We start from the raw sequence: 56,014 nt of genomic DNA, 5'->3' as shown, positions 1-56,014 counted from the left end.
CTGTTCATCAACGACAAGCTCTACCCGGTGCTGACGCAAGGCCATGGCAACAAGGTCGAGATGGTCCTGCACATGGTGGCCAAGCCCTGAGTCCATTTCGACTTCAACACGACAGCTTTTTGCATGCCCCGTCGCTGGCGTCGCCAGACGCCGGGCTGCGCCCCGCCTGCAGGCCTGCGGCGCATGACATAGGCAGGGAATGAGCGGGACCGCGCCGGTGACCCGCTGCCTGCGGTTGGCGGTCATTGAACTATCAGGGTTTTCACCCTCTTAAAGTTTTCCGCAAACGTTCGTTAAGCAGATGCAGGCATACGCAACGGCATGACGTTGCCGTTCCCCGGCACGCGTGCCGGGGTGGGCGTGCGCCAGCCGTGTTATCCAAAGGAGTGCGCATGCACGAAAAACCAGACAACCCCTACGCCACAGCGGCAGCGCCCACCAGGGCGCTGGAATACCTGTCCTTCACGCTGAGCCAGGAAGAGTACGGCATCGACATCCAGAAAGTGCAGGAGCTGCGCGGCTATGACGCGGTGACGCGCATCGCCAATGCGCCCGAGCACATCAAGGGGGTGGTGAACCTGCGCGGCATCATCGCGCCCATCGTCGACATGCGCATCAAGTTCAATCTGGGCACACCCAGCTACGACCAGTTCACGGTGGTGATCATCCTCAACATTGGCAACCGCGTCATGGGCATGGTGGTGGACAGCGTCTCGGACGTGATCACCTTGACGCCGGAGCAAATCAAGCCGGCCCCCGAGATGGGCGCGGTGCTGGACACCGAATACCTGATCGGCCTGGGAACGCTGGACGAGCGCATGCTGATCCTGGTGGATCTCGAAAAACTCATGTCGAGTGACGAAATGGGCCTGATCGAAAAAATCGCGGCCTGACGGCTATCTGTGCCAACTGAAATGAATTGAATCAACAGGCAAGACAATGAATCTCGCAAATTTAAAAATCGGCACCCGGTTGGGCATGGGTTTTGCCTTGGTGCTTTTGCTCCTGACCGTCATTGCGGGGCTCGGCGTGTGGCGCCTCCAAAATGTGGGAGATGCCACTCAGGAGATGGTCAAAGAGGCGCTGGTCAAGGAGCGGCTCGCGGCCCACTGGCTGGTGGCAACAGGGACCAACAGTGTGCGCACCTTTGCGCTGGTCAAAAGCACTGACCTGGAAGATCAAAAATATTTCCAGAAAGGCATCACACAAACCAGTCTGGGCATTACCGAGAATTCGAAAAAGCTCGTCAGCATGCTTGATACACCCGAGGAAAAGAGCTTGTATGAAGAAAGTATGGCCAAGCGAGCCGCGTACATCGATTTGCGGACCGCTGCATTGAAACTGAAGGCCGATGGCCAGCATGCACAGGCAGTGCAGCTTGCCGATGCGAAGCTGGTACCGGCCCTGGAAGCTTACGACGCGAGCATCAGGAATATGCTGCTTCACCAGGAAGCCAATATCGACCAGACGGCAAGCGCTATTGACGCGCTGTATCGGTCTGGTCGGTTCAGTTTGATAGCGCTGACCCTGATTGCTTTGGCTATGGGGGGCATGCTGGCGTGGTGGCTGACAATCGGCATCACGAGCCCCCTGAAGCAGGCAGTGCAGGTGGCGCAGACAGTCGCAAGCGGCGACCTGACGTCACACATCGAATCGACGGCCCGGGACGAAACCGGTCAGCTGATGCAGGCCCTCAAGGCCATGAACGACAGCCTGGTCGGGATCGTCGGCCAGGTGCGCCAGGGCACGGACACCATGGCCACGGCGTCCAGCCAGATTGCCGCCGGCAACCAGGACCTGTCGTCCCGTACCGAAGAGCAGGCCAGCTCCCTGGAGGAGACCGCCGCCTCCATGGAGGAGCTGACGAGTACGGTCAAGCAGAACGCCGACAACGCCCGCCAGGCCAACCAGCTGGCCGTCTCCGCCTCCAGCGTCGCGCTCAAGGGCGGCAGCGTCGTCGCCCAGGTGGTGGACACCATGGGCGCCATCAATGCCTCGTCCAGGAAGATCGTCGACATCATCGGCGTCATCGACGGCATCGCCTTCCAGACCAACATCCTGGCCTTGAACGCGGCGGTCGAAGCCGCCCGGGCCGGCGAGCAGGGCCGCGGCTTTGCCGTGGTCGCCGCAGAAGTCAGGAACCTGGCCCAGCGCTCAGCGGCGGCGGCCAAGGAGATCAAGGTCTTGATCGACGACTCGGTGGGCAAGGTCGAGGAAGGCAGCCAGCAGGTCAGCCAGGCCGGCAAGACCATGGACGAGATCGTGGACAGCGTCAAGCGCGTGACCGACATCATGGCCGAGATCACGGCGGCCAGCCAGGAGCAGACCGCGGGCATCGAGCAGATCAACCAGGCGATCACGCAGATGGACCAGGTGACGCAGCAAAACGCCGCGCTGGTGGAGGAGGCCGCCGCGGCCGCGCAGTCCCTGCAGGAGCAGGCCAGCGGGCTGTCCCGGGTGGTGAGCGTGTTCAAGCTCGATCACGCGCAGCAGATGCATGTGGCCCCGGCCAAGCCGGCGATTGCCGCGCCCAGGCGTGCCCAGCCCGCCGGGCAGCTGGCCGCAGCTGCCTAGCTTGTCCCGCCAAGCCGCGCTACGCGCGGCTTGCGGTTGACCATCACGATGCCCAGCGCCACGGTGGCCAGCGCCGCCAGCAGGCCCGGCGTCACGCTTTCGCGCAGCCACAGCGCGCCCAGCAGCAGGGCAAACAGCGGCGTGAAAAAAACGAAGACGGACACCTTGGTGACGGGGTAGCGACCCAAGAGCCACATCCAGGTCAGGTAGCTCACAAAAGCGCCCACCACGGTCTGCAGCGCCAGCGAGGTGATGGCAAAGGCGCTGAACTGCCAGCGCCAGACCTCGCCCAGGCCCAGCGACAAAACCGGCGCCACCAGGGCGCTCACGGCCAATTGGTAGAAAAGCAGTTTCTCGGCGGAGAGCTTGGACAGGCCGGTGGCCCGGATCACCACCGTGGTCAGGCCCCAGAACATGCCGGCCACCAGTGCCAGCAGGTCGCCGCGTGCCGTCACCGCCTGGCCGCCGGCAAGGCCCTCGCGCAGCGCGAAGGCCACCGCGACAAAGGCACACAACAGCCCCAGCCATTGCGGGCCGCGCAGCCTTTCGGACCTGACCCAGAAGGGCGTCAGCACGGCGACCCAGAAGGGCGAGGTGTAGAGGAACACGGTCAGCCGCGACGCGCTGGTGTACTGCATGCCAATGTAGATGCAAAGAAACTCGATCGTGAACAATGCTCCGGCCAGCAAGCCGGCGGGCAGCGAGCCGTCGCGTTCAAACAGGGGAATGCCGCGCCAGAGACACCACAGCCAGAGCAGGGCGGTGGCGCCCACCAGGCGCAGGGACGCCTGGAACAGCGGCGGGATTTCCGGGAGGGTGAGCTTGATCAGTACCTGCTGCAGGCCCCAGAACAGGCAGCAGCCCAGCAGCAGGGAAATGGCGAGGGTGTCGAGGTGGTCTTTGCGTGCGGTCATGGCTTGAGATGGTAGTGGCGAGGCGGCTTGTCTGCTGGCGGCGCGGGTACGGATAACATGGCAGGCACTTTTGGCGACAGGGGATAGGCGTGGATCACAAATGGCTGGAAGACTTCATTGCGCTGGCGCGGGAACGCAGTTTCTCGCGCGCCGCGGAGCTTCGCCATGTGACGCAGCCGCAGTTCTCGCGGCGCATTCGCGCGCTGGAGCTGTGGGCGGGGGCGGACCTGATCAATCGCGCCGGCATGCCCCTGGGCCTGACGGCCGCCGGTGAAGAGCTTTTGCCGGTGGCCCACCGCGCGGTGGCCAGCCTCAACGAAGCGCGCGCCCGCATCCGGCATGCGCGCGGCGGGCTGGACTGGGTCACGCTGGCGACCGGCCGCACGCTGTCGCGCACCGCGGTGCCCGCCTGGCTGGCCCGCGTGAAGCGCAGCACCGGCGAATTTCGCCTGCGCATCCTGACCGGCTCCATCCATGAAGGCGCCACCGCGCTGGAGCAGGGTGCCGCCGACTTTTTGTTGTCGTTCACGCATCCGCGCCTGCCGCTGGTGCTGGATGATCAGCTGTTCGAATACCTGACCCTGGGCACGGACGAGCTGGTGGCCGTGAGCGCGCCGCGCGCCGATGGGCAGCCGCTGCATGCCTTGCCCGGCACGGCGCGCCACCCGGTGCCGGTGCTCGGCTATGCGCCCACGCTGGCGCTCAGCCAGATTCTTCACGATGGTCTGGGCCGCAGCACCCGTGAGTTGCATCTGCACACCGTCACCGAGTCGGACTTTGCCGAATCGCTGCACGAGCAGGCGCTGCAGGGCGTGGGGCTGGCGTGGCTGCCGCGCGGGCTGGTCGGCGTCGATTTGCGCAATGGCCGGCTGGTCGAAGCCGACCGCGAGGGCGCGCCCGTGCGTTTTGAAATTCGCCTGTACCGCCCGCGCAACCCGCGCACGGACCTGGTGCGGCAAATTTGGGCGGCCAGCACAGGTACCTGACCCGTGTTCGCATAGGCCCATGCGTGATGCGCATGGGTGGCGCCCGTACGACTTCTAGACTGCTTCCATTCACACCTGGAGCCTTCTTCATGCCTACCCCGTTTACCCTTCGCCGCCGCAGCGTGGCCCGCACGCTGGTTTTGGCCGCCGCCGGACTGCTGAGCGTTTCCGCCGCGCTGGCGCAGTCCTGGCCGACCGCCAAGCCCATCACGCTGGTGGTGGGTTATCCCCCCGGCGGCAGTGTGGACCTGGTGGCGCGCATCGTCGCCGAGCCGCTGGCCAAACGTCTGGGAACGCCGGTGGTCGTAGAAAACGTGGGCGGTGCCGGCGGCACCATCGGTGCGCAGCGGGTGGTGGGCGCCGCCCCCAACGGCTACACGCTGCTGCTGGGCTCCGGCAGCGAGGTGTCGATTGCGCGGCTGTTCAACCCGGCCGTCAAGTACAACGGCGAAACCGACCTGACCGCCGTCAGCCTGATCGGTGTCACGCCCATGGTGTTTGTGACCAACCCCAAGACCGGTGTGAAAACCATCGACGAGGCGATCGCCAAGTCCAGGCGCGAGCCCAACCAGCTGAGCTTTGCTTCTTCCGGCATTGGCACCCCTTTGCATGTGTCGGGCGAACTCATCAACCTGCTGGGCGGAAGCAGCTTCCGTCATGTGCCCTATCGCGGCGCGGGGCAACAGGTGCAGGATCTTTTGGGCGGCAACGTCGATTTCAGCGTCTCGGTGCTGTCTTCGGCCCTGCCGTACATCGAGTCGGGCAAGATGGTGGCCCTGGGCGTGACCACGCCCACGCGCTCGCGCGCCGCACCGCAGATTCCGGCGCTCGGTGAAAGCCCGCGCCTGAAGGGCTACGACATGAATGTCTGGTTTGGCCTGTTCGGACCGGCAAAACTGCCGGCCCCCATGGTGGCGCGCCTGAACAAGGAACTCAACGACGTGCTGCGCGAGGAAGCCGTGTGGCAAAAGCTGCAGAAGGCCGGCATTTCCAACGAGGGCGGCACGCCGCAGGCGCTCAGCGCCTTCATCAAGGCCGAAACCCAGCGCGTGCGCAGCGTGGGCAAGGCCGTGAGCAGCGGATCGGCATCGTGAGCGGCCAGCCCTTCAAGGCGCATGCGGTATCGCTGACGCCGCCCGAGTTGTCCGGCTGGGCGGCCTCCGCCACGGGCGTGGCGCATGTGCAGGAGCGCAGCGCGGCGGCGTCGGGCCCCGAAGTGCTGGTGACGGCCCTGGTGCATGGCAACGAGTATTCCGGCGCGCTGGCGCTCGATGAATTCCTGCGCAGCGGCCTGCGGCCCAGGTGCGGGCGCATCACGGCGGTGTTTTGCAACACCGCGGCCTTTGCGCGATTTGACGCGAGCCAGCCCGACGCGTCGCGCTTTGTCGATGAAGACTTCAACCGCGTCTGGTCACCGGAGCGGCTCGACGGGGCGCGCCAGAGCACCGAGTTGGCCCGCGCCCGCGAAATTCGTCCCTTCGTCGAGCGCGCCACGCATTTGCTCGACCTGCATTCCATGCACGAGCCCTGTGAGCCGCTGCTGGTCACCGGCCTGCTGCCGCGCAACATCGCGTTTGCGCAAGGCCTGGGCACCGCCGGCCAGGTGATCGTGGATGCCGGCCATGCCGATGGCGTGCGCATGCGCGACTACGGGCCGTTCGGCGAGGCCGGGGGCGCCCGCCTGGCGTTGCTGCTGGAGGCCGGGCAGCACTGGGCGTCTTCATCGCTGGACGCGGCGCGCAACGTGCTCATGCGTTTTCTGGTGGCCTCTGGCGCACTGGCGCGCGGCGACGTGCCCGAGGGCTGGCTGCTGCCCGATGTGCTGCCGCCGCCGCCCATCACCGTCACCGATCGCGTGGTTGCGAAATCCATGGACTTCGCTTTTGTGCAGGATTTCCGCGGCGGTGAAACCATTCCCCAGGCCGGCACAGTGATTGCGCACGACGCCGGCGAGCCGGTGGTGACGCCCTATGACGACTGCGTGCTGGTCATGCCCTCGGTGCGCCAGCTGCGCCTGGGGGTGACCACCGTGCGGCTGGGCCGGCGCGCCGGCTGAGCGGAGACGGCATGGCCCGAGCTGCCGGGTTTGATTGGCCCGGCTTGATGGCCAGTGCTGGCCTACAAGGGGTGCTCGGTATAAAACCTGCCGCCGTGAAACAGCAGCGGCGCGGCACCGGCGCGGTGGCTGCAGCGCTCCACCTCGCCGACAAAAATCACATGGTCGCCCTCTTCATAGCGGCTGCGGTTAAAGCATTCAAAGGTCGCGGCCGCGCCCTTTAGCAGCGGGGAGCCGGTAGTGCCTTCGGTGAACAGCACGTCCTTCCAGCGGTCTTCGCGCTTGCTGGCAAAGCGTTCCGCCAGGTCTTTCTGGTCGGCCGCCAGGATGTTGATGGCGTAGTGCGAGCCCGCACTCAGCGCCGCCATCGAGCCCGCGGCCTGCGACAGGCTCCACAGCACCAGCGGCGGGTTCAGTGACACGGAATTGAAGGAGTTGGCCGTCAGGCCGACCAGCTCACCGGTGGGGGTGCGCGCGGTGACGATGGTGACGCCGGTGGCAAACATGGCCAGCGAGGCCCGGAATTCCCGCGGCGAAAAGCTGGGGCTTTTCGCCCGACGGGGAGGGAGGGGAGACAGCATAGAGAGGATCATTGAGCGGCGGCCGATACACGCGCCTGCCGCGGGATTTGCCTGCCCCCATTTTGCGCCACCGGCAAGGTTTTTCGCGCACTCATGGCATGGCGCCTGCCGGTGGCGGCAGGGTTGCTTTCATTTGCTATTGTATTGATAGCTTATAACGCTTGATCGGCAAGGGCTGGCGCCGGATTTCATCAGATATCCGTGAATTCGGCCGTGAGCGCCGGCCTGCGGCGCTTCAAGGTTTTTTGCCGGCGCGGTCCATCGCGGGGGCCTGTGCTGGCGTCACGACCGCTGCGCGCGTGGCGCCTTGCTTCAGGGAGCTTGCCGCCCCCATCAGCAGCAGCACCGGCCCCAGCCAGAGCCCGGCGCTCAGTGAACCGGTGGCGTCTGAAATCCATCCGCCCAGCAGCGGGCCTATGGACTGCCCCAGGGAAAAGGCCGCCGTGAGCAGCGCCAGGCCCCAGGTCAGCGAGGCGCCGGGCAGCAGCCGTTGGGCGACCACGCTCACCGCCGCCGGCCCGGCCATGAAGCTGGCGCCGAAAATCAGCGCGGAGGCAATCACGGCCCACGGCGCCGGCCAGATCAATGCCGGCACGGTGCCCACGGCCACCATGGCGCTGACCAGCGCAAAGCCGCGCCCGGTGGGCAGGCGGCCCAGCACCCGGCCCCAGAGCGGGCTGGCCAGCAGGGAGGCGCCGCCAATCAGGGCAAAAAACACCATGGTGAGGGCGGTTGCAAAACCCAGGCGCTTGAGCAGCGCAATCATGAAGGTCATGTAGCCCACGTAGCCCGCGCCATACAGCAGGTTGGCCAGCAGGCTGGGACCTAAAGGGACCCAGACCGGCACCGCCGGTCCCGGCACGCTGGCGCGGGACTGCCGCATGGACAGGCGGGCCGCATGCCAGGCCAGCGCGGACGCGAGCAGCGACACCAGGCCCATCAGCAGCCACGCCTGCCGCCAGTCGATGGCGCTGCCATTCGCATGCGCCAGGGGAATCAGCGTGCCGGCCAGCACCACGCCCAGCCCCGAGCCGGCAAAGTAGATGGACAGCGCGGCGGCCGGCCGGCCCGGCATGGCGCCGGCGGCCAGGGACGTGCCCAGCACGAAAGCCACGGCCGTGGCCAGCCCGCCCGCGGCACGCACCCCTAGCAGCAATGCGAAACTGGAGGGCCAGGCGCTGGCCAGGAGCGCCAGGGCGCTGGCCACCATGGCCCAGGTGAAGGTCTGGAGCTTGCCGAAGCGCTGGCCCAGCCAGGCGGCCAGCAGGGCCCCCGCGAGGTAGCCGATGGCGTTGCTGGTGTTGAGCGCGCCGGCCGCGGTAAAGCTCCAGCCGAACTCGCTTTGCATGGGCGGCAGCAGCAGGGCGTAGGCAAAGCGCGTAAAGCCCAGCGCCACCAGCGGCGACAGCGACAGGCCGAGGGCCGCGCCCAGGCCTTGCCAGCGCGTAGTGACCGTGAGGGCCGTGGGGGCCTCCTGCTTGGCAGACATCCGAAAGCTCAAAGCGGCTGGGAGAACAGCGCGACGAGATCAATCTCGGGCGCGCTGTGGTCGCGCTGCAGCTTGACCTCGGCGCCGTGCAGGTGTGCACCCATCAGGGTGCAGGCCTGCTCGCCGTCACCGTTTTCCAGGGCCTTGAGTATCTCGTTGTGCTCGTCAAACGAGCAGACATTGCTGCCCACGGAGTCATACAGCGCAATCATCAGGGTGGTCCGGGCAATCAGGCTGCGCAAAATGTCTTCGAGCTCGGTATTGCCCAGCAGCCGGGCCACCTGCAGGTGGTATTCGCCGGACAGGCGCACCCATTTGGACCATTCGCCGGCCTTGTAGGCGGCATGCTCCTGCGTGATCAGCTCGCGCACGGCGGCCAGTGATTCCGGCGTGGCTTTCTTGCCGAGCTCGCGGATGATGCCGTTTTCAATCAGCCGCCGGGCTTCAAACACCTGGCGCATTTCTTCCGGGCCGGGCTGCGCAATGATGGCGCCCTTGTTGTGCTGCAGCTCGATGACCTTGTCGCCGGCCAGCCGCACAAAGACCCGGCGCAGCAGCGTGCGGTTGACGCCGAAGGCCTCGCACAAGCGGGTTTCCACCAGCCGCGTGCCCGGTGGAAGGCGGTGCGACAGCACCGCTTCGACGATGGCATGGCGGACCCGGTTTTCCTCGGCCAGCTCGGCCTGGGAGGCCTCTGAATGGGTTTCCCGTTCGTGGTTTGCGGTGATAGGTGTGCGGGGGCTGGCCATGGCTGTTGTCTCTATTAAGGAGCATATGGTGCCACAAGATTTTCTTGACTGCCACGATTCATTTAATTATTGTGACAATAACAAAACATGATGTTGCAATTTATTTCGAAAAATCTCGAAATTTCAAGAAAAACTCATGGTTTTCCCTCTGAAGTTAAGTGGTTCAAGATTGTGACAATCAATAAAGCATGAAACTACAACTGATCAATCCGAATACGACGGCCGCCATGACCGACAAGATGGCCGTGGCGGCTCGCCAGGTCGTTTCCGTGGGTACGCAGATCCTGGCCGTGCAGTCGGCCACCGGGCCGGCATCGATCGAGACTGCCGTTGACGAGGCGCTGGCGCTGCCCGGCCTGCTGGCGCAGATCAAGGCCGGTGAAGCGGCGGGCGTGGATGCCCATGTGATTGCCTGCTTTGGCGACCCGGGGCTGCGCGCCGCACGCGAGCTGGCGACGGCGCCCGTGATAGGGATCGCCGAGGCGGCTATGCAGATGGCCTGCCTCGTGGCCTCGTCATTCAGCGTGGTGACCACGCTGGCGCGCACGGTCCCCACGGCGCAGCGCTTGCTGGTGGACTACGGCATGACGTCGCGTTGCCGGCGGGTGCGTGCCACCGGCATCGCCGTGCTGGAACTGGAAGCGCAGACCAGCGATCTGCTGCGAAAAAAAATCGGCGACGAATGCCGGCTGGCGCTGGCCGAAGACGGCGTGGGCGCCATCGTGCTGGGTTGCGCCGGCATGGCCGACCTGTGCACCGAACTGACCCAGGCCTTGGGCGTTCCGGTGATCGATGGCGTGACGGCCGCCGTCAAGCTGGCCGAAGCGCTGGCCGGACTCGGGCTGCGCACCAGCAAACAGGGCGATTACGCCCGGCCTGGCGCCAAGCCCTATGTCGGCGTGATGGCGCAGTTTGCGCCAGCGGCATGAACTTTGCCGCCCACTGTTTCCCTCAAGTCTCCCCGCTCACCACTTTCAACCCATGAAGGACATACGATGAAGCTCTCAACACTCAGGCGCACGGCGATTGGTTTTGCCGCTTGCGCCGTCATGGCCACGGCCGGCGCCGCCAGTTTCACCTGGTCCTCCAACCTCGATGCGCTGTCCATGGATCCGCATTCGACCAACAACAGCTTTACCAACGCCTTTGTCAGCAACATCTATGAGTCGCTGGTGCGCTTCAATGAGAAGCTGGAGATCGAGCCCGCACTGGCCACGTCCTGGAAGCTCGTCAGCCCCACGGTCTGGCGCTACACCCTGCGCCAGGGCGTCAAGTTTCACAATGGCGAAAGCTTCGGTGCCGACGATGTCGTGTTTTCCTGGCAGCGCGTCAACACGCCGGGTTCGCTGGTCAAGGGCAACCTCAGCGACCTCAAGGACGTGCGCAAGGTAGACGCCTACACCGTGGAGGTGGAAACCAATTCACCGCTGCCCACGCTGAACAACGAGCTGGTACAGCTGCTCATCATGAACAAGGGCTGGTCCGAGCAGAACCGTGCCGTCGAAGCCAGCGACCTGGGGCATCAAAAGGAAAATTTCGCCAACCGCAATGCAAACGGCACCGGCCCCTTCAAGCTGGTTTCGCGCGAGGTTGACACCCGCACGGTGCTGGCGGCCAACACCGGCTGGTGGGACAAGCCCAAACACAACCTGACCCAGGTCATGTTCACGCCCATCAAGTCGGACGCCACCCGCACGTCTTCGTTGATCAGCGGCGGCATCGATGCCTCCATCAGCGTGCCGCTGCAGGACGTGCCGCGCCTGAAATCCGTCCCCACCCTGGAGGTGGTGCAGGGCCCGGAGCTGCGCACCATCTTCATGGGCATGGACCAGAGCCGCGACGAGCTGCTGTACAGCGACGTCAAGGGCAAGAACCCGTTCAAGGACCTGCGCGTTCGCAAGGCCGTGTACCAGGCGATCGATGTGGAGGCGCTCAAGCGTTCGGTGATGCGCGGGGCCTCGTGGCCGGCCGGCAATCTGCTCTCGCCTTACCTCCACGGTTCACCGGTGGCCTTGAACAAGCGGCTGCTGCCTTTCAACCCGGAAGCTTCCAAAGCCCTGCTCAAGGAAGCCGGTTATCCGAATGGCTTCACGGTGGGCATGCAGTGCCCGAACGATCGCTACGTCTATGACGAGGCCCTGTGCCTGGCCATGTCCTCGATGCTGGCCAAGGTCGGCATCAAGACCAACCTGATGATAGAGCCCACCGTCAAGTGGAGCGTGCGCCTGAACGCGGCCGATGTGTCGCTGTACATGGTGGGCCATGCCGGCCTGCCCATGGCCGATGTCTATGGCCTGCTCAAGGATGTGGTGGCCACCCGCACCGGCAAGGAAGGTTCGCTCAACGCGGGCAAATACTCCAATCCGAAGTTCGATGCCTACATGCCCAGGATTGCCAGCGAAATCGATCCGGCCAAGCGTGCCAGGCTGATTGAGGAGGCCGTGGCCATCGAACGTGACGATGTGTCCCATATCCCCCTTCACCAGCAGCCCGTGACCTGGGCGGCTCGCAAGGGCATTGCGTTGTCGCAGGCGCCCGACAACCAGATGCGCCTGTGGCTGGTGCATGTGAACGGCAAGTGATGCGACGGGGTGCCGTTGATTCTGTCGTGCCGCACGGCACCCTTGCATGGGAGAAGCACTGATGTTGCGCTTTCTTTTAGGACGCCTGGCCAACGGGGCCATCGTGATGGTGCTGGTATCCATGCTGTCGTTTTCCCTCTTCAACTTCATCGGCGATCCGGTGAGCAACCTGGTGGGGGAAACCGCCACGGTGAATGAGCGCGATGCCATGCGCCGTTCACTGGGGCTGGACCAGCCGCTGCCGGTGCAATACCTGAAGTTTGTCGGGCGCGCGGTGCAGGGTGAGTTCGGCGTGTCGTACCGGAACATCGAGCCGGTCTCGCGGGTGATTGCCAGCCGGCTGCCGGCCACACTGGAGCTGAGCCTGATTGCTGCCATTCTGGCCCTGGGGGTCGGGATTCCCATGGGGGTCTATGCCGGGCTCAAGCCGCGTTCTCTGGGGACGCGCATCCTGCAGGTGGTATCGCTGATCGGCATTTCCGTGCCGTCTTTTGTGACCGGCATCATCCTGATCCTGATCTTCTCGATCTACCTGAACTGGCTGCCGTCCTTCGGCCGGGGCGACACCGTCATGCTGGGCGCGTGGAGCACCGGCCTGCTGACGGCCAGCGGCTGGAAGTCGCTGGTGATGCCCGCCATCACGCTGGCGCTGTTCCAGCTCACGCTCTTCATGCGGCTGACGCGCACGCAGATGATGGAAGTGCTGCGCAGCGAGTACATCAAGTTTGCAAGAGCCCGCGGCCTGCGTGAGCGCTCCATCAATTTCCGCCATGCGCTGCGCAACACGCTGATCCCCATCATCACGGTGGCCGGCCTGCAGCTGGGCTCCATGATCGCGTTTTCCATCATCACGGAAACCGTCTTCCAGTGGCCAGGCCTGGGCCTGCTGATCATCCAGGCCATCAGCTTCGGCGATGTGCCTGTCATTGCCGCCTACCTGTTGTTGATCGCCCTGCTGTTTGTGCTGATCAACATGGTGGTGGACCTTCTGTATTTTGCGGTGGACCCGCGCCTGCGCGCGCAACGCTGAGGAGCCGGCCATGAAAACCATGATGTTGACCCTGCGCCGCTGGCGCGAATCCGATCTGGCCTGGAGCCTGGGCCGTTCCCCCGAGGCCTGGATCTCCGCCCTGGTCCTGCTGCTGTACCTGGCCATGGCCTTGCTGGCGCCGCTGCTGGCGCCACAAAATCCGTTCGATGTCGCGGCGCTGGACCTGCTGGACGCGCGCCTGCCGCCGGCCTGGACAGAGGGCGGCCAGCTGAAATACCTGTTTGGCACGGATGGACAAGGCCGCGACATGGTTTCCGTCATGCTCTACGGGCTGCGCGTCTCGCTGCTGGTGGGGGTGGCCTCCACCCTGCTGTCGCTGGTGGTGGGCGTGACCCTGGGCCTGATTGCGGGCTATGCCGGCGGCCGCATTGACAACATCATCATGCGTGCCGCCGATGTGCAGCTGAGCTTTCCCGCCATCCTGGTGGCCTTGCTGATCGATGGCCTGTCACGCACCGTGCTGCCGCGCGCCGTGCATGAGCAGCTGTCGCTGCTGATCGTGGTGGTGGCGATTGCGCTGGCCAACTGGGTGCAGTACGCCCGAACGGTGCGCGGCGTGACCATGATTGAAAAAGACAAGGACTATGTGAACGCGGTCCGGCTGATAGGCATGGGCCGGGCGCGCATTCTGTTTCGCCACGTGCTGCCCAACATCCTGAGCCCGGTGCTGGTCATCGCCACCTTGTCCATCGGCCTGGCCGTGCTGACGGAGGCCACGCTGAGCTTCCTGGGCCTGGGCGTGCCGGCCACTTCGCCGTCCTTGGGCACGCTGATACGGCTGGGCAACGAGGTGCTGTTTTCCGGCGAATGGTGGATCACGGTGCTGCCTGGCCTGTTGCTGATTGGCCTGGTGCTCAGTGTCAACCTGTTCGGTGACTGGCTGCGTGATGCGCTCAACCCGCGATTGAAATAACCATGACCACTTCCAATGCCTACTCCGCGGCGGCACCCCTGCTGTCCGTACGTGGCCTGCGCGTGCAGATACCGACACGGCACGGCGCCCTGACCGCCCTCGACGACGTGAGCTTTGACATTGCCCGCGGAGAAATCCTCGGCTTCGTCGGCGAATCGGGCGCCGGCAAATCACTGACCGGCATGGCGGTGCTGGGCCTGCTGGATGCACCGGCGCACATTGCGGCCGGTGAAATCATCTTTGACGGCCAGCCCATCCACCAGCTGCCGGCAGCACAGATGCGCAAGCTGCGCGGCCGGCGCATAGGCGCGATTTTCCAGGACCCGCTGCTCAGCCTCAACCCCTTGCTGACGGTCGGCTACCAGCTCACCGAGACCATGCGCACCCACCTGCCCCTGAGCGCCGAGGAGGCGCGCCTGCGTGCCATCGAATGGCTGCGCCAGGTCGGCATTCCGTCGCCCACCGAGCGCGTGGATGCCTATCCGCACCAGTTTTCCGGCGGCATGCGCCAGCGCATCGTGATTGCACTGGCCCTGTGCGCCGAACCCGATCTGGTGATTGCCGACGAACCGACCACGGCGCTGGATGTGTCGGTGCAGGCGCAGGTGCTGGAGCTGCTGCGCACGCAGTGCCGCGAACGCGGCACGGCCGTGCTGCTGGTGACGCATGACATGGGCGTGATTTCCGAGAATGCCGACCGGGTCGCCGTCATGTACGCCGGCCACATTGCCGAAACCGGTCCGGTGGGCCAGATCGTGAACCGGCCGCGCCATCCGTATACGCGCGGCCTGATGGGCTCCATCCCCCCGGTGGACCAGGATGTCCAGTGGCTGCAGCAAATTGACGGCGCCATGCCCAGGCTGTCGGCCAGGCCCACAGGCTGCCCCTTTCACCCGCGCTGCAAGCACGCGACCGAGCAGTGCGTCACCACGAGGCCGCTGCCGCACCCCGAAGGCGTGGCGCTGGTGGCCTGCTGGCATCCGCAGCAAGGTCCGGCCATGGCCGGCGTAGCGGAGGTGGCAGCATGAGCGTTCCCTACCTCAGTGTCAAAAGCCTGTCGCGTGAGTTCAAGGCGCAGGGCCGCACGGTGCGTGCCGTGGACAACGTCAGTTTTGAAATTCCTGTCGGCACGACCTTCAGCCTGGTGGGCGAATCGGGCTGCGGCAAAACCACGCTGGCGCGTGTGATTGCCGGGCTGGACAAACCCAGCGCGGGCTCCATGCTGTTCGGCGCACCGCTTGACGGCCGCGTGCACCGCACCCAGATGATTTTTCAGGACCCTTATGCCTCGCTGAACCCGCGCTGGCGTGTCGGTGATGCGATAGCCGAGCCGATCACCTTCCAGAACCTGCGTCCGCGTCCAACGGTCGCGGGGCGTGTGGAAGAACTGCTCACCCGCGTGGGCCTGGCGGCCGCTGACACGGCCAAGTTTCCGCACGAATTTTCAGGCGGCCAGCGCCAGCGCGTGTCGATCGCGCGCGCCCTGGCCGGTGAGCCGAGCTTTCTGGTGTGCGACGAGCCCACCTCGGCGCTGGATGTGTCGGTGCAGGCGCAAATCCTGAACCTGCTCAAGCGCCTGGAAAAAGAGGAGGGCCTGACCAGCCTCTTCATCAGCCACAACCTGGCCGTGGTGCGTTTTGTTTCCTCCATGATTGGCGTGATGTATCTGGGCCGCCTGGTGGAGGTCGCTCCCACGGCCGAGCTGTTTGCGGCGCCGCGCCACCCTTACACCCAGCTCCTGCTGGACGCCATTCCGCGCATCGGCCAGGGTCGCCGCACCGTGAGCCTGCCCGCTGGCGAGCTGCCCAGCCCGCTGGCGCCGCCGCCAGGCTGCACTTTCCATCCGCGCTGCCCGGCGGCCATGGACATCTGCCGCCGCGAAGCACCCGCGCTGCGCACGCTGGACAACGGTGTTTCGGTGGCCTGCCATGCCGTCGGCAGCGGCGGCCAGCCCGTGCGCTTCATGCCGGGCGCTGCCCATCCCGCTTCTTCCTTTTCCCTTTCCTGAGCTGCCCCATGATTGAAAACATAGACCTTTTGATAGAGCACGGCACCGTCATCAGCATGGACGCCGAGCGCCGCGTCATTGAAGACGGCGCCGTGGCGGTGAAGGCCGACCGCATTGTGGCCGTCGGCAGCACGGCTGAACTGCGCGCGCGCTACACGGCGACCAAGACCATCAACGCCTACCGCAAGGCGGTGCTGCCGGGCCTGATCGACAGCCATGCCCATGCCGGGCACGGCATGCTGCGCACCATGGGCGCGGGCGACCCCAATGCCTGGATGGACGCCTGCGCCGTGATCTACACCTCGGCCTCGGATGAGCAGTTCTGGCGCGCCGAATCGGCCATGACTTCGCTGGAACGCCTCAAGGCGGGCGTGACCACGGGCGTGTCGCTGTTTGGCGGCGGCGACTCCGTCATGCGCGTGGACGATCCCAAATACGCCAGGGCGCATTGCGATGCGGTGGCGCGCGCCGGCACGCGTTCGGTGGTGGCCGTCGGCCCCTCGCGGCCCGGAGGGCCCAAGCGCTATGTGGACTGGGCCAGCGAACCGCCCAGCTCGCGCGACATCGATGCAGCCACCATGCTGGAGGTCTGGAAGCAGATCATCGATGAGAACCACGGCCGCGCCGACGGCCGGCTGAACATCGCCGTGACCCTGCCGGTGTTTGCGCCCATGCACGAGCCGGATCATGTCCTGCTGCGCGAGGAGTTTCACCGTCAGGCCAGGGATTATTTCGGCCTGGCCAGGCAGCGCGGCCTGACCTTCACGCAGGACGGCCACCGCAGCGGCACGCTGGCGCTGGCGCACAGCGAACTGGGCCTGCTGGGCCCCACGTCCTTCATGTCGCACAGCATTGACCTGACCGAAGAAGACATTGCCGTGACCAAGGGTACCGACACCCGCATCGTGCACAACCCCAGCGCCATCATGTCGATACGCGGCCGCTGCCCGGTGCCTGAGCTGATTGATGCGGGTGTAGTCGTGGCGATGGGCTCCGATGGTTCGGCCCCCGACCGCGGCTACGACATGTTCCGCCACATGTCCCAGTGCATGCATTACCACCGCCGGCATTTCCGCGACGCCGGTGTGCTGCCGCATGGCAAGGTGCTGGAGATGGTGACGATTGACGCTGCCCGTGCGCTGTCCATGGCGCATGAGATTGGCTCGCTGGAAGCCGGCAAGAAGGCCGACATCATCCTGGTGGACCTGTTCAAGCCGCATCTGATGCCGCTCAACATGCCGGTCTACCGCGTGACCTGTTTTGCCAACGCCGCCGATGTGAGCACCACCATCGTCAATGGCCGCATCCTGATGGAAGACCGCCAGCTGCTGAGCGTCAACGAGAGCGAGATTCTGGAAGAGGTGAATGAGGCCGCCGAGCGCATGCTGGACCGCAGCGGGCTGCGCCACCTGACCGAGTCGCCCGCCCGCCTGTGGGGCGCCAGCCATTATTGAAGGATTGGCTATGCAAGATCTGCTGATACGGGGCGCTCGCCCCTGGGGCGGCCAGACCGCCGATATTGTTGTGAGGGATGGCCGCATCGCCGCAATAGGCCCCGATCTTCCGGCCGCACCGGGGGCGGAGATTGTGGACGCCCGTGGCTGCCTCGCCATTCCCGGCCTGGTGGATGCGCACGCCCATATCGACAAGACGCTCTGGGGAACGCCCTGGCATCCGCATCAGGCCGGCCCCAGCCTGATGGACAAGATCAACAACGAGCGGCAGGTGCTTGCCGGTCTCGGTCTGTCACCCGAAGTCCAGAGCGCCCGGCTGCTCAGGCGCCTGGTCGCCTGCGGCACCACCCATGTGCGCACCCATGTCGATGTGGGGCCCGACGTCGGTCTGACGCACCTGCACGGCGTCCAGGCGATGCGCGACAAGCATAGAGACTGGATAGACATTGACATCGTGGCCTTCCCGCAAACCGGCGTGATGATACGGCCCGGCACCCTCGACCTGCTGGAGCAGGCCGCACGCGACGGCGCCGAAGTGATAGGCGGACTCGATCCCGTGGGCGTCGACCGCGACCCCAAGGGCCAGCTCGACGGGATCTTCGCCATTGCCGGCCGGCACGGTTGCGGCGTCGACATCCACCTGCATGACCGCGGCGATCTGGGGGCGGTGACGGTGGAAATGATTGCCGAGCGTACCCGCAGCCTGGGTCTGGCCGGCAAGGTCGCGATCAGCCACGCGTTCTGCCTGGGCGGCGTAGAGCCTGCGCGCCTGGAATCCCTCATCGCACTGCTGCTGGAAAACGACATCGCGATCATGACCCACGCGCCGGCGGGTCCCACCCCCTTCCCGCCGATACGCCTGCTGCACGAACGCGGTGTGCGGCTGTTCTCGGGTTCGGACGGCATTCGCGATACCTGGAGTCCACTCAACAACGGCGACATGCTGGAGCGCGCCTTCCTGCTGGCCTACCGCAGCGGATTCCGCGACGACCCGGGCATTGAAGTCGCCCTGCGCATGGCCACCTATGGCGGCGCGCAGGTGATGAGCGTGGCGGACTATGGCCTGACGGTCGGATCGGCCGCCGACCTGGTGCTGGTCGAGGCCGAGACCGCTTCCGAGGCCGTCGCCTACCATCCGCCGCGCCGGCTGGTGCTCAAGCGCGGCCGCGTGGTCGCCCGTGACGGGCGCGCCCTGTTGCCCGACAGCGAGTGACCCGGCAAATCGAGCCACCCGCTTCTCCATTTATCTCCACACTCACGCCAACCTGAAAGGCATTTCGTGTCATCTGCGTCATCTCTTGTTCAATCCAAACGTCACGTGCTGATCCGCGCCTGCGCGCTCGCGACCCTGACGGTCGTCCCGGCTCTGACCGGCCTGTCCCACGCGCAGCAATGGCCGGGCCAGAAGCCCATCACCATGGTGGTGGGTTTCCCTGCCGGCGGCAGCGCCGACATGATTGCGCGCACCATTGCCGAGCCGCTGGGCAAGCGCCTGGGCACGCCGGTCGTGATCGACAACGTCAGCGGTGCGGGCGGTACCATCGCCGGCCAGAAGGTGGTCAATGCCGCACCCGACGGCTACACCCTGTTCATGGCCTCGGGCAGCGAGGTGTCGATTGCCCGCTTGTTCAACCCGGCCGTCAAATACAACGGCGAGACCGACTTCACGGCCATAGGCCTGGTGGGCGATGTGCCGCTGGTGCTGGTGGCCAGCCCCAGGTCCGGCCTCAAGACCGCGCAGGAGGCGCTGGCGAAGGCCAAGCGTGACCCGGGCGCGCTGAGCTATGCCTCCTCCGGTGTTGGCACCGTGCTGCATGTGGCCGGCGAGTTGTTCAACCAGAAAGCGGGAACCCGCATCACGCATGTGCCTTACCGCGGTGCTTCACAGATGGCGATCGACGTGGCCGGCGGCAGCATAGAACTGGCGTATTTCATGACGCCCACGGCCTTGCCGCACATCGAGACCGGCAAGATGGTGGCGCTGGGCGTGACCACCCCGGGCCGTTCCCGCGCGGCGCCGCAGATTCCCTCGCTGTCGGAAACCCCGGCGCTCAAGGGCTTTGACATCAGCCTGTGGAACGGCCTGTTTGGCCCCGCCAAAATGCCGCCTGCCATCACGGCGCGCCTGAACAAGGAGCTCAATGAGGTCTTGCGCGAACCTGCCGTCTGGCAGAAGTTGCAAAAAGCCGGCGTTGAAACCCAGGGCGGCACGCCCCAGGCGCTGACGCAGCGCATCCGCGACGAAGTCAAGCGGGTGCAGGGCATCGCCCCCGCGGCCATGAAGGGCAGCAGCTAAAAGCGGGGCTTGCCGCTGCAGCGACGGAGCGCGTAACAAGCGCTCTATCCACGAGCACCAAAGGGAAGGCCGCTGTATGCGGCCTTCGTTTTTTTGGCTGATTTTTTAATAAAACAAGCCTCTAGCCCAATGAGGGCGGGTACAGATGGCTATAAAAATTATAGCTAATGGCGTGTCGACCAGCACGCCTGGACTGGCCACCGCGGCGCGGCGTCAGCGCAGCATGCTCGACATGGCCGACAGGCAGTTGAGCATGCGCACGGCGGCCTCCACCGTGGGCGCGGCAAAGCCGACTGCGTCGCCGCCCAGGCGCTCCAGGCTGGGCCACTGGCAGAACAGGTCGGCCAGCGCCGGCGTCTGGGTCTGCAGGCGCACGCTGATGGGGCCGGGCAGCACCAAGGGGCGGACGCTGCCGCGCTCGGCCAGCGCTGCCGCCACGCCAGCGCGGATGGCGCTGCAGGCCTGCGCCGGCGACAGGCTGATGCCGCTGGTCTGGCCGGTGGCGCGCTTGGTCTGCACAAAGGTGGTGTGCGGGAACAGGGGCCGGTGTTCTGCTATGAACACATCATCGCCGCTGGCCATGACCACCGGCACGCCATATTCGCCGGCCAGCGCGCCATAGATGCCGGCCTCGCCCAGCTCCTGCTCATTGAAGTAGACGCGCGTAAAGGCAAAGCTGTTGATGGTGTGCGCCAGAATGCCGCGGCCCTGGGCCCGCGAGTGGTAGCCAATCATGCAGACGGCATCCACGCCCTGATCGACGCCGGCCATCATGCTCAGGTAGCGGGGCTTGCCCATGACGGCCTGGGCGCGCGCATCCAGAAGCTCGGCCGGCATGTTGCGAAAGCCGCCGTGCGAATCGTTCACCAACACTTCGCTGGCACCGGCCTCGAAGGCGCCGGCGATCGCGGCATTGGCCTCGTGCGTCATCAACAGGCGGGCGCGCTCGTACTCGGGGTTGCCGGCGCGTACCTGCTCATGGTGGAAAACGCCGGCAACGCCTTCGATATCGGTGGAAATCAGGATCTTCATGGTGTATTCGTCGTGGGTTGAGGGACGGCGCCTGGCCAGTCGGGCAGCAGGTCGGCCAGCGCGCGGCGCTGGTGGCCGTTGCGGCCGGTCACGGCGCGGGCGCGGCACAGGGCGTGAACAATCGCCTGCTCGGTGCTGTCGGCCACGGCCTGAAACAGCCCGTCGATCAGGCCGTCATGCAGCATGGCCAAGGCCGGCATGGGGGCGTCGGCTTGTTGCGGAATCGTGTACGCGGTGGAAAAGGCCAGCGCAATATCGCCGCTGCCGTGGCCGAACACCGAACCGGTGCGGGCCAGGCCGGCGCCGGCGCGCAGCGCCAGCCGGCGCAACTGGCGCGCATCGAGCGGCGCATCGGTGGCGATCAGCAAAATGATGGAGCCTTTTTCGGCCTCGTCGGCGTCCGGGCCCGATGTCTCGGCCAGCCTGTCGGCCAGTTGGGCGCCCAGCGCCTGGCCGGCCAGGCGCAGCTGCGGCAGCTTGCCGTAATTGGCCAGCACCAGCGCGCCCACCGTGTGTTCGCCGCCGCTGGCGGCGGGGACGCGGCGCGAGGCCGTGCCTATGCCGCCCTTGAGGCCAAAGCTGGACATGCCGCGCCCGGCGCCTACCGAGCCTTCCTCCACATCGACGCCGGCCTGCGCGCAGGCCTGCAGGTAATGCTGCCCGGTGATGGCCAGGCGCTGGATGTCGTTGAGAAAACCGTCGTTGCATTCAAACACCAGCGGATTGACGGTGGGCAGGCTGCGGCCGGTTTCGGGGTTGGCGACGATGCACTGGCGGATTTGCGCCGTGGCTACGCTGGCGACCGAAAAGGTGTTGGTCAGCGCAATCGGCGTTTCCAGAACGCCCAGTTCTTCGACCTGCACCAGTCCCACACTCTTGCCGAAGCCGTTGAGCACGACCGCGGCCGCCGGCACCCGGTCACGAAACAGGTCGCCGCCATGCGGGCGGACCACCGTCACGCCGGTCTGCACCTCTTGCGCATCCAGCGTGCAATGGCCCACGGTCACGCCGGCCACGTCGGTGATGGCATTGCGCGGCCCTGGCGGCAGGCCGCCGATGTGGGGCAGCAGAGGGCGGGGAATCATGAAGCGGCTTTCCTGTTACAGGCGGTCAATCTTGGGATCCAGCGCATCGCGCAGGCCGTCGCCCAGCAGGTTGAAGGCCAGCACCGTCAGGAAAATCGCCAGGCTGGGAAACAGCGCCACATGCGGCGCGTTGACCATGTCGGCGCGCGCTTCGTTGAGCATGGCGCCCCATTCGGGCGTGGGCGGCTGCGCCCCCATGCCGAGGAAGGACAGGCTGGCCGCCGTGATGATGGAGGTGCCCACGCGCATGGTGAAGTACACGACGATGGACGAGATCGTGCCCGGCAGGATGTGGCGCGTGATGATGGTCCAGTCGTTCGCGCCGATGCTCTGCGCCGATTCGATGTACGTCATGCGCTTGAGCACCAGCGTGTTGCCGCGCACCAGCCGCGCGAAGGCCGGCACGCTGAACACTGCCACGGCGACGACCACGTTGGTCATGCTGCTGCCCAGGATGGCCACCACGCCCAGCGCCAACAGGATGCCGGGAAAGGCGAGCAGCACGTCGGACATGCGCATCACGATGCGGTCCCACCAGCCTTCGTAGTAGCCCGCCATCAGGCCCAGCGACGTGCCGATGACGCAGCCGATCAGCACCGAGAAGAAGCCCGCGGCCAGCGAGATGCGCGCACCCATCAGGATGCGGCTGAAGATGTCGCGCCCGAGCGGGTCCACGCCGAACCAGTGCAGGGCCGACGGGCTTTCGTTGAGGCGGTCGTAGTCGAAGTAGTTCTCGGCGTCGAAGGGCACGAGAACCGGCGCCAGCACGGCCACCAGCACCAGCAGCACCACGAACACCAGCGCGGCCACCGCCACGTGCTGCTTCTTGAACTTGCGCCAGAACTCGCGCCAGGGCGTGCGCACCGCGTCCGGCGCGGTGGCGGCAACAGCGGCGGGGGAGGAGAGGGAAGGTGTGGTCATGCGGCGTTCACTTGTAGCGGATGGTGGGATTGATGAAGCCGTAGAGCACGTCCACCACCAGGTTGATGAGGATGAACTCCAGCGAGAACAGCAGCACCAGCGCCTGGATCACCGGGTAGTCGCGCATGGTCACCGCGTCCACCAGCAGACGGCCGAGGCCCGGCCAGTTGAAGACCGCCTCCACCACGATGGAGCCGCCCAGCAGAAAGCCGAACTGCAGGCCCATCATCGTGATCACCGGGATCAGCGCGTTGCGCAGGCAGTGCTTGAGCACCACCACCCGCTCGTTCAGCCCCTTGGCGCGCGCGGTGCGCACGAAGTCCTCTTGCACCACCTCGACGAACGAGGCGCGGGTGAAGCGTGCCATCACCGCCGCCACCGCGGCGCCCAGCGTGATGGAGGGCAGGATGTAGTGGATCCAGCTCGACGCGCCCACCGTCGGCAGCCAGCCCAGCTGCACCGAGAAGATCTGCATCAGCACCATGCCGAGCGCGAACGCGGGAAACGAGATGCCGGACACCGCCAGCGTCATGCCCAGCCGGTCCGGCCACCGGTTGCGGTACACGGCCGAGATGATGCCGATGCCCATCCCGGCGACGACCGACCAGGCCATGCTGGTGAGAGTGAGCAGCAGCGTGGGCATGAAGCGTTCACTGATCTCCGCCGACACCGGGCGGCTCGTGCGGATCGACTTGCCGAAGTCGCCCTGCACCATGCGCGAGAAGAAATGCACGAACTGCTCGGGCAGCGGCTTGTCCAGGCCCAGCTCCTGGCGCACCAACGCCACCGTGGTCTCGTCGGCGTCCTGCCCCGCCGCCAGGCGCGCGGGGTCGCCGGGCAGCATGTGGACAAACAGGAACACCAGTACCGCAACGATCAGCAGGGTGGGCAGGAGCCCCAGCAGTCGTTTGAGAAAGTAGTTCAGCATGGGTGTAGGGTGTAGGGTGTAGGGTGTCGGGTGTCGGGGGATTCGCTCCCTCTCCCACCTGTGGGAGAGGGCTGGGGTGAGGGCAACGCCTTACTTCAGCGCGATTTCGTCGCTGTTGATGTTGCCGTCGGGCATCACGTAAACGCCGGACAGGCGCTTGGCGTGGGCGTAGAGCACGTCCTCCGTCACCAGCGGAATGCGCGGCAGGTCCTTGGCGAGCTGCTCCTGCGCGGTCTTGTAGAGCGCAGCGCGCTCGGCGCCGTTGGTGGTCAACAGCGCCTTGGCGATGGATTGATCCACAACCGGGTTGCTGTAGAAGGCATAGTTCGCCAGCTTGGGAGCCCAGGACTCGGTGGAGAACAGCGGGCGCAGCGCCCAGTCGGCTTCGCCGGTGGAGGACGACCAGCCGATGTAGTACAGGCGCGCCTTGGCGGTTTTCGGGTCGGGCCAGGCGTCAACCATTTCGGTGCGCTGGCCTGGCTCCAGCGCTTGCACCGACACCTTGATGCCGACCTGCTGCAGTTGCTGCTGGATGAACTGGATCACCTTCTGACTGGTGGTGTTGTTGTAGCCGCTCCACAGCGTGGACTCGAAGCCGTTGGGGTAACCCGCTTCCTTCAGCAGCTCCTTAGCCTTCTGTACGTTGTAGGGGATGGGCTGCATCTTCACCGCGTATTCCACGCCCTGCGGCACAAAGCCCTGGGCCGCGAAGGCATGGCCGCTGAAAGCCACCTTGGCCAGCGCATCCTTGTTGATGGCGTAGCCGATGGCTTCGCGCACCTTGGGGTTGTCGAAGGGCTTCTGCAGCATGTTGAACGTCAGGAAGCGCTGGATGATGGATGGCGCGGACACCACCTCCACCTTATCGCTCTTCTTGAGCGTGTCGATCTGCTCGTAGGGCAGCGTGAAGGCGAAGTCGGCCTCGCCCGTCTGCAGCATGGCGGCGCGGGTGTTGTTCTCCGTCACCGGCTTCCAGGTGACCTGGTCAACCTTGGGGTAGCCCTTCTTCCAGTAGCCGGCGAACTTCTTGCCGACAATGGCTTCGGTCTGCTTCCACTCGACGAACTCGAAGGGGCCGGTACCCACGGGGTGGAAGGCGATGTCCTTGCTGCCCCACTTCTGCAGCGCGGCGGGCGAGATGATGGCGGCCGATGCGTGGGCCAGTGCGTTGACGAAGGGGCCGAAGGGCTCCTTGAGCGTGATGCGCAGCGTCTGCGCGTTCACCGCCTCGACCTTGGCGACGCGGTTGAACTGGTTGGCGCGCAGCAGGCGGTTGGCCGGGTCCATCACGCGGTCCAGGTTGGCCTTGGCCGCGGTGGCGTTGAAGTCGGTGCCGTCGTGGAACTTGACGCCCTGGCGCAGCTTGAAGGTGTAGACCAGGCCGTCCTTGGACACTTCGTAGCTCTCGGCCAGCACGTTCTTGACTTTCATGTCCTTGTCGAACGCAAACAGGCCTTCGTAGAAGCTCTTGGTCACAGCCGTGGTGATGGTCGTGTTGGTGTTGTAGGGGTCCAGCGTTTCGGGCTGCTGGTAGATGGCCAGTACGGCATTGCCCGCAGCCAGCACGGAGCCGGATGCGGCGATGGCGGCCAGCGCCAGCAGGCTCTGCGCAATGCGGCGGGTGGATGGACGGGTGGAAGCTGTTGTCTTCATGGGTGAACTCCTGGTTGAGAAAAAAGGCTGGGAAATCAGGCGGCCTGCGGCGCCACGAAATGCTCGGGCCCTACCTGCACCATCGGCGGCACCACGGGCTCGTCGCCCACGGCGCGGATGGGGCTGGGGATTTCGCCTTCCAGCAAGGCGCGCTTGAGGTGCCGGCGTGCCGGATCGGCAATCGGCACGGCAGCCATGAGCTTTCGGGTGTAGGGGTGCTGCGGGTTTTCGAAGAGGGCGCGGCGTGGCCCGATCTCGACGATGCGGCCCAGGTACATCACGGCCACGCGGTGGCTGATGCGCTCGACCACGGCCATGTCGTGCGAGATGAAGAGGAAGGCCACGCCCAGCTCGCGCTGCAGGTCGAGCATCAGGTTGACGATCTGCGCCTGGATGGACACGTCCAGCGCCGACACCGATTCGTCGGCCACCACCACCTTGGGGTTGAGCACCAGCGCGCGGGCGATGGCGATGCGCTGGCGTTGGCCGCCCGAGAACTCGTGCGGGTAGCGCTGCGCATGCTCGCGCGGCAGGCCGACTTTTTCCAGCAGCCAGTCCACGCGGGCCTGCGCCTCTTCGCGCGTGCCGATCTTGTGCACCAGCAGCGGCTCCATGATCGAGAAGCCCACGGTCAGGCGCGGATCCAGCGACGCGAACGGGTCCTGGAAGATGAACTGGATGTCGCGGCGCAGCGACTGCACTTCGCTGCGCGGCAATTCGAGGATGTTGCGGCCGCCGAATTCAATCGCACCGCTCTGGCTCTCGACCAGACGCAGCAGCGAGCGGCCGGTGGTGGACTTGCCGCAGCCCGACTCGCCCACCAGCGCCAGCGTTTCGCCGGGGTAGAGGTCGAAGCTCACCTGCTCCACCGCATGCACGCGGCGCGTGACCTTGTTGAGCAGGCCCGAGCGCAGGTCGAAGCGCGTGACCAGGTTCTTCACCCGCAGAATGGGTTGCGCCCCGGCGGGGCGGGTATCGACCGGCGTGGATTCGGCCGCCAGGGTGCTGCCATCGATGCGCAGCAGCTCGAAGGGGCGCGGCAGGTCGGTGCCCTGCATGGCGCCCAGCTTGGGCACGGCCGAGAGCAGTGCGCGCGTGTAGGCGTGCTGCGGCGCAGCGAAGACCTGGTCGGACAGCCCTTCCTCCACCTTGTCGCCGCGGTACATCACCAGCACGCGGTCGGCCACTTCGGCCACCACGCCCATGTCGTGGGTGATGAACATGACGCCCATGTGCATCTCGTCCTGCAGCTGGCGGATAAGCTGCAGGATCTGCGCCTGGATGGTCACGTCCAGCGCCGTGGTGGGCTCGTCGGCGATCAGCAGTTGCGGCTTGCACGACAGCGCCATGGCGATCATCACGCGCTGGCGCATGCCGCCCGAGAGCTGGTGCGGGAAACGGTCGAGCACGTTGCGCGCTTCGGGAATGCGCACCAGCTCCAGCATGCGCAGGGCTTCGGCGCGGGCGGCCGTGCGGTCCATGCCCTGGTGCTCGCGGATGGACTCGGCGATCTGGTCGCCCGCGGTGAACACCGGGTTCAGCGAGGTCATGGGCTCCTGGAAGATCATGGCCACGTCGGCACCGCGCATGGACCGAAGGGTGGCGTTGTTGGCCTTCACCACGTCCAGTACCTGACCGTTGCGGCGACGCAGCGCCACCGAGCCGCCCACGATCTTGCCGCCGCCATGCTCCACCAAGCGCATCAGCGCCAGCGAGGTGACGGACTTGCCCGAGCCCGATTCGCCCACGATGGCCAGCGTTTCACCGCGGTCCACATGGAAGGAGAGCTTGCGCACCGCATCGACCGTGCGCTCGGAGGTGGTAAAGCGCACCGACAGATCGTTGACGGCCACGACCCGGTTGTCGGGCAGGTACAGGGCGCTGGGTTGAGAGGCTTCGGCCACGATGGATTGCATTGCGCTGCGCTTTGTGTGTGGAGGTGTGTAGAGGTGCGTAGAAAAGGCAAGGACTGTGCCGCAGACGGCGATCAGCGAAAAATCGCGGTATGCGCGGCTTCGCCGACGCGGGCCCAGCCGCGGTACATGCCTTCGGTGTTGAAGGGCAGGCTGAGGTTGCCCTGGGCATCGACGGCGATCAGGCCGCCCCGGCCATTGAGGGTGGGCAGCACGTCCATCACCACCTGCTGCGCCGCCGCCTTCAGCGACTGGCCGCCGTAGGCCATGCGCGCGCAGAGGTCGTAGGCGGCTGCCGTGCGTATGAACATTTCGCCGGTGCCGGTGCAGGACACGGCGGCCGTGCGGTTGTCGGCATAGGTGCCGGCGCCTATCAGCGGCGTGTCGCCGACGCGGCCGGGCCGTTTGTTGGTCATGCCGCCGGTGGAGGTGGCGGCGGCCAGGTTGCCGTGCGCATCGAGTGCGACCGCGCCCACGGTGCCGAATTTGCGGCCCTCATCGAGCGGCGCCGCGTCGGCTGTGGACTGCTGAAACACCAGGGCCGCGCCATCGTGGTCCAGCAGCGCCTTGTCGCTGGCCAGCGCGCGGTGCAGCTGCGCGCGGCGGGCCTCGGTGGAAAAGTAGTCGGGCGAGACCATTTCCAGCCCCTGGCCCTGGGCGAAGGCTTCGGCCCCGGCGCCCACCAGCAGCACATGCTCGCTGTGCTCCATCACGGCACGGGCGGCGCGCAAGGGGCGGCGCACGCGGCTCACGCAGGCGACCGCGCCGGCGCGCAGGCTGGCGCCGTCCATCACGGCGGCATCCAGCTCATGGGTTTCGTCATGGGTAAAGACAGAACCATGGCCGGCATTGAAGAGCGGGCAGTCTTCCAGCAGGTCAACCGCCAGGCTGACGGCATCCAGCGCGCTGCCGCCATCGGCCAGCAATTGCTGGGCGGGCAACAGGATGCTTTGCAGGGCGGCATGGTAGGCCGCGTCCTGCTCGGCGCTGATGTGGCTGCGGCTCATGGTGCCGGCGCCGCCGTGGATGGCGATGAGGGGAAGTGGCCTGGATGGTGTCATTGGGGGGTCTTGGGGGCTTTGGATGCTTTGGAAGTGGCGCGGTCCTGGCGGGACACCGTCGCCGCGTCATCAGGCAAGGCGCGCAGCCGGTCGGAGTGGTTGCCGTGCAGCCAGGGCAGCACCGATTCGGCCAGTTGCGCCGCCGCCTTGAGCGATCCCTTGGCGCGGTGGGCGACCGCGCTGCACAAGGCTTCGATCAGCGCCAGCACCGTGGCCTCGGAGTTGGCGAAATACTGGCTCTCGGTTTGGGCGTAGAGGGCGACGCTGGCCAGCGGCGCCAGCGGCGACGTCACGCGGTCGGTCAGCGCCAGCACCGGCACACCGGCGTCGCGCGCGCGGCCCGCCAGCAAAACGGTGTCGGCAACATAGCGCGGGTAGGCAATGGCGATCAGCAGGTCCGTGGGCTGCAGGCGCGTCAGGACGCGTGCACCGTAGGACGAGCTCTCTATGCTGGCCAGCAGCTGGACGTTGTCGCAATACAGGTCCAGGGTGCGCTGCAGCAAGCCGCCCAGCCAGCTGCTGGCGCCATAGCCAATGATGCAGATGCGACGCGCCTTCAGGATGGCCTCGACGGCCTGCTCGCAGCTGTGGGCGTCGAGCGACTGCCGCGTCAGCTCGATGTTGCGCTGGCTTTCCGCCAGGGCGCTGGCAAAGACGTCGGCGGCGGTGGCCGGGTGCTCCAGCTTGCTGCGCAGTTTTTCGACCGGCGCCAGCGTGGTTTCAAAGCCCCGCACCAGCGCCGCGCGGAACTGCGGATAACCGTCAAATTCCAGCGCCCGGGCAAAACGGTTGGCCGTGGCGATCGACACGCCCAGGGTGGCGGCCAGCTCGTCAATCGGCATGGTGGCCGCCTGCAGCGGATGCGCCAGCACGTAGTCGGCCATTTGCCGGTGCGAACGCGTCAGCGTCGGCAGCAGACGTGCAATGCGCTGCGCCATCGAGGGGTTGCCGGGAAATGTCGCCATGGCTTGTTGAACAGGGTTAAGGAAATTGCAATGTATAAAAATTTACAAAGTAATTCATGATAGCGAAATATTTAATCATTTTGGCGGTTTATCCGACACGGGATGTAGGTACTAACCAGCGGATGGCGCCTGCTGCGGCAGGGTTTTTTGGGGCGATGAGGGCCGTCCTGGGGTGTTGGCGCGCGCCTTGCCGGCGCCGCTTCCGGATGGCTGGATCGAGGGTGAAAAGAGGCGCTTTGCCTTATGAAGTGGTCGTAAATGGCTATCAAAGTAATAGCAATCTGCCGCTGCGGGATGATCTGCGGCGCGGTCCGGCGAGCGCGCCGGGCTTGCCTCAGGCGCTCAAAAAGGCCGCGACATGCCAGAATTATTGGCCTTCATTCCCCTTCATGCGCGGAGCCGCCTTTCACCATGATCCAGATTCGCGAGATTGATCACATCGTCCTTCGCGTGGTGGACTTGCCGCGCATGCTGCGCTTTTACACGGCGGTGCTGGGTTGCACGCTGGAGCGCCGGCAGGACGAGATCGGCCTGGTGCAGCTGCGCGCCGGGCGTTCGCTGCTGGACCTGGTGCCGGTGGACGGCCCGCTCGGGCGCGCCGGCGGTGCGGCGCCCGGCAGGCAAGGGCGCAACGTGGATCATTTTTGCTTTCGCGTCGAGCCCTTCGATGCCGGGGCGATCCATAGGCATCTGGCGGCTGCGGGCGTGACGGCCGGCCCGGTGGCGTCCCGCTACGGCGCCGAAGGCGAGGGGCCGTCTATCTACCTCGAGGACCCCGAGGGCAATACCGTGGAGCTGAAGGGCCCGGCCGGGCCGGTCGTCTGAGCAAGCCCCTCAGGCGGCCTGGATTTTCAGCCGGCCCTGGGGGCGGTCTATCCCGTAAAAACCGAAGTTCATGGCCGGGGTTTCGCCGCTGATCAGCTCGGCCATGGCCTTGCCCGAGCCAGCGCCATGGGTCCAGCCCAGGGTGCCATGGCCGGCGTTGACCCACAGGCGGCCGACTTTCGTGCGGCCGATGTAGGGGATGTTGGTCGGCGTGGCGGGCCTGAGGCCGGTCCAGAAATTGGGCGTGCCGCCTTCTTCTTCGAGCCGGGTGTCGCAGACGCCAGGCAGCACGCTTTCAATGCGCTCGGCCAGCATCTTGCAGCGGGCCCTGGCCAGCGGCGTGTCCAGCGACAGGTTGTAGCCGCCTATCTCTATGGTGCCGGCCACGCGCAGGGTGTTGCCGAGCCGGCTCATGGCGCACTTGACCTCGTCGTCAATGGTGCTGACGAAGGGGGCGAGCTCGGGCTGCAGCAGCTTGAAGGTCGCGCTGTAGCCCTTGCCCGGGTAAATCGGCAGGTTGACGCCGACGCTGCGCAGCAGCGGTGCGCTGTACGAACCGCAGGCCACCACCACCTGGTCCGCCTTCAGGCGCGTGAGTGGGGCTTGATTTTGGTCTCCAGCCCTTTCAGCACGGGCGCGGACAGCTATTGATTCAATAGCGCCTCCGACTTGCTCCAGGCGCTCGATATCGTGGTTGTACAGAAAGCGGGCACCGCGTTCGGCGCAGCGCCGGGCCAGCGCCTGCGTGAAGGTGCGGGCATCGCCGCTTTCGTCGCTGGCGGTGTAGGTGCCGCCGACGATGCGGTGGGCAAAGGACTTGAAGGCGGGCTCTATGGCCAGCAGTTCGGCCGTGCTGACCACGCGGCGCGCCACGCCATACTTGCGCATCAGGGCGGCCGCGTCGCCGGCCGTGTCAAACGATTTCTGGTCGGTGTAGTAGTGCGCAATGCCGCGCTCGAGCCGGTTGTATTCGATGCCGGTGGCGCTGACCACCTCCTTGAGGGCGGTGTGGCTGTATGCCCCGAGCGCCACGATTTGCTGCACATTGCGCTCAAACGCGGCGTCATTGCACTGGCCCAGGAACTGCAGGCTCCAGCGCCATTGCTGCCAGTCCAGCTGGGGCCGGAACAGCAGCGGCGCCTGCTTGTCGAACATCCATTTCAGGGCCTTCAGCGGCGCGTCCCGGTTGGCCCAGGGTTCGCAATAGCTGACGGAAATCTGGGCGGCGTTGGCAAAGCTGGTTTCCTGCGCCGCGTCGGGTTGCCGGTCCACGATGGTGACCTCATGGCCGCGCTCCAGCAGATGCCAGGCGGTGCTCACGCCAATAATGCCCGCGCCCAAAACAACAACTTTCATGGCAGTCCCTTTCTAGGGGCCAGTGTGCGGGATGTTGCGCGCGATGAATAGAGAAATTAAACTGTTTGTGAAATCATCAGTAAAGCTAATACAAGGAGAGCCCGCATGAGCAGCTACGATCCTGACGCGCTCGAGTGCCTGGCAGCCATTGTGGAAGAGGGCGGTTTCGAGCGCGCGGCGCGGCGCCTGTCGATCACGCAGTCGGCGGTGTCGCAGCGTTTGCGGGCGCTGGAGTCTCAGGTCGGCACCGTGCTGATCGTGCGCAGCCGGCCGCTCAGGCCCACTTCCGCCGGGCAATTGCTGCTCAAGCACACCAAGATGCTGCGCCTGCTGCGCGTCGACCTGGAGCGCGACCTGAAAGAGCTGGCCCCCAGTTCTCTGGGCGGGGTTAGGGAGGACGAGCGCATCTCGATCGCCATCAATGCCGACAGCATCGCCACCTGGGCCATGCCGGCCCTGACCGGACTGGCGCAGCAAGGCCTGCCGCTGGAGATCATTGCCGACGACCAGGATTTCACCCATGAGTGGCTGCGTGAAGGCCAGGTGCTGGGCTGCGTGACCACGCTCAAGCAGGCCCTGCGCGGCTGCAAGGTGGTGGCCCTGGGCGCCATGGAGTATGTCGCGGTGGCGGCGCCGGCGCTGGTGGCGGACCGGCTGGCTTCGGCCGTGCTGACGGCGCACAACTTCCGCGAGCTGCCTTTTGTGGCCTTCAACCGCAAGGATGATCTGCAAAGCGAGTTTGTCGGCAAGGCGGTGGGGCTCAAGCGGGTGACGCTCAACCAGCTGTTTGTGCCTTCGTCCGAAGGCCAGGTGCGTGCCGTCCTTGCCGGGTGGGGCGCCAGCGTGGTGCCCCGGGTGCTGGTCCAGCCCCTGGTTGACGAGGGCCGCTTGCTCAATCTGGCGCCGGCCTGCGTCCTGCCGGTGCAGCTGTACTGGCATTGCTGGAACCTGGAGTCCGAAGTGCTGGACGCGCTGACGGCGGCGCTCAAGCAATCTTCGGCACGCTCACTGTTGACCTGATTCCATTTCTACTTCAACGCGACGGGTCGCCGCCCCGCCTGGCCGTGCTGCAGCCTTCAGTGTTTGAGGGCCTCCATCGAGACATACAGCGTGATCTCGTCGCTGATCAGCGGCACATATTTGGCCAGGGCGAAGTCGCTGCGCCTGATCTTTCCGGTGGCATTGAGGCCGCAGGCCGGCTTTTGCAGCAGCGGATGCATCATGCATTTGAAGTGGGTCACTTTCAGGGTCAGGGGTTTGGTGATGCCCTTGATGGTCAGGTCCCCCTCGGCGGCCGTGACGTTGTCCAGCAGGTCAAAACTGAGGCGCTCCGACTTGAAGCGGATGAGCGGAAACTGGTTGGCGTCAAAAAACGCTTCGCTCTGCAGGATCTGGTTGAAAAAGCGGGAGCCGGTGCTGACCGACTTGACATCAACGCTGACCTCCACGCTGCCGACCCGCTGCGCTAGGTCCAGGCTGACGGTGGCGCTCACCTTGTCGAAACGGTCGCGCTGAAAGCTGTAGCCGATGTGGTTGAACTCGAAAAAGGCAAAGGTGTGATCGGGATCGGATTCGTACACATCGGCCGCCAGTGCCGTGCCCAGGGACAGGCTGCAGAGGAGCAAGGCTGAGCATTGTTTTTTCATGGCTTGTTCCTGTTGTTCGCCCCGCCTACGGGCTCAGCACCAGATGAAACTGCACCGTGACCTCGTTGGCCACCACGCCGACATCGCCCCACAGGCCTTCGCCGACCTTGAAATCCAGGCGCTTGAGCACAAAACTGCCCTCCATCACGGCCTGCCTGCCGCTGGCCTTGAGCAGCGTGCCGAAGGCCATGGGCTGGCTGCTGCCCTTGATGCTCATCACGCCGCTGACCTGGAAGCGGCCCGTGCCCAGGGGCTGGATCTGGCGCAGCTCGAACCGGGCCTCGGGATGGCGCTTGACGTCGAACCATTGCGCGCCCACGGCCTCCTCGTTGGCCTCCCGCAGGCCGGTGTCTATGCTGGACAGGGCGATGCGCAGCTGGCCCCTGGCCTGGGCCGGCGCCTCGGGGTTGAAGGCCAGGCTGGCGTCAAAGCTGCGGAACTCGCCATCCACCGGAACGCCCATTTGCCGCGAGGTGAAATGGATGTAGCTGCCGGTCCGGTCCATCTGCCGGTATTCGGTGGCCTGCACGCCTGTCCCCGGCAGCAACAGCCAGGGCAGGACCAGGGCAAGGGGGGCAGGGGTTTTCATGCGTCGCCCCCGGTGAGCCGGAACATCCGGCCCAGCAGGCCGTCGCGGTCTATGAACTGGTGCTTGAGCGCGGCCGCCACATGCAGGCCCACCAGGCCCAGCAGGGCATAGTTCAGGAGGCGGTGCAGCGCTTCCAGCAAGCTTCCCAGGGCTTCGTTTCTGGCCACCGCGTCGGGCAGAGGCCACAGGCCCAGGAAGACCGTCGTGACGCCCTTGGCCGAACTCATCAGCCAGCCCGACACCGGGACGGCGGCCATGAGCAGATACAGCAGCAGATGATTGGCGTGCGCCGCGGCCTGCTCCCAGGCCGGCGTGCCGGCGGGCAGGCGCGGCGGCGCATGCAGGCAGCGCCAGACGATGCGGGGCAGCAGCAGCGCCGCGACCGTGACCCCTATCCACTTGTGATAGGAATAAAGGCGCAGCTTGAAGGGACTGAGCGGCAGGCCCACCATGTAGAGCCCGAGGGAGAAGCCGGCCACCATGAGCAGGGCCATGGCCCCGTGCAGGATCATGGCGGTACGGGTGTAACCGGTTGGCTGCAAGCTGCTCTCCAGGGGCCTGTGTGACCCGCAATCTGCATTGTGGTTCCACTTTTGCGGCCAAGGCAAGCCCATTTACAATGCGTGCCTGTCCTCGCCCTCCGTCGGGCCGATGTGTGCATGACGCTGCATCGCAGTGAAAGGCACAAGGTCTTGAAATGCTGAGTTGGCTGGGGCTTCGTTCCCGTTTGGTTTTACTGGTGCTGCTTGCCTTGCTGCCGGTATTTGGCCTGCTTGCCTACTCTGCGTCGCAAAGCCGGAAAACCGCTTTTCAGCTGGCGGAGTCCAGCCTCCAGTCGCAGGCCCTGCTGGTGGCGGCGCACCAGCAGCGGCTGGTGGACATGACCCACGAACTCCTCAATGGCGTCGCCAGCGCGACTTATGTCAAGAGCGTAGCCCCGGCTTTGTGCGGGCAGCATCTGAAAAACCTGCTCGCGGAGCACCCTGAGTTCACTAATCTGGGCGTGGCCGGGCTGGACGGTCAATTGGTCTGCGATGCGCGCGGAATAGGCCGCCAGGCCCAGGTCGGGGACAGGCTTTATTTCCGGCAGGTGCTGGAGGGGCGAAGTTTTGCGGTCGGCCGGTATGCCGCCGAGCCTCGCAGTGGGCTGCCCGGACTCGGCTTTGCCGTGCCGGTGCACAACCCTGCCGGTCAATTGGGCGGGGTGGCATTTGCCGTGCTGGGGCTCCCGGGGTTGAGCACCCCCCTGGGGAGTCTGCCCATCAGCCTGCCGGGCCTGGACCTGGCCGTGCTGGACGGCCAGGGCACGGTGCTGGCCGCTCACCCCGCGCAACCCTCCTGGCTGGGCCGGCCGCATCCGGACGCGGCCGTGCAGCGGGCCGTGCAAATGCGGCAGCCGGGCGTACTGAATGCCGAAGACGCCGAGGCGGTTCAACGCATCTACGCCTTTGCGCCGGTCCCGGGCGGTGAAGGCCAGGGGCTGTTTGCGGCCCTCCGCATGCCGCACGAGCTGGTGGCTGCGCAAAGCCGCGACACCCTGGCCATTGAGTTGCTGGCCCTGCTGGGCATGATGCTGTTTGGCGTGGCCTGCGCCTGGTGGATGGGTAACCGCCTGATCGTCAATCCCGCCAGGGCGATTTTGAAAGAGGCCAACGAGGTCGCCGCGGGCAATCTGGCGGCGCGCATCAGGCTGGGTCCCTTGTACCAGGGCGAATTCGGCGAGATCGGGCGGTCCTTCAACCGCATGGCCGGGTCCCTGCAGGCGCGGCAGGACGAGCTGGATGCGGCCCTGCGCCATGCCTGCAAGGAGCAGGCGTGGCTGGACCTGATCCTCAACAGCATGAGCGAAGGCGTGATCGCCACCGACGCCGAGGGGCGCATTCAGCTGTTCAACGCCAGCGCCCGCCAGCTCTATGTCGCCCCCGAGATCGGCTCATTGCTGGAGGACTGGCGCGGGAACCATGAACTGCGCAGGCTGGACGGAAGCCCTCTTCATCCGGGTTCGGCCCGGCCCCTGCAAAAGGCCCTGCGCGGCACCCGCATCGATAACCAGGAGGTGCTGCTCTGCCGGCCCGGCGCCGAAGACCGGATTTTGAGCATGAGTACCCGGCCGTTGCGCGATGCCGACCAGCAGGTGCTCGGAGGCGTGGCGGTCTTCAATGACATCACCGAGCGCAAGGCGGCAGAAAGTTTTGCCCTGGCGCAGGAGCAGGTGCTGACCTTGATTGCGGGCGGTGGGCCCTTGTCGCAGTCCCTTGACGCCATTGGGCGGCTGATAGAACAAAGCACGCCGCTCAATCTGTGTTCGATCCTGCTGGTGGACGGGCAGCAATTGCGCCATGGTGCAGCGCCCAGCCTGCCGGAGCGTATTGTCCAGGCGCTTGACGGGTTGCCGATTGGCGATGGTGCGGGCGCCTGCGGCACGGCCGCGTTCCGCAAGGCGCCAGTGGTGGTTGAAGACAGCGAGTGCGATCCCCTGATGCGGGATGACCGGGAACTGCTCAGAGAACACGATCTGCGCGCCTGCTGGTCCGCCCCCGTGATAGCCGGCGACGGCGAAGTGCTGGCCACGTTCGCGATGTACCGCCGCCATCCCGGCAAGCCCGAGGCCAGGGATCTGGCGCTGATCGCCACCGCGACGCGCCTGGCCCGCATTGCGCTGGAGCGCGCGCGCGCCGAGGCGGCGCTGGTCCGCACCCATAGGGCCCTGCAAATGCTGAGCCGCTCCAGCATGGCGATGAACCGCATGGAAGACGAAGCCCGCCTGCTGGCCGAAGTTTGCCGTGTGGCCGTTGAGGTGGGGGGCTATCGCCTGGCCTGGGTCGGTTATGCGCGGGACGATGCGCGCAAGAGCATCGAGCCCATGGCCCATGCGGGCGACGAGCGAGGCTACCTGGCGGCCCTCCAGTTGAGCTGGCGGGAAGATCCCGAGACCGGCCTGGGCCCGGCGGGGCGAGCCATTCGCACTGGCGAGCCACAGCATATCGGCGACGTCAGCCGCGGCGACCGCCATTTTCACCGGCCCGAGCTGGCCCTGCAGCGGGGCTTCCGGCGTGCCATCTGTCTGCCCTTGCGCGAGGGCTCCAGCAGCTTTGGCGTGCTGTATCTTTACGCGGGGGAAATGCAGCATTTCCATGCCGATGAAGTCAAGCTCCTGCAGGAGCTTGCCGACAACCTGGCGTTTGGCATCAGCAGCCTGCGCGCCCGGGGCGAGCGCCACCGGAGCCGGGAGGCGGCGCGTCTTGCGGCCATCAAGCTGGGTGAACAGGCTTCGCTGCTCGACCGGGCCCAGGACGCCATCATGGTGCGCAACCTGGACGGCACCCTGCGTTTCTGGAATCGCGGCGCCGAGCGCCTGTACGGCTGGACGGCCGAAGAGGTGCTGGGCAAAACCATGGCGGAGGCGATGTACCGCGATCCGCAGGAGCTCACCGCCGCCATGCGCCAGACCCTGGGCAATGACTGGACCGGCGAGCGGGAGCAGCTGGCCCGGGACGGCTCGGTCGTGTTTGTCGAGATGCGGTCTACCGCGGTGCGTGATGAGCAGGGGCAGGTCAACGGCGTGATGAGCATCAACACCGACATTCGGGAGCGCAAACGGGCGCACGAAGAAATCCTGAGCCTCAACGCCGGCCTCGAAGAGCGGGTGAGGCAGCGCACGGCGCAGCTGGAGTTTGCCAACAAGCAGCTGGAGTCTTTTTCCTATTCGGTGTCGCACGATTTGCGCACGCCGCTCAGCGCCATTGACGGATTCAGCGACCTGCTTGAAAAGACCATGGCCAAGGCCGACCCGGGTCCGCTGGTGGAGCGCGGCCGGCATTACCTCGCGCGCATACGCGCCGGGGTGTCGCAAATGGGCGAGCTGATTGACGCCATGCTCTCGCTGGCGCAAGTCTCGCGCTCCAGTCTGCGCTGGGAGCCGGTAGACCTCAGCGCGCAGGCCGCAGCCCTGCTGAGCGCCTACCAGGAGCGCGAGCCCGGCCGGTTGGTCAGGCTGCATGTCGAGGCCGGACTGGTGGCGCAAGGCGATCCGCGGCTGCTCCATCTGGTGCTCGACAACCTGCTGGGCAATGCCTGGAAATTCAGCGCCGGGCAGGACTGTGCCGAGATCAGCCTGGCGCATGAAACGGGCAGCGCCGGCGAAACGATTTTTTTCGTCCGGGACAACGGCGCGGGCTTTGACATGGCCTATGCCGAAAAGCTGTTCGGACCCTTCCAGCGCCTGCATTCACAGTCTGAATTCGCCGGCACCGGGATAGGGCTGGCCACGGTGCACCGGATTATTGAGCGGCACGGCGGCCGGATCTGGTCCGAATCCGCCCCGGGCAAGGGCGCGACGTTCTACTTCACCCTGGGGCTGAGCCGGCTTTAAAAAAGCAGCTGCCGCGCGGCTGCACGGCGCGCAAGGCGGCTAAAAATGGTGGGCCTGCAGCGTCTCCCGCAGGGTTTGCGCCTTGGCCGGGTCAAACTGTCCCTCCACCCGGGCCAGCACCTCCCCCTGGCGGTTGACCACCACGACAGAGACCTGGTCCGTGCCGTTCAGTCCTGCCGAGCGCACAAAGTCGGCGCGATCCGTGAACACCGGCATCAGCCTGGCGCGCTCGGCATCGGCGGGATAGTGCTCTCGCAACTTGTTCTCCAGCGCGCTGCGACCCGTTGGCGTGCCCGGATCGTTGCGCACAAACAGGCGCACCCAGTCAATGTTCGGGTCATTTCTCAGGTTGAGGCCCTCAATCCAGCTTTCAATCTGGGCACGCTGGCCCCGCTGGAAGGTGATCAGCGCGAGGATGCGGTCGGAAGGCAGACCTTCGGGCACGGCCACGGTCTGGCGCGTCAGGGTTTGCGACATGAAGGCAGGCAGGCGGCCCATCACGCTGGAGTCATTGGGCGCCACCAGGGCCAGGGCCACCGCCAGAGCGGCCGCTGCTAGCCAGGCGCCAAAGCCAAGGAATGACAGATTGTTTTTCATGATGCGCTCCTGAGGGACACCGAAAAATGCCACGCTGCTTTGGCCCCAGATATACACCCAAGCCGAATCGGACGCAACCAGCCATTGGCGCAATGTGTGATGGGCGTTTGGCCGCCCGGGCGCGCTGGGGCTCAGAAGCGGTTTCAGTGGGCTGAACGAATGCTATGCTTTTGGTAGCTTCTTGCGCCTATCCAGCATGGGCTAGGGATTGATTTCGATGAGGAGTTCGGGCCTGAAGCCGTCCTGCTCGCCCTTGCGGGCATAGCCCAGGGGGTTGGCCAGCACCCGGCAGCCCTGCTTCACATAGTCGACGTGGCAGTGCAAATGGCCGTGCAGCCACAGCCTGGCCTTGGGCAGCAGCTCGTCGAGCGAATTGCAAAATCCCGCGGTGCCCGGCGTGAGGCCGTAGCGCGGGTCGGCGCTCAGCAGGCTGGGCGCAAAATGCGTCACCACCACGGTGGGTCCGTCAAACGGGACGGCCAGCGCCTGCCGCAGCCAGGCCTGGCTTTTCAGGCCCTCCTCGCGCACGGCATCGGCCAGCAGGGGCTGGCCCTGGCGGAATGAATGGTTTTTGCCCAGGTAGAAGTTGGCGGCGCGAAAGGCCTTGTCACGGGCCTTGAGCTGCTCGCCCAGCGTGATCCCGCCATGGCGCGCCTGCTCGGTGCTCAGCGCATCAAAGTCGGCCCACAGCGTGCAGCCGACAAAGCGCAGGCCGGCCATTAGCACGCTTTCACGCTCCAGCCAGACCATGCCCAGCCGCTCGCAGGTCTCGCGCAGCCGCCCATGGGTCGCGTCAAAGTCCAGCCCGTCGTACTCGTGGTTGCCGGGCAGAAACAGCACCGGCGTTGGCCAGCCCGCGCCGCCGCGTTCCACCGGCAGGGGCGAAAACCGCGCCAGGCCGAAATCGGGGATGCCCAGCTCGGTCAGCTGGGAGCCGCTCTGGTAGGAGCCGATGTCGCCAGCCAGCACCAGCAGGTCTGCGCCGGGCAGGGGGCGGGCCTGGAAATGCGGGTTGGATTCAAGGTGCAGGTCGGACAGGAGCTGGATGTTCACCCCTTGATTGTCGCCGGAGCACAGGCGCGTTATCCATGGCCGCCGGCAGCTGTTGAAAAATAGCGGGATGCGGCGTTTTCGCGCCGGCCATGTTCGCCCATGGCGCCAACTATGCATGTTTTGCATGGCTTTGCGTCGCTTGGGGGCTTGAAGATACTAGGGTAAACCTTACTCTTGCTTCATCGCAACTTTTCACCGCTTGTGTGGTGATCCTGACATGTACAGCCTGATTTCCCGAATCGCCAGTTTTCTGCTTTTGGCCAAGGGTTTTGCCCCCGTCAACGGCGTGGCGCACAACCTGATGGAACGCGCCCAAGCCCGTGCTGGCCGCAACCCGCGCCAGGCCCAGGAACTGCGCAGCGCCGCCCGCGCCTACCTGAGCGTCGTTCGCTAAGTTCCCGTTCCCCGCTACCCTGGGGGACACATCCATCCCGCCAGGGATCGGGTTTTCATCAGGGGCGTCGCGCTATCAATAAAATAGCTGTTGACGCAGATAACTACTGGGCTGGCGCCGCCAGCAAACCCTCTCCAGGCCATCCTCAGGTCGAAAACGCCTTGTCGGCCGCGCGGCTGACGGCCTGCCTGAGCCACACGTGGGCGCTCTGCTGCTCGGAGCGCCGGTGCCAGACTGCATCGACATGCACCGGCGCCACATCAAAGGGCAGGGGCCGCAGCACCAGCTGCTCGGCGATGCCGGTGACGCGTACAAAGTGGCGCGGTAGCACCGTCAGCAGGTTGGAGTTGGCTACCACCCGCCCGGCGGTAAAAAACTGGTTCACCGTCAGCACCACGCGGCGCTGGCGTCCTAGCGAGGCCAGTGACTCGTCAATAAAGCCGTAAGGCCGGCCCGAAAAGCTCACCAGCATGTGGCGCGCGGCGCAAAAACGGTTGAGCGTGAGCGGGCCGCTGGCCAGCGGGTGGTCCTTGCGCATCACGCAGACGTATTCGCCGTCATACAGCCGCTGGTAGAAAAAAGGCGTGGGCTCGCCGCTCTGGGCGCGTGCCGTCAGGTCGGCCACCAACGGGGGGAAATAGCCGACCGCCAGATCGCAGCTTTCCTCGTCCAGCAGGCGCCGCGGGTCGCGCGTGGTGAGTGGCACCACGCGCATGCCCACGCCCGGCGCTTCATGCTCCAGCGTGTCCGTCAGGCCAGGCATGAGTTCGGCCGCCGTCGCATCGGCCATGGCCAGCACAAAGGTGTTGCTGGCCTGGCCGGGCACGAATTCGTTGGGAATCAGCGACGCTTCGAGCTGATGCAGGGCTTCGCGCACGGCCGGCCAGATGGCCACGGCGCGGGGCGTGGGGGCCATGCCCTGGCCGCTGCGCTGCACCAGCTCGTCGCCCAGCGTTTCGCGCAGGCGGCGCAAGGCATTGCTGACGGCGGGCTGGGTCAGCGACAGATTGCGCGCGGCGCGTGTGAGGCTGCGCTCGGCCATCACCTCGTCAAAAACGCGAAGCAGGTTGAGGTCCAGCGTGCGGAAATTGAGAGCATTCACCGAATGGCCGCCTTGGGGGGTGATAGGAAGGGAAGCGCTAGGTTATCACCGTTGTGAATGGCATGCATCATAAAGATAAAGTTGAGTAACGTAGGTGAAAACCCTAGTATTGCCTTACCCGCCGCAATTCCGATTGGCGGTGACAGATCGCTAAAGAAGGGGAGTTCATCATGAGCAGTTTCATCAATTCCAACCATTCCACCCAGCATTCGGGCCTGGAGCGCATGACCTCGGGCATGGGCGTCATCGGACAGCTGTACCGCGGCATTTCTGGCACGCGCGCGCTGGCCACACTGATGCTGTCGGCCCTGGCGGCGGCCATTCTGGTGGTGGCTTACCAGGTGATGGACAGCGTGGCCGAAGGCCACATGCTGGTGCTGTGGATTGCCATGTGGGCCGTGGCTTTTGTGGTGCTCGCCCTTTTTGCCGGCACCGTGCGCAATCTGGCCACCCGCCTGGGCGCCGGGCTGGATGGCTGGTCGCGCAGCCTCGCCGAAGCCCGCGCCGACCAACGCCTCTGGGCCGCCGCCAAGAACGACCCGCGCGTGATGGCCGACCTGCAGATGGCCATTTCGCGTGAAGACGCCAAGGCACAAGCCCTGGAAGCGCAATATGACGACGTGCGCGCCATCCCTGCGCCGCATCGTATGGCAGAGCGTTCACTGAAGTTTGGCAGCAAGGTGCTGCGTGCCTATCAGCGCAACTACATCGCCTGAATGCCTCTTGCCGGCCCGCCCTCGCGGCGCGCCATCAAAAAAGCCACCTCAGCGGTGGCTTTTTTTTGTCCGGGCGGCTGGCCCGCGACCTCACTCGGGGACGCCGTGCAGTTCGTGCGCTGCGCCCCCCGCAGGCCGGTGGCCGCTCAGGCAGCCAGACGGCGCTCCAGTGCGGCCTTGGTCTCTTTCAGTTCCTTGGGCAGGTGGTGCTCAAGCTGCTTGAACAATTCCGCGTGCAGTTCCAGCTCCTTGAGCCAGGCGGCCTTGTCGATGCTGGTCACGGTGTTGAACTGCTCGGCCGTGAAGTCCAGGCCGGTCCAGTTCAGGTCTTCGTAGCCGGGGCTGATGCCGGTGATGTGTTCCTGGCCCTGGCCAGTGCCTTCAATGCGGTCAATCATCCACTTCAGCACGCGCATGTTTTCGCCGTAGCCAGGCCAGACGAACTTGCCGTCCTCGCCCTTGCGGAACCAGTTGGTGGTGTAGATCCTGGGCAGCCTGGCGCCGGTGGCTTCGAGCTTTTTGCCGAGGTCCAGCCAGTGCTGGAAGTAGTCGGCCATGTTGTAGCCGGCAAAGGGCAGCATGGCAAACGGGTCACGGCGCACCACGCCGGCCTGGCCGGTGGCGGCGGCGGTGGTTTCCGAGCCCATGGTCGCCGCCATGTACACGCCTTCGACCCAGTTGCGCGCCTCGGTCACCAGCGGCACGGTGGTGGAGCGGCGGCCGCCGAAGATGAAGGCGTCGATCACCACGCCCTTGGGGTCGTCCCAGGCGCTGTCCAGCGCCGGGTTGTTGAGCGCGGCCACGGTAAAGCGGGCGTTGGGGTGAGCCGCCTTGGCGCCGGTCTGTTTGGCGATCTCGGGCGTCCAGTCCTTGCCTTGCCAGTCGATCAGGTGCGCCGGCAGGCCGCCCGTGTCTTTTTCCATGCCTTCCCACCACACGTCGCCGTCGTCGGTCAGCGCGACGTTGGTGAAGATCACGTTCTTGTCCAGGCTGGCCATGCAGTTCGGGTTGGTGTGGAAGTTGGTGCCCGGGGCCACGCCGAAGTAGCCGGCTTCGGGGTTGATGGCGCGCAGCGAGCCATCGGCCTGGGGCTTGATCCAGGCGATGTCGTCGCCAATGGTGGTGACCTTCCAGCCCTCAAAACCGGCGGGCGGCACCAGCATGGAGAAATTGGTCTTGCCGCAGGCCGACGGGAAGGCTGCGGCCACATGGTATTTCTTGCCCTGCGGATTGGTCACGCCCAGGATCAGCATGTGCTCGGCCAGCCAGCCTTCGTCGCGGCCCATGTTGGAGGCGATGCGCAGCGCAAAGCATTTCTTGCCCAGCAGCGCGTTGCCGCCGTAGCCGGAGCCGTAAGACCAGATCTCGCGCGTCTCGGGGTAATGCACGATGTACTTGGTTTTGTTGCAGGGCCACTTCACGTCGGCCTGACCGGGTTGCAGCGGCGCGCCCACGGTGTGCACGCAGGGCACGAAGTCGCCTTCCACGCCCAGCACTTCAAACACCGCCTGGCCCATGCGCGTCATGGTCTTCATATTGACGGCCACATAGGGGCTGTCGGAGAGTTCGATGCCGATGTGCGCAATCGGCGAGCCCAGCGGGCCCATGCTGAAGGGCACCACATACATGGTGCGGCCCTTCATGCAGCCGTCAAACAGCGGTTGCAAGGTGGCGCGCATTTCGTTGGGGGCCATCCAGTTGTTGGTCGGGCCGGCGTCTTCCTTCTGGGCCGAGCAGATGTAGGTGCGGTCTTCCACGCGCGCCACGTCGCTCGGGTCGCTGCAGGCCAGAAAGCTGTTGGGGCGCTTGGCTTCGTTGAGCTTTTTGAAGGTGCCGGCGTCGACCAGCTGCTGGCACAGGCGCTGGTATTCGGCGTCGCTGCCGTCGCACCAGTAGATGGTTTCGGGCTTGCACAAGGCCACCATGTCGGCGACCCAGGCGATCAGCTTCGCATTCTTGACGTAGGAGGGCGTATTGAGCTTGAGCCCTTGCATCACAGGTTGGTTCATCGAAAAAACTCCAAGGTTAAAAAGCGTGATTTCGATAAACGTCGGGCGGCGACAGTCCTGAATGCAACTGTGACGTCGGGACGTTTGTCGAAATGAGGCTTGGGGCTGTTTCAGGGGAGGCCCCTGGCGGGCGTCAACAAAGCAGCAAGTACCATCGGACAAGTCCCGGTCGGCGGGTGGGGCCGCAACCTGATGTGTCGCGGCGCAAAGGTGGAAAAGCAAATTGTTGCTTGCTGTTCGGGCTCCACGGGTCGGCCAGAAAGTTCATTTTAAGAACATAGACAGCGGTTACCTTACAGTTACAGGTAAAAGATATGCAAAACATGCATGACGTTATGCTAGTTATTTGTTCGGGTTCCGGCGGTCATGACCGCCGGGTTTATGTGTTCAATGGGGATTTTTGACATGTCGCACTTTCTCCTGAATCTGTCCCGGCTTTGCGGCGGCTGCACGTCGCGCCGCTGGCTTGCGGGCGCCGCGCTGCCCTTGGCGCTTATGCTGAGCCTGGCCTGGCCCGCCCAAGCCCAGACGGCCGCGCCCGCCGCGGCGCCCAGGCCCGCGCTGGTGGCCGCCGCGGCCAACCTGCAGCAGGTGCTGGCGGAACTGGTGCCGCTGTTTGAGCGCACGCAGCAGGGCCGGCTCAGCCTCAATATCGGCTCGTCGGCCAATCTGGTGCGGCAGATCCAGCAGGGTTTGCCGGCCGAGCTTTTTCTGTCGGCCGACGAAGACTTTGCGCTGCGCCTGGCCGATGCCGGCCTGAGCCTTGACCGCGGCGTGGTCTACGCCACCGGGCGCATCGTCCTGCTGGTGCCCGCGGCTTCGGCGCTGGAGCTGGACCCGCAATTCAAGGGGCTGAAGGCCGGCTTGCCGCAGCTGCGCAAATTCGCCATCGCCAACCCCGAGCTGGCGCCCTATGGCAAGGCCGCCGTGCAGGCCTTGCAGAAGCTGGCGCTGTGGCCCGCGCTGCAAGGGAAAATCGTGCTCGGGGACAACATCGCCCAGACCACGCAGTACGTCAGCACCGGCGCCGCCGACGCCGGCATCACCGCCCTGTCGCTGGTGCTGGCGCCCGAAGCGGCGGCGCGCGTGCGTTATGTGCTGATACCCGACGACCTGCACGCACCGCTGCGCCAGCGCATGGTGCTGCTGAAAAATGCCGGCCCCACGGCCCGCGCGTTCTACGATTTCCTGCAGTCGCCCGCGGCCAAGGCGGTGCTGAGCCGTTACGGCTACCTGTGACGCCATGCCAGCCAACCGGCCCGAAGTTCAAGGCCATTTGAATTTGGGATAGACAATAGCCCGCTATGGATTGGCAAGCCGCGCGCGTTTCCCTGCTTCTGGCTGTCTGCACGGCCGCCGTGCTGTTGCCCCTGGGCGTGTGGCTGGCGCGCTGGCTCGCCATCACGCCCTGGCGCGGCCGGCCGGTGGTGGAGGCCTTGCTGACGCTGCCCCTGCTGCTGCCGCCCACGGTGATAGGTTTTTACCTGCTGATCACGCTGGGCCAGGGCTCGCCCGTGGGGGGCTGGCTGGCGGCGCATCTCCAGCTGCGGCTGGTGTTCAGCTTCGAGGGCCTGCTGCTGTCCAGTGTGCTGGTGAACCTGCCTTTCATGGTTCAGCCCTTGCAGCGCGCCTTTGCGGCGATTCCCGGCAGCCTGCGCGAAGCCGCCTGGGTCTGCGGCCTGAGCAACTGGCGCGCCTTCTGGAAGATCGAGCTGCCGCTGGCCTGGCCGGGTGTGCTCGCCGGCGTGGCCCTGACCATGGCGCACACCCTGGGCGAGTTTGGCGTGGTGCTGATGGTGGGCGGCAGCATAGGCGGCGAAACCAAGACCCTGTCGATTGCGATTTACGACCGCGTGCAGGCCTTTGACATGGCCGCCGCCCACATCATGGCGCTGGCGCTGGTCGCTTGTTCGCTGCTGGCGCTGGTGTTTGTATTTGCCGCCGACAAGGCCAATCCGCTACAGGAAAGATAGCGCGCTGCGCTTGTCCCCATTGCCCATGCTGCAGGTTTTACTCAAAAACGAAGGTCCGGTCCGGCTCCATGCCGAGTTTGGCTGCGCGCCTGGCGAGCTGCTGGCGCTGGTCGGCCCCTCGGGCAGCGGCAAGACCAGCGTGCTGCGCGCGATCGCGGGTTTGCTGAAAAGCCCGCAGCTGCAGGGCCGGGTCACGGTCGGCGACCGGGCCGAAGAGGTCTGGTTCGACAGCGCCCGCGGCATACGCCAGGCGCCGCAGCAGCGCCGCGTCGGGCTGGTGTTTCAGCATTACGCGCTGTTCCCGCATTTGACTGCTATTGAAAACGTAGCTATTGCCGCCCATCCCGAAAGGGCGGGGGCCTATTTTGAGGCGCTTTTTGAGCGCATGGGCCTGGCGGGCCTGCAAGGCCGCCGGCCGTCGCAGCTCTCGGGCGGCCAGCAGCAGCGCGTGGCGCTGGCGCGGGCCTTGGCGCGCGAACCCCAGGTGCTGCTGCTGGACGAGCCTTTTTCGGCCGTCGATGCGCCGACGCGCCAGACCCTGTACCACGAGCTGGCGGCGCTGCGCCAGAGCGTGGCGATGCCCATGGTGCTGGTGACGCATGACCTGCACGAAGCGCGCCGGCTGGCCGACCGCGTGGTGATTCTGGATGCCGGCGAGTCGCTGCAGATCGGGCCGCCCGCCAGGGTGTTTGCCAGCCCGCGCAACGCCCGCGTGGCCGAGCTGGTGGGCATACAAAACCATTTCCGGGGGCGGTTTTTCGCCAACGGTCCGCTTGACGCGCCCGGCTTTGGCCGCCTGCTGTGGCAGGCCGGCGGCCAGGGGCGGGCGGACGCGCCGCCAGTCACCCTGAAGGTGCTGGACAAGGGCAGGCTGGACGACGGCGCGGAGGTTTCCTGGGTCGTGGCCGGCGAATTGCTGGACCTGTCGGCGTCGCCAGTTCCAGGCGTGACGCCCGCGGCCAACACCCTGGCCTGCACCCTGAGGGAGGTGCTGCCGCTGGGCGAGATCAGCCTGTGCACGCTGGTGCCCGCGCCGCTGCCGTCCCAGTGCATCACCCTTAACCTCTCGACCGCCGCCTTGCGGCAACTGGGGACGGCGCCAGGGGCGGTGCTGCATCTGCACATACCGCCCGAGTCGGTGCACATCATGCCGGTGCGGCAGGGCTGAGGGCCGCGTCACGCGCCGTGCCCGGTATTTGCGTGCCAAATTGGCCTGCAACCCCTTTGTTGCGGGCGCCTGTAGCTATCAAATAAGGAGCGTTTCAGGTTTCACAGCGCCAGCTCAATCACCTGGGCCAGCGGCACGCTCTCGGGCGCCACATAGTCGGCCACCACCCAGGCCCGGTTCGGGTGCCGCGCCGCTTCGGCCAGTACGCCCAGCAAATAGGCGATGGAGGGCCGGTCCAGCGCCATGAAGGGTTGGTCGAGCAGGGTCACGCTGGCCTGGCTGGCCAGTGCGGCGGCCATCAACACCTTGCGCCGGGTGCCGCTGGACAGCGCCAACAGCGGTTTGTCCAGATGCGGCGCCAGGCTCAGGCCGTCGATGTGCGTCTGCAGCGCGTCCGCGTCATGGCCGGGGTGGCGCTGGGGCAGGGTGTTGAAGATCTGACTGGCCGTGCGTTCGTCCAGCGCCGGGTCGCGCGGGTCGAACCAGCTCACCTGCCGGCGGTAGGCGTCCGGCTGGTCGGCCAGGCGCAGCCCGCGGATTTGCAGCTCCCCCGTCGTCAAGGGCAGAACCCCGGCCAGCAACCGGAGCAAGGTGGTTTTGCCGACGCCCTCATCGCCGCACACCAGGGTCACGCCGGAGGGCAAAAGGACAGACAGATGTGCAAACAGCGTGCCGTGGCCATGGCCAAAAGAAAGACCATCAGCCTGCAAAACGGGGGTGGTGTGGGGCATGGTGAAAGCAGGGAAAGTGGCGGCCGCCGGGCGGCGCGGCCTGATTCAGCGCCAGCGCCGGACAAAAAAAAGTCCGCAACATGCGGACCGGGGTGTTTCAGCGCGAGGCGTTTCAGGCGATGAAAACGGCGATGAAGGCCAGCAGGAACATCAGCACGCCGCCGACCATGGGCAAAACGATGGGCATCATCGGCACGATGGCTTCAACCGCATCCTGCTCATATTCCTGGGCAGGCGCGGGGCTGCCGTGTGCGGCGCGGGGGGTAGGGACGGCTGGACTGGACATGGTGGTTCCTGAAAGGCTTGATATCAGCGGGGATTTTACCTGCTTGCACCGTGCAGCGGCAAGCCGGGTCCGCCGGCGCTTTTGCGCTACCCTTTCAGCTGCTTATTTGTGGATGGAATGCATGAAATCTTCAGCCAAAATTTTTGCGGTGGGCGCCACTTCGGCGGCGCTGCTCCTGCTCTCGGCCTGCGCCAGCAGCGGGCCCAACAGCGGCTCGGCCAGGCCGGTGCTGTACCCCAACGCCACGCTCAACCGCGTGGGCCCGGCCCAGGGCCAGCAGGAGGCCGATGCCTGCATGTCGCGCGCCCAGGCCGCAGGCCTTGCGCCCACGCAAAGCGGCAACGAAGTCGGCCGCCGCGCCGGTGAGGGCGCGGCCACCGTCGGCGTGGCCTCGGCCGTGGGGGCGCTGATCACGGGCCGTGGCGGCGAGGGCGTGTTTCGCGCCGGTGCCGCGGGCGCCGCCGTCGGCGGCTCGGCCGGTGCGGTGTCGGGCGCCTTTCACAATGACCGGCCCAACGGCACCTACCGCAACTTTGTCCAGCGCTGCCTGGGCGAAAAGGGCTTTGAGGTGATTGGCTGGAATTGATTCCATCTCGACTTCAACGCGACAGGTCGTTGCCCCGCCTGGCCGTGCTGCGGCACTGTCTGCGGCGCGGCGCCTACTCTCGCATTGGATTCGAAATGGAACCGAGTCCCCTGGCCCGCCAGCACCGGCACCGAACGGCTTGAACCGCTTCAGTGCTGCTCGGAGGCTTCAAACCCGGCCGCGCTCAGCGTCGCCAGCACCTGCGCGATATGCTCACGCCCGCGCGTCTGGATCACCAGCTCAATCTCCACGTTCTGGGCCGACAGCATGGTGAAGGCGCGCTGGTGGTGCACCTCTTCGATGTTGGCCCCGGCACCGGCCACCGTGGCGGTGATTTTGGCCAGCGAGCCGGGAATGTCGCGCGCACTGACCTTGATGCGGGCCAGGCGCCCGGCACGCACCATGCCGCGCTCGATGATGGCGGCCAGCAGCAGCGGGTCGATATTGCCGCCGCACAGCACCAGCCCGACTTTTTTGCCGGCAAAGCGCTCCGGGTATTTGAGCAGCGCCGCCAGGCCGGCCGCGCCCGCGCCCTCGACCAGGGTTTTTTCAATTTCAAGCAGCATGACCATGGCCTGCTCGATATCGCCCTCATCCACCAGCACCAGGTCGTCCACCAGTTTCGCAATGATGGCCTGCGGGATGACGCCGGGCGTGCCGACCGCAATGCCCTCGGCAATCGTGCTCAGGCCCTGCGGGTAGTGCGTGCCCTTGATGGCGTTGACCATGCCCGGAAAGCGCGAGGTTTGCACGCCAATGATTTCAATGTCGGGCTTGAGTGCCTTGGCGGCCGTCGCCATGCCCGCGATCAGGCCGCCGCCGCCCACGGCGATGACCAGCGTGTCCAGGTCCGGCACGGCGCGCAGCATTTCCAGCCCCACGGTGCCCTGGCCGGCCACGATGGCTTCGTCGTCATAGGGGTGCACAAACACCAGGCCTTCGCGCTCGGCCAGCATCAGGGCATGGGCGCGCGATTCGTCCAGCGTGTCGCCATGCAGCACCACCTCGGCGCCAAAGCCGCGGGTGCGCTCGATTTTCACGCCCGGGGTAAAGCGCGGCATCACGATGACGGCGCGCAGGCCCAGGCGCTGCGCGTGATAGGCCACGCCCTGGGCATGGTTGCCGGCGCTCATGGCAATCACGCCGCGGCGCCGTTCGTCGTCCGAGAGTTGTGCGAGTTTGTTACAGGCGCCGCGCTCCTTGAAGGAGGCGGTGTACTGCAGGTTTTCAAACTTCAGGTAAATCTGCGCGCCGGTCAGCTGCGACAGCGTCTTCGACTCGACGCAGGGCGTGTCCAGCAAATGCCCCTGCAGGCGCAGGGCGGCTTGTTCGATATCGGTCAGATTGAGCATGGAGTTCCTTCTTGGCAATGGGTTCTGCTGGCAGGCATTTTCCGCGTCTTCCGGGCAGATCTTGCGACGCCTTCACGCGGCCTAATCCCCGTAGTGTCTTCCATGATGCTTCAAGCTGCGTTATGGTGGAGCTTTCCGGAGCCGGGGGCATGCGCCCGCGGTGTCTTTGCCAACTGGAGGTTTGTCCATGAACAAGCGTTCCGCCATTGCGCATCCGCAGCCCTCGCTGTTGTCCCCAGGGCTGAAGGAAGCCCCGGTGCTGGACCTGATGTGCTCGCACTTCGTGCTGACGCTGGCGGCGCGCCAGGGCGCCAAGTTCAACGTGCGGCGCGACCTGAACAGCCTGCTTTCGCTCTCGGGCCGCCATCTGGTCTGGCCCCTGCCGGCGCTGCAGCGCCTGCGCGAATTCCTGGGGCGCCGCTGCAAGGACAACGAACTCTGGCGCGGCCATGAAGCCCTGAGCGACGCCGAGTTCATGGCCCGTCACGGCGCCTGGCGCGGCCCCTATGAGGAAGGCACGCTGTTTTTCTATCTCGACGAACACGCCAAGGACCAGCCCAAGGACTTGCTCTCGGTGCTGTCCGCCACCGGCGACTGGCTGACCCACGCGCTGAAAAAGCAGTCCACGCTGGTGGAGAAAAACATAGACGCGCTGGCCAGCCTGCTGCAGCTCAACCAGGCCGAGCGCGCGCTGCTGTTGTACGGCACGCTGGCGCGCTACCAGCGCGACCTGCGCTCGCTGCTGGTGGAGTTCAAGGTCAACAACGCCCCCGAGGCCTATGCCGCGATTGCCGATGTGGCCGGCGTCAAGGCGCCTGAGGTCGCCGAAGCGCTGCGCGCCGGCTCGCGGCTGGAGCGCATAGGCATGGTCGAAAACCTGATCTCCGAGCACAACATCACCGATCTGGCCGACCTGATGAAGGTCAGCGAGCGGCTGCCGCCCGTGCTGATGCGCGAATACCGCGACCAGAACGAGCTGATGGCCGTCTTCACGCGGCCCGCCGCGCGCAGCAGCCTGGGCCTGGCGGATTTTGCCTTTGTGGAAGAAGACGCGAAGGTGCTGGTGGCCTTGCTGCGCAATGCGGTGAGCAGCAGGGAGCAGGGCGTCAATGTGCTGCTCTACGGCCCCCCCGGCACCGGCAAGACCGAGCTGGCCAAGGTGGTGGCGCAGGCCGCCGGGCTGGACCTGTTTGAAGTCGAATACGCCGACCGCGATGGCAACTCCCTGAGTGGACGCGACCGCTACCGTTCCCTGCAGATTGCGCAGGTCTTCCTCAAGGGCAGCACGCATTCGGCGCTGCTGTTTGACGAGGTGGAAGACGTGTTTCCGCCCATCTCCAGCGAAGCCGCGCAGCTGATGGCGCGCTCCGAGCAGTTGCCGGTGCCGGCCAGCGCTTCGGTCAACGGCAAGGCCTGGGTGAACCAGATACTGGAATCCAACACCGTGCCCACGCTCTGGGTCACCAACCGCATCGAGCAGATCGACCCGGCCTTTCGCCGGCGTTTTGCCTACCACCTGGAGCTGCGCTCGCCGCCGCCCGGCGCGCGCGAGAGTCTGGTGCGCAAGACGCTGGATGGCGTGCAGGTCAGCGCTGAATTTGTCGCCAAACTTACCGCGCGCAAGGGCCTGACGCCGGCGCAGATACGCACGGCCGTGCGTTTTGCCTGCCTGGCCAGCGCACCGCCGGACAGGATGGACGCCGAGCTGGACAGCCAGGGGTTGCAGGCGACCCTCGCGGGCGGCAGGCCTGCGCTCATGGAGTCGCTGATCGAGCGCCAGCTCATGAATGCGGATGTGGCGCTGGGCAACAAGGTCGAGGCATCGGGGCGCCGCTGCGTGACCACTTACGACCTGGCGATGCTCCATGTCGAATCGCGTTTTGAGGTGCCGCGCATTGTGCAGGCGCTCAAAAGCCGCGGCCACGGCACCTTGTGCTTTTACGGTCCGCCCGGCACCGGCAAGACCGCGCTGGCCGAGCACATCGCCAGGGCGCTGGACCAGCCGCTGCTCATCAAGCAGGCCAGTGACCTGATGAGCAAATACGTGGGCGAGACCGAGCAGAACATGGCCGCCATGTTCCGCGAGGCCGAACTGGAGAAGGCCGTGCTGCTGCTCGACGAGGCGGACAGCTTTTTGCAGGACAGGCGCGGCGCCCAGCGCAGCTACGAGGTGACCGAGGTCAACGAGATGCTGCAGGGCATGGAGCGCCATGCCGGCATCTTCATCTGCACCACCAATCTGCTGGAGAGCCTGGACCAGGCGGCGCTGCGGCGCTTTACCTTCAAGATCAAGTTCATGCCGCTGACGCGCGAGCAGCGCGAAAAGATGTTCGTCACCGAGGCGCTGGCCGGCAACACGGCCTTGCTGACCAGCGCCTTGCAGGCGCGTCTGGCCAAATTAACGCAGCTGTGCCCCGGAGATTTTGCGGCGGTCAAGCGCCAGGTGACCATTTTGGCGGCCGAGTTGTCGGCGGAAGAGTTTCTGGCGCAGCTGGAGGCCGAGCACCGCATCAAGCCCGAGGTGAGGGACGGGCGGGCCATGGGGTTTCTGCACTAGCCGCGCGGCCGGACGCGCTCAGACCGTGGCGCGTTTTTTCGACCGTGTCAGCGAGGGAACGCTGGACAGGAAATGGCGCACGGCAGGGTTGGAGCTGTCCGGGCGATGCACCAGGGCGATGCCGATCGACTCGCCCCTGGGCAGGTCATTCAATGGGCGATAGACCACATTGGCCGTGTAGTAGCGCGTGTTGGCCGAAGGGACGAGCGCAAGGCCCAGGCCGCTGCCAACCAAGCCGATCACGGTAGCGACCTGGACAGCCTCTTGGGTGATGTGGGGGGCCACATCGGCCTTTTGCAGCAAGCTGGTGGCGGCCGCATGCAAGCCCCCGACAGGCGAGGGCACGTAGCCGACGAAATCCTGATCCGCGAGGTCGCGCAGCGACAGCGCTGCTTTCCCCGCGAGTGGATGGTCCGGGTGCAGCGCGACACACAGCACATCCCTTTCCAGCACCTCGAAATGCACGCCCGGAGGGCGGCTGGTGGGCACGCGCACAAACCCCAGGTCCAATTGCTGCGCCTGCACCAGTGACAGCAGTTGCTGGTTGGTCATTTCCTGCAGTGTCAGGCGCACTTCCGGGTAGCGGCGGCTGAAGGCCTGTATGGCTCGCGGCAGCAAACCGAAGGTGGCCGAGCCGGTGAAGCCGATGCGCAGGTGGCCCGTCTCGCCGCCCGCTGCCGCGCGCGCCGCCGTGGCGACGTCCTGAGCGCCCGCCAGGCATTTGCGGGCTGCGACCAGCGCGCTTTCGCCAGCGGCCGTCAGCCGCACACCGCGCGCGCTGCGCTCGAACAGCGGCGTGCCGATCTCTTCCTCCAGCTTGCGGATGGCGACCGACAGGGGGGGCTGGGCCATGAACAGGCGCTCCGCCGCGCGCCGGAAACTCTGCGCTTCGGCCACGGTCACGAATTGATGCAGTTGGCGAAGATCCATGGTGATATATGAAATGTATCGAATCCTGCACCGAAAGTATTGGATTAAGTATATCCATCTGTTTACGATGCAAACGCCTTCCCGATGTGCCGTCGTCTCGGCGCGGGATCTATATCAGGAGACAAGCAATGAAATTCGTGACACGTCGCGCGGCCGCCGGCATGGTGCTGGCCTTGGCGGCGCTGGCCACTGCCGGTGCCGCCACAGCGCAGGGCTTCCCTTCCCGCGCCGTCAAGATCGTCGTGCCCTACCCGCCGGGCGGCACCAACGACAGCGTGGCGCGCGTGCTCGCGCAGCGCCTGGGCGACCGGCTGGGCCAGCTCTTCATCGTCGAGAACAAGGCCGGCGCCTCGGGCAACCTGGGCGCCGAGTTCGTGGCGCGCGCGCCGGCCGACGGCTACACGCTGATCCTCGTGACCATGGGGCACACGATCCACCCGTCGCTGTACAAGAACCTGCGCTACAACATCCGCACCGATCTCGCGCCCATTACCTCGCTGACCAGCGGCCCCGCGCTGCTGATGGTCAATCCGTCGCTCGGCATCAACAGCCTGAAGGACCTGATCGCGCGCGCCAAGGCCAAGCCGGGCGAGCTGAACTTTTCGTCGGCCGGCAACGGTTCCTCCACGCACCTGGCCACCGAGTACCTGAGTTCGCAGGCGGGCGTGAAGATGACGCACATCCCGTTCAACGGCAGCGCTCCGGCGATGATGGACGTGATCGCGGGCAACTCGCAGGTGGTGATGGACATGATGTTCTCCGCCACGCCGCAGGTGAAGGGCGGCAAGCTCAAGGCCATCGCGCAGACCGGCGCCAGGCGCTCGCCCGCCATGCCCGACGTGCCCACGGTGGCCGAGTCGGGCCTGCCGGGCTTCGACGTGTCGGTGTGGAACGGGCTGATGGCGCCTGCCGGCACGCCCAAGGACGTGATCGCCAAGCTCAACGCCGAGATCAAGCGCGAGCTGGAGAGCCCCGAGTTCAAGGAGCGCCTGGCCGCGCAGGGCTACGAGCCCGCCTGGTCCACCCCCGAGCAGTTCGGCAAGCTCATCGCCTCCGACATCGAACGCTGGGCCAGGGTGGTCAAGACCTCGGGCGCCAAGGCCGAATAACCCTTTCCCGATACCTCCAGACATGACCATGAACAACGCGCTCGGCCGCCTGCTGCACCCCCGTTCCGTCGCCGTGATCGGCGCGTCCGACGACGCGCTGCGCATCGGCGGGCGGCCCATCGCCTACATGCGCTCGCAGGGCTACCAGGGCCGGCTGCTGCCGGTGAACCCCAATTGGCCACAGATCCAGGGCCTGCCCGCCTTCGCCAGCGTGGCGGCGCTGCCCGAGACGCCCGATGTCGCCATCGTCGCCGTGGCCGCCAAGCTCGCACCACAGGTGGTGGCCGACCTGGGCGCGCGCGGCACGGCGGCGGCCATCGTGTTTTCCGCCGGCTTCGCCGAAATGGGCGAGGAGGGCACGCAGCTGCAGCAGCGCATGCTGGACGCGGCGCGCGCCAGCGGCATCCGGCTGCTGGGCCCCAATTCGCTCGGCGTTCTCAACCCACGCATAGGCTTCTACGGCAGCTTCACCTCGGTGGTGGAGATGGGCTTTCCGGGCGCGGGCCGCGTCGGCATCGCGAGCCAGTCGGGCGCCTATGGCAGCCACATCCTGGGACTGGCGCGCGAGTTCGGCATCGGCGTGTCGTCCTGCGTGATGAGCGGCAACGAGTGCGACATCAGCCTGGGCGAGCTCGTTCACGCCTTTGTGGAAGACGGGGACACCGATGTCATCACCGTGTACTCCGAGGGCATCCGCGACGGCGACCGCCTGCTGGCCGCGCTCGAGGCTGCCCGCCATGCCCGCAAGCCCGTGGTGATGATGAAGGTCGGCACCAGCGCGGTCGGCAGCGCGGCGGCCCAGTCGCACACCGCCTCCATCGCCGGCAACGACGCGGTGACCGACGCCGTGCTGGCCGAGTTCGGCGTGGTCCGTGCGCGCTCCACCGAGCACATGCTGGACGTGGCGCGCCTGGCCACGCGGCGCATCTACCCCGCGAACAACACGCTCGGCGTGATCACCGTGAGCGGCGGCGCGGGCGTGATCGTCTCGGACGCGGCCGAAACCGCGGGCCTGCCCATGCCCGAGATGCCGGCCGCCGCGCAAAAGCACCTCAAGGAACTGATTCCCTTCGCTGCGCCGCGCAACCCGGTGGATTGCACCGCGCAGTTCATGAACGACCTGTCCATCGCCGGCCGCTTCACCGAGGCGGTGGTGGACGAGGGCGGCTACCAATCGGTGCTGGGCTTCTTCACCTACACGGTGGGGGCCGACTCCATCGCCGAAGGCCTGCGCGCGCAGCTCAAGGCCGTGCGCGACAAGCACCCGGACCGGCTCTTCGTGCTCTCCATCCTGGCGTCGAAGGAGCGTGTGCGCCAGTACGAGGATGACGGCTTCACCGTCTTCGAGGACCCGGCGCGCGCCGTGGCGGCGATCGAGGCCATGGGCCGCTTCGGCCAGGCCTTCGCGCGCGAGCGCGCTTTGCTGCCGCCGCCCGTGCCGCCGGTCGCGCT

Annotated in this window: 51 protein-coding genes (1 of these 51 cut by a window edge); 27 read left to right on the top strand and 24 right to left on the bottom strand. The window is 66.0% G+C overall.

Annotation, left to right across the window (positions count from 1 at the left end):
* From PJE01S_RS14625 to PJE01S_RS14615, 3 genes are all read left to right on the top strand, one after another.
* Window positions 1-90: the 3' end of a YbaY family lipoprotein gene (locus PJE01S_RS14625; RefSeq protein ID WP_068834370.1), read on the top strand. It extends 357 nt beyond the left edge of the window; the window shows 90 of its 447 coding nt (coding positions 358-447); its start codon lies beyond the left edge, outside the window; its stop codon occupies window positions 88-90.
* Window positions 91-392: 302 nt separating this feature from the next.
* Window positions 393-893 (top strand): chemotaxis protein CheW, encoded by a 501-nt coding sequence (locus PJE01S_RS14620; protein ID WP_068834369.1) that lies wholly within the window; start codon window positions 393-395, stop codon window positions 891-893.
* 46 nt (window positions 894-939) lie between these two features.
* Window positions 940-2,574: a methyl-accepting chemotaxis protein gene (locus PJE01S_RS14615; protein WP_068834368.1), complete on the top strand. Its 1,635-nt coding sequence runs from the start codon at window positions 940-942 to the stop codon at window positions 2,572-2,574.
* Here PJE01S_RS14615 and PJE01S_RS14610 read toward each other — a convergent pair.
* Complete coding sequence (locus tag PJE01S_RS14610) at window positions 2,571-3,488, bottom strand: DMT family transporter (RefSeq protein ID WP_068834367.1); 918 nt, start codon at window positions 3,486-3,488, stop codon at window positions 2,571-2,573. The two genes, PJE01S_RS14615 and PJE01S_RS14610, sit on opposite strands and share 4 nt — an antisense overlap.
* Window positions 3,489-3,577: 89 nt before the next feature.
* Between PJE01S_RS14610 and PJE01S_RS14605 the strand changes: the two genes are divergently transcribed.
* The 3 genes from PJE01S_RS14605 to PJE01S_RS14595 all read left to right on the top strand — a co-directional run bounded on the left by PJE01S_RS14605 (window position 3,578) and on the right by PJE01S_RS14595 (window position 6,530).
* On the top strand, window positions 3,578-4,474 hold the full coding sequence (locus PJE01S_RS14605) for a LysR family transcriptional regulator (RefSeq protein ID WP_068834366.1): 897 nt from the start codon (window positions 3,578-3,580) through the stop codon (window positions 4,472-4,474).
* 89 nt (window positions 4,475-4,563) lie between these two features.
* On the top strand, window positions 4,564-5,568 hold the full coding sequence (locus PJE01S_RS14600) for a Bug family tripartite tricarboxylate transporter substrate binding protein (RefSeq protein ID WP_068834365.1): 1,005 nt from the start codon (window positions 4,564-4,566) through the stop codon (window positions 5,566-5,568).
* Window positions 5,565-6,530 carry a M14 family metallopeptidase gene (locus tag PJE01S_RS14595; protein WP_068834364.1) on the top strand — a complete coding sequence of 322 codons (966 nt, stop codon included), beginning with the start codon at window positions 5,565-5,567 and terminating at the stop codon, window positions 6,528-6,530. Before PJE01S_RS14600 ends, PJE01S_RS14595 begins: the two co-directional genes overlap by 4 nt.
* 62 nt (window positions 6,531-6,592) lie before the next feature.
* On the opposite strand, the gene PJE01S_RS14590 is transcribed toward PJE01S_RS14595, so the two are convergent.
* From PJE01S_RS14590 to PJE01S_RS14580, 3 genes are all read right to left on the bottom strand, one after another.
* The gene (locus PJE01S_RS14590; RefSeq protein ID WP_068834363.1) at window positions 6,593-7,111 is read right to left on the bottom strand and encodes a flavin reductase family protein; all 519 of its coding nucleotides are present in this window, start codon (window positions 7,109-7,111) and stop codon (window positions 6,593-6,595) included.
* A gap of 235 nt (window positions 7,112-7,346) precedes the next feature.
* Window positions 7,347-8,600: a YbfB/YjiJ family MFS transporter gene (locus tag PJE01S_RS14585; protein WP_068834362.1), complete on the bottom strand. Its 1,254-nt coding sequence runs from the start codon at window positions 8,598-8,600 to the stop codon at window positions 7,347-7,349.
* A gap of 8 nt (window positions 8,601-8,608) precedes the next feature.
* A complete protein-coding gene (locus PJE01S_RS14580) occupies window positions 8,609-9,349 on the bottom strand; it encodes a GntR family transcriptional regulator (protein ID WP_068834361.1) in 741 nt (246 codons plus the stop codon).
* Window positions 9,350-9,537: 188 nt separating this feature from the next.
* On the opposite strand from PJE01S_RS14580, the gene PJE01S_RS14575 reads away from it, so the two are divergent.
* The 9 genes from PJE01S_RS14575 (at window position 9,538) to PJE01S_RS14535 (ending at window position 19,653) form a co-directional block, all read left to right on the top strand.
* A complete protein-coding gene (locus PJE01S_RS14575) occupies window positions 9,538-10,278 on the top strand; it encodes an aspartate/glutamate racemase family protein (protein WP_068834360.1) in 741 nt (246 codons plus the stop codon).
* 66 nt (window positions 10,279-10,344) lie between these two features.
* Complete coding sequence (locus PJE01S_RS14570; RefSeq protein WP_068834359.1) at window positions 10,345-11,931, top strand: ABC transporter substrate-binding protein; 1,587 nt, start codon at window positions 10,345-10,347, stop codon at window positions 11,929-11,931.
* 61 nt (window positions 11,932-11,992) lie between these two features.
* A complete protein-coding gene (locus PJE01S_RS14565; RefSeq protein WP_068834438.1) occupies window positions 11,993-12,961 on the top strand; it encodes an ABC transporter permease in 969 nt (322 codons plus the stop codon).
* 19 nt (window positions 12,962-12,980) lie between these two features.
* The gene (locus PJE01S_RS14560) at window positions 12,981-13,895 is read left to right on the top strand and encodes an ABC transporter permease (RefSeq protein ID WP_157090344.1); all 915 of its coding nucleotides are present in this window, start codon (window positions 12,981-12,983) and stop codon (window positions 13,893-13,895) included.
* 2 nt (window positions 13,896-13,897) lie between these two features.
* Window positions 13,898-14,923: an ABC transporter ATP-binding protein gene (locus PJE01S_RS14555; protein WP_068834358.1), complete on the top strand. Its 1,026-nt coding sequence runs from the start codon at window positions 13,898-13,900 to the stop codon at window positions 14,921-14,923.
* On the top strand, window positions 14,920-15,903 hold the full coding sequence (locus PJE01S_RS14550; RefSeq protein ID WP_084389562.1) for an ABC transporter ATP-binding protein: 984 nt from the start codon (window positions 14,920-14,922) through the stop codon (window positions 15,901-15,903). The genes PJE01S_RS14555 and PJE01S_RS14550 overlap by 4 nt, the downstream gene beginning before the upstream one ends.
* Before the next feature lie 8 nt (window positions 15,904-15,911).
* Entirely contained in the window at window positions 15,912-17,357 is a 1,446-nt protein-coding gene (locus PJE01S_RS14545; RefSeq protein WP_068834357.1) for an amidohydrolase family protein, read from the top strand.
* A gap of 10 nt (window positions 17,358-17,367) precedes the next feature.
* Window positions 17,368-18,570, top strand: a complete 1,203-nt coding sequence (locus PJE01S_RS14540; RefSeq protein ID WP_068834356.1) for an amidohydrolase family protein — start codon at window positions 17,368-17,370, stop codon at window positions 18,568-18,570.
* Between the two features lie 66 nt (window positions 18,571-18,636).
* Entirely contained in the window at window positions 18,637-19,653 is a 1,017-nt protein-coding gene (locus PJE01S_RS14535; protein WP_068834355.1) for a Bug family tripartite tricarboxylate transporter substrate binding protein, read from the top strand.
* A 213-nt stretch (window positions 19,654-19,866) separates the two neighbouring features.
* On the opposite strand, the gene PJE01S_RS14530 is transcribed toward PJE01S_RS14535, so the two are convergent.
* The 8 genes from PJE01S_RS14530 to PJE01S_RS14495 form a co-directional block, all read right to left on the bottom strand.
* The gene (locus PJE01S_RS14530) at window positions 19,867-20,685 is read right to left on the bottom strand and encodes a M55 family metallopeptidase (RefSeq protein WP_068834354.1); all 819 of its coding nucleotides are present in this window, start codon (window positions 20,683-20,685) and stop codon (window positions 19,867-19,869) included.
* Entirely contained in the window at window positions 20,682-21,770 is a 1,089-nt protein-coding gene (locus PJE01S_RS14525) for a DmpA family aminopeptidase (RefSeq protein WP_174548546.1), read from the bottom strand. Before PJE01S_RS14525 ends, PJE01S_RS14530 begins: the two co-directional genes overlap by 4 nt.
* A 15-nt stretch (window positions 21,771-21,785) precedes the next feature.
* Window positions 21,786-22,691 (bottom strand): glutathione ABC transporter permease GsiD, encoded by a 906-nt coding sequence (gene gsiD / locus PJE01S_RS14520; protein WP_068834353.1) that lies wholly within the window; start codon window positions 22,689-22,691, stop codon window positions 21,786-21,788.
* Between the two features lie 7 nt (window positions 22,692-22,698).
* A complete protein-coding gene (gsiC, locus tag PJE01S_RS14515; RefSeq protein WP_068834352.1) occupies window positions 22,699-23,619 on the bottom strand; it encodes a glutathione ABC transporter permease GsiC in 921 nt (306 codons plus the stop codon).
* A 90-nt stretch (window positions 23,620-23,709) separates the two neighbouring features.
* Window positions 23,710-25,272, bottom strand: coding sequence for a glutathione ABC transporter substrate-binding protein GsiB (gene gsiB / locus PJE01S_RS14510; protein ID WP_068834351.1), 1,563 nt, complete (start codon window positions 25,270-25,272; stop codon window positions 23,710-23,712).
* A gap of 35 nt (window positions 25,273-25,307) precedes the next feature.
* Window positions 25,308-27,188 carry a dipeptide ABC transporter ATP-binding protein gene (locus PJE01S_RS14505; protein WP_068834350.1) on the bottom strand — a complete coding sequence of 627 codons (1,881 nt, stop codon included), beginning with the start codon at window positions 27,186-27,188 and terminating at the stop codon, window positions 25,308-25,310.
* A gap of 71 nt (window positions 27,189-27,259) precedes the next feature.
* On the bottom strand, window positions 27,260-28,246 hold the full coding sequence (locus tag PJE01S_RS14500; RefSeq protein WP_068834349.1) for an isoaspartyl peptidase/L-asparaginase family protein: 987 nt from the start codon (window positions 28,244-28,246) through the stop codon (window positions 27,260-27,262).
* Window positions 28,243-29,211, bottom strand: coding sequence for a MurR/RpiR family transcriptional regulator (locus PJE01S_RS14495; RefSeq protein WP_068834348.1), 969 nt, complete (start codon window positions 29,209-29,211; stop codon window positions 28,243-28,245). Before PJE01S_RS14495 ends, PJE01S_RS14500 begins: the two co-directional genes overlap by 4 nt.
* A 411-nt stretch (window positions 29,212-29,622) precedes the next feature.
* On the opposite strand from PJE01S_RS14495, the gene PJE01S_RS14490 reads away from it, so the two are divergent.
* Window positions 29,623-30,036 carry a VOC family protein gene (locus PJE01S_RS14490; protein WP_068834347.1) on the top strand — a complete coding sequence of 138 codons (414 nt, stop codon included), beginning with the start codon at window positions 29,623-29,625 and terminating at the stop codon, window positions 30,034-30,036.
* A 9-nt stretch (window positions 30,037-30,045) separates the two neighbouring features.
* Here PJE01S_RS14490 and PJE01S_RS14485 read toward each other — a convergent pair whose 3' ends face one another.
* On the bottom strand, window positions 30,046-31,392 hold the full coding sequence (locus PJE01S_RS14485) for a D-amino acid dehydrogenase (protein WP_068834346.1): 1,347 nt from the start codon (window positions 31,390-31,392) through the stop codon (window positions 30,046-30,048).
* Between the two features lie 105 nt (window positions 31,393-31,497).
* Between PJE01S_RS14485 and PJE01S_RS14480 the strand changes: the two genes are divergently transcribed.
* On the top strand, window positions 31,498-32,412 hold the full coding sequence (locus PJE01S_RS14480) for a LysR family transcriptional regulator ArgP (RefSeq protein WP_068834345.1): 915 nt from the start codon (window positions 31,498-31,500) through the stop codon (window positions 32,410-32,412).
* A gap of 56 nt (window positions 32,413-32,468) precedes the next feature.
* Here the strand turns inward: PJE01S_RS14480 and PJE01S_RS14475 are convergent, their stop codons facing one another.
* The 3 genes from PJE01S_RS14475 to PJE01S_RS14465 are packed head-to-tail and all read right to left on the bottom strand — an operon-like array spanning window position 32,469 to window position 34,169.
* Window positions 32,469-33,038, bottom strand: coding sequence for a YceI family protein (locus PJE01S_RS14475; RefSeq protein ID WP_068834344.1), 570 nt, complete (start codon window positions 33,036-33,038; stop codon window positions 32,469-32,471).
* A gap of 25 nt (window positions 33,039-33,063) precedes the next feature.
* A complete protein-coding gene (locus PJE01S_RS14470; protein ID WP_068834343.1) occupies window positions 33,064-33,627 on the bottom strand; it encodes a YceI family protein in 564 nt (187 codons plus the stop codon).
* The gene (locus PJE01S_RS14465) at window positions 33,624-34,169 is read right to left on the bottom strand and encodes a cytochrome b (protein WP_281178608.1); all 546 of its coding nucleotides are present in this window, start codon (window positions 34,167-34,169) and stop codon (window positions 33,624-33,626) included. The genes PJE01S_RS14470 and PJE01S_RS14465 overlap by 4 nt, the downstream gene beginning before the upstream one ends.
* Before the next feature lie 155 nt (window positions 34,170-34,324).
* Here PJE01S_RS14465 and PJE01S_RS14460 point away from each other — a divergent pair, with 155 nt between their 5' ends.
* Window positions 34,325-37,999, top strand: coding sequence for a GAF domain-containing protein (locus PJE01S_RS14460; protein WP_068834342.1), 3,675 nt, complete (start codon window positions 34,325-34,327; stop codon window positions 37,997-37,999).
* Between the two features lie 39 nt (window positions 38,000-38,038).
* Here PJE01S_RS14460 and PJE01S_RS14455 read toward each other — a convergent pair whose 3' ends face one another.
* Window positions 38,039-38,596 (bottom strand): hypothetical protein, encoded by a 558-nt coding sequence (locus PJE01S_RS14455; RefSeq protein ID WP_068834341.1) that lies wholly within the window; start codon window positions 38,594-38,596, stop codon window positions 38,039-38,041.
* 201 nt (window positions 38,597-38,797) lie between these two features.
* Entirely contained in the window at window positions 38,798-39,649 is an 852-nt protein-coding gene (locus tag PJE01S_RS14450; RefSeq protein ID WP_068834340.1) for a metallophosphoesterase, read from the bottom strand.
* 217 nt (window positions 39,650-39,866) lie between these two features.
* On the opposite strand from PJE01S_RS14450, the gene PJE01S_RS25560 reads away from it, so the two are divergent.
* On the top strand, window positions 39,867-40,043 hold the full coding sequence (locus PJE01S_RS25560; RefSeq protein WP_169804386.1) for a hypothetical protein: 177 nt from the start codon (window positions 39,867-39,869) through the stop codon (window positions 40,041-40,043).
* A 145-nt stretch (window positions 40,044-40,188) separates the two neighbouring features.
* On the opposite strand, the gene PJE01S_RS14445 is transcribed toward PJE01S_RS25560, so the two are convergent.
* The gene (locus PJE01S_RS14445) at window positions 40,189-41,145 is read right to left on the bottom strand and encodes a LysR family transcriptional regulator (protein ID WP_084389560.1); all 957 of its coding nucleotides are present in this window, start codon (window positions 41,143-41,145) and stop codon (window positions 40,189-40,191) included.
* 170 nt (window positions 41,146-41,315) lie between these two features.
* Between PJE01S_RS14445 and PJE01S_RS14440 the strand changes: the two genes are divergently transcribed.
* On the top strand, window positions 41,316-41,861 hold the full coding sequence (locus PJE01S_RS14440; protein ID WP_068834339.1) for a hypothetical protein: 546 nt from the start codon (window positions 41,316-41,318) through the stop codon (window positions 41,859-41,861).
* A gap of 146 nt (window positions 41,862-42,007) precedes the next feature.
* Here the strand turns inward: PJE01S_RS14440 and PJE01S_RS14435 are convergent, their stop codons facing one another.
* Window positions 42,008-43,870, bottom strand: a complete 1,863-nt coding sequence (locus PJE01S_RS14435; protein ID WP_068834338.1) for a phosphoenolpyruvate carboxykinase (GTP) — start codon at window positions 43,868-43,870, stop codon at window positions 42,008-42,010.
* A gap of 405 nt (window positions 43,871-44,275) precedes the next feature.
* Between PJE01S_RS14435 and modA the strand changes: the two genes are divergently transcribed.
* The 3 genes from modA (at window position 44,276) to PJE01S_RS14420 (ending at window position 47,011) form a co-directional block, all read left to right on the top strand.
* Window positions 44,276-45,109 carry a molybdate ABC transporter substrate-binding protein gene (gene modA / locus PJE01S_RS14430; RefSeq protein ID WP_245660790.1) on the top strand — a complete coding sequence of 278 codons (834 nt, stop codon included), beginning with the start codon at window positions 44,276-44,278 and terminating at the stop codon, window positions 45,107-45,109.
* A gap of 65 nt (window positions 45,110-45,174) precedes the next feature.
* Window positions 45,175-45,843, top strand: a complete 669-nt coding sequence (gene modB / locus PJE01S_RS14425) for a molybdate ABC transporter permease subunit (protein ID WP_068834337.1) — start codon at window positions 45,175-45,177, stop codon at window positions 45,841-45,843.
* A gap of 25 nt (window positions 45,844-45,868) precedes the next feature.
* On the top strand, window positions 45,869-47,011 hold the full coding sequence (locus tag PJE01S_RS14420) for an ABC transporter ATP-binding protein (RefSeq protein ID WP_068834336.1): 1,143 nt from the start codon (window positions 45,869-45,871) through the stop codon (window positions 47,009-47,011).
* Window positions 47,012-47,112: 101 nt separating this feature from the next.
* On the opposite strand, the gene PJE01S_RS14415 is transcribed toward PJE01S_RS14420, so the two are convergent.
* Together PJE01S_RS14415 and PJE01S_RS25555 are read right to left on the bottom strand one after the other, a co-directional pair.
* Window positions 47,113-47,742 carry an ABC transporter ATP-binding protein gene (locus tag PJE01S_RS14415; RefSeq protein ID WP_068834335.1) on the bottom strand — a complete coding sequence of 210 codons (630 nt, stop codon included), beginning with the start codon at window positions 47,740-47,742 and terminating at the stop codon, window positions 47,113-47,115.
* Window positions 47,743-47,854: 112 nt separating this feature from the next.
* Entirely contained in the window at window positions 47,855-48,028 is a 174-nt protein-coding gene (locus PJE01S_RS25555) for a hypothetical protein (RefSeq protein WP_169804385.1), read from the bottom strand.
* A 121-nt stretch (window positions 48,029-48,149) separates the two neighbouring features.
* Here PJE01S_RS25555 and PJE01S_RS14410 point away from each other — a divergent pair, with 121 nt between their 5' ends.
* Window positions 48,150-48,614 (top strand): hypothetical protein, encoded by a 465-nt coding sequence (locus PJE01S_RS14410; protein WP_068834334.1) that lies wholly within the window; start codon window positions 48,150-48,152, stop codon window positions 48,612-48,614.
* Between the two features lie 149 nt (window positions 48,615-48,763).
* Here PJE01S_RS14410 and PJE01S_RS14405 read toward each other — a convergent pair whose 3' ends face one another.
* The gene (locus tag PJE01S_RS14405; RefSeq protein ID WP_068834333.1) at window positions 48,764-49,966 is read right to left on the bottom strand and encodes a threonine ammonia-lyase; all 1,203 of its coding nucleotides are present in this window, start codon (window positions 49,964-49,966) and stop codon (window positions 48,764-48,766) included.
* Window positions 49,967-50,153: 187 nt separating this feature from the next.
* Here PJE01S_RS14405 and PJE01S_RS14400 point away from each other — a divergent pair, with 187 nt between their 5' ends.
* Window positions 50,154-52,523, top strand: coding sequence for an ATP-binding protein (locus PJE01S_RS14400; RefSeq protein ID WP_068834332.1), 2,370 nt, complete (start codon window positions 50,154-50,156; stop codon window positions 52,521-52,523).
* An 18-nt stretch (window positions 52,524-52,541) separates the two neighbouring features.
* Here the strand turns inward: PJE01S_RS14400 and PJE01S_RS14395 are convergent, their stop codons facing one another.
* The gene (locus PJE01S_RS14395) at window positions 52,542-53,453 is read right to left on the bottom strand and encodes a LysR family transcriptional regulator (RefSeq protein WP_068834331.1); all 912 of its coding nucleotides are present in this window, start codon (window positions 53,451-53,453) and stop codon (window positions 52,542-52,544) included.
* A 128-nt stretch (window positions 53,454-53,581) separates the two neighbouring features.
* On the opposite strand from PJE01S_RS14395, the gene PJE01S_RS14390 reads away from it, so the two are divergent.
* Together PJE01S_RS14390 and PJE01S_RS14385 are read left to right on the top strand one after the other, a co-directional pair.
* The gene (locus PJE01S_RS14390) at window positions 53,582-54,562 is read left to right on the top strand and encodes a tripartite tricarboxylate transporter substrate binding protein (protein ID WP_068834330.1); all 981 of its coding nucleotides are present in this window, start codon (window positions 53,582-53,584) and stop codon (window positions 54,560-54,562) included.
* Between the two features lie 28 nt (window positions 54,563-54,590).
* Window positions 54,591-56,014: acetate--CoA ligase family protein (locus PJE01S_RS14385; RefSeq protein ID WP_157090339.1), on the top strand; the 1,424-nt coding region annotated here is incomplete at its 3' end.

The sequence above is a fragment of the Polaromonas jejuensis NBRC 106434 genome, assembly GCF_001598235.1.
Lineage (GTDB): Bacteria > Pseudomonadota > Gammaproteobacteria > Burkholderiales > Burkholderiaceae_C > Polaromonas > Polaromonas jejuensis.
This window is presented reverse-complemented; position numbering and strand designations above follow the sequence as displayed.

Excerpts from the sequence above, each read along its gene's own strand:
- PJE01S_RS14620 (WP_068834369.1), top strand. The coding sequence starts at position 393 with ATGCACGAAAAACCAGACAACCCCTACGCCACAGCGGCAGCGCCCACC.
- PJE01S_RS14615 (WP_068834368.1), top strand. The coding sequence starts at position 940 with ATGAATCTCGCAAATTTAAAAATCGGCACCCGGTTGGGCATGGGTTTT.
- PJE01S_RS14610 (WP_068834367.1), bottom strand. The coding sequence starts at position 3,488 with ATGACCGCACGCAAAGACCACCTCGACACCCTCGCCATTTCCCTGCTG.
- PJE01S_RS14600 (WP_068834365.1), top strand. The coding sequence starts at position 4,564 with ATGCCTACCCCGTTTACCCTTCGCCGCCGCAGCGTGGCCCGCACGCTG.
- PJE01S_RS14590 (WP_068834363.1), bottom strand. The coding sequence starts at position 7,111 with ATGCTGTCTCCCCTCCCTCCCCGTCGGGCGAAAAGCCCCAGCTTTTCG.
- PJE01S_RS14585 (WP_068834362.1), bottom strand. The coding sequence starts at position 8,600 with ATGTCTGCCAAGCAGGAGGCCCCCACGGCCCTCACGGTCACTACGCGC.
- PJE01S_RS14580 (WP_068834361.1), bottom strand. The coding sequence starts at position 9,349 with ATGGCCAGCCCCCGCACACCTATCACCGCAAACCACGAACGGGAAACC.
- PJE01S_RS14575 (WP_068834360.1), top strand. The coding sequence starts at position 9,538 with ATGAAACTACAACTGATCAATCCGAATACGACGGCCGCCATGACCGAC.
- PJE01S_RS14570 (WP_068834359.1), top strand. The coding sequence starts at position 10,345 with ATGAAGCTCTCAACACTCAGGCGCACGGCGATTGGTTTTGCCGCTTGC.
- PJE01S_RS14565 (WP_068834438.1), top strand. The coding sequence starts at position 11,993 with ATGTTGCGCTTTCTTTTAGGACGCCTGGCCAACGGGGCCATCGTGATG.
- PJE01S_RS14560 (WP_157090344.1), top strand. The coding sequence starts at position 12,981 with ATGATGTTGACCCTGCGCCGCTGGCGCGAATCCGATCTGGCCTGGAGC.
- PJE01S_RS14555 (WP_068834358.1), top strand. The coding sequence starts at position 13,898 with ATGACCACTTCCAATGCCTACTCCGCGGCGGCACCCCTGCTGTCCGTA.
- PJE01S_RS14550 (WP_084389562.1), top strand. The coding sequence starts at position 14,920 with ATGAGCGTTCCCTACCTCAGTGTCAAAAGCCTGTCGCGTGAGTTCAAG.
- PJE01S_RS14545 (WP_068834357.1), top strand. The coding sequence starts at position 15,912 with ATGATTGAAAACATAGACCTTTTGATAGAGCACGGCACCGTCATCAGC.
- PJE01S_RS14540 (WP_068834356.1), top strand. The coding sequence starts at position 17,368 with ATGCAAGATCTGCTGATACGGGGCGCTCGCCCCTGGGGCGGCCAGACC.
- PJE01S_RS14530 (WP_068834354.1), bottom strand. The coding sequence starts at position 20,685 with ATGAAGATCCTGATTTCCACCGATATCGAAGGCGTTGCCGGCGTTTTC.
- PJE01S_RS14525 (WP_174548546.1), bottom strand. The coding sequence starts at position 21,770 with ATGATTCCCCGCCCTCTGCTGCCCCACATCGGCGGCCTGCCGCCAGGG.
- gsiD (WP_068834353.1), bottom strand. The coding sequence starts at position 22,691 with ATGACCACACCTTCCCTCTCCTCCCCCGCCGCTGTTGCCGCCACCGCG.
- gsiC (WP_068834352.1), bottom strand. The coding sequence starts at position 23,619 with ATGCTGAACTACTTTCTCAAACGACTGCTGGGGCTCCTGCCCACCCTG.
- gsiB (WP_068834351.1), bottom strand. The coding sequence starts at position 25,272 with ATGAAGACAACAGCTTCCACCCGTCCATCCACCCGCCGCATTGCGCAG.
- PJE01S_RS14505 (WP_068834350.1), bottom strand. The coding sequence starts at position 27,188 with ATGCAATCCATCGTGGCCGAAGCCTCTCAACCCAGCGCCCTGTACCTG.
- PJE01S_RS14500 (WP_068834349.1), bottom strand. The coding sequence starts at position 28,246 with ATGACACCATCCAGGCCACTTCCCCTCATCGCCATCCACGGCGGCGCC.
- PJE01S_RS14495 (WP_068834348.1), bottom strand. The coding sequence starts at position 29,211 with ATGGCGACATTTCCCGGCAACCCCTCGATGGCGCAGCGCATTGCACGT.
- PJE01S_RS14490 (WP_068834347.1), top strand. The coding sequence starts at position 29,623 with ATGATCCAGATTCGCGAGATTGATCACATCGTCCTTCGCGTGGTGGAC.
- PJE01S_RS14485 (WP_068834346.1), bottom strand. The coding sequence starts at position 31,392 with ATGAAAGTTGTTGTTTTGGGCGCGGGCATTATTGGCGTGAGCACCGCC.
- PJE01S_RS14480 (WP_068834345.1), top strand. The coding sequence starts at position 31,498 with ATGAGCAGCTACGATCCTGACGCGCTCGAGTGCCTGGCAGCCATTGTG.
- PJE01S_RS14475 (WP_068834344.1), bottom strand. The coding sequence starts at position 33,038 with ATGAAAAAACAATGCTCAGCCTTGCTCCTCTGCAGCCTGTCCCTGGGC.
- PJE01S_RS14470 (WP_068834343.1), bottom strand. The coding sequence starts at position 33,627 with ATGAAAACCCCTGCCCCCCTTGCCCTGGTCCTGCCCTGGCTGTTGCTG.
- PJE01S_RS14460 (WP_068834342.1), top strand. The coding sequence starts at position 34,325 with ATGCTGAGTTGGCTGGGGCTTCGTTCCCGTTTGGTTTTACTGGTGCTG.
- PJE01S_RS14455 (WP_068834341.1), bottom strand. The coding sequence starts at position 38,596 with ATGAAAAACAATCTGTCATTCCTTGGCTTTGGCGCCTGGCTAGCAGCG.
- PJE01S_RS25560 (WP_169804386.1), top strand. The coding sequence starts at position 39,867 with ATGTACAGCCTGATTTCCCGAATCGCCAGTTTTCTGCTTTTGGCCAAG.
- PJE01S_RS14440 (WP_068834339.1), top strand. The coding sequence starts at position 41,316 with ATGAGCAGTTTCATCAATTCCAACCATTCCACCCAGCATTCGGGCCTG.
- PJE01S_RS14435 (WP_068834338.1), bottom strand. The coding sequence starts at position 43,870 with ATGAACCAACCTGTGATGCAAGGGCTCAAGCTCAATACGCCCTCCTAC.
- modA (WP_245660790.1), top strand. The coding sequence starts at position 44,276 with ATGTCGCACTTTCTCCTGAATCTGTCCCGGCTTTGCGGCGGCTGCACG.
- modB (WP_068834337.1), top strand. The coding sequence starts at position 45,175 with ATGGATTGGCAAGCCGCGCGCGTTTCCCTGCTTCTGGCTGTCTGCACG.
- PJE01S_RS14420 (WP_068834336.1), top strand. The coding sequence starts at position 45,869 with ATGCTGCAGGTTTTACTCAAAAACGAAGGTCCGGTCCGGCTCCATGCC.
- PJE01S_RS14415 (WP_068834335.1), bottom strand. The coding sequence starts at position 47,742 with ATGCCCCACACCACCCCCGTTTTGCAGGCTGATGGTCTTTCTTTTGGC.
- PJE01S_RS25555 (WP_169804385.1), bottom strand. The coding sequence starts at position 48,028 with ATGTCCAGTCCAGCCGTCCCTACCCCCCGCGCCGCACACGGCAGCCCC.
- PJE01S_RS14410 (WP_068834334.1), top strand. The coding sequence starts at position 48,150 with ATGAAATCTTCAGCCAAAATTTTTGCGGTGGGCGCCACTTCGGCGGCG.
- PJE01S_RS14405 (WP_068834333.1), bottom strand. The coding sequence starts at position 49,966 with ATGCTCAATCTGACCGATATCGAACAAGCCGCCCTGCGCCTGCAGGGG.
- PJE01S_RS14400 (WP_068834332.1), top strand. The coding sequence starts at position 50,154 with ATGAACAAGCGTTCCGCCATTGCGCATCCGCAGCCCTCGCTGTTGTCC.
- PJE01S_RS14395 (WP_068834331.1), bottom strand. The coding sequence starts at position 53,453 with ATGGATCTTCGCCAACTGCATCAATTCGTGACCGTGGCCGAAGCGCAG.
- PJE01S_RS14390 (WP_068834330.1), top strand. The coding sequence starts at position 53,582 with ATGAAATTCGTGACACGTCGCGCGGCCGCCGGCATGGTGCTGGCCTTG.